The 57,671-nt window shown below is 61.7% G+C and carries 45 protein-coding genes (1 of these 45 running past the window's edge); 16 read left to right on the top strand and 29 right to left on the bottom strand.

The features are described from left to right. The first annotated feature begins 986 nt into the window (after nucleotides 1-986). Nucleotides 987-3,548 carry a S8 family serine peptidase gene (locus B0919_RS21965; protein ID WP_176133174.1) on the top strand — a complete coding sequence of 854 codons (2,562 nt, stop codon included), beginning with the start codon at nucleotides 987-989 and terminating at the stop codon, nucleotides 3,546-3,548. Nucleotides 3,549-4,080: 532 nt separating this feature from the next. Here B0919_RS21965 and B0919_RS21970 read toward each other — a convergent pair. Further along, nucleotides 4,081-4,890 (bottom strand): M57 family metalloprotease, encoded by an 810-nt coding sequence (locus B0919_RS21970; RefSeq protein WP_078014454.1) that lies wholly within the window; start codon nucleotides 4,888-4,890, stop codon nucleotides 4,081-4,083. A 529-nt stretch (nucleotides 4,891-5,419) separates the two neighbouring features. On the opposite strand from B0919_RS21970, the gene B0919_RS21975 reads away from it, so the two are divergent. From B0919_RS21975 to B0919_RS21985, 3 genes are all read left to right on the top strand, one after another. After that, nucleotides 5,420-6,946 carry a stage 0 sporulation family protein gene (locus B0919_RS21975; protein ID WP_078014455.1) on the top strand — a complete coding sequence of 509 codons (1,527 nt, stop codon included), beginning with the start codon at nucleotides 5,420-5,422 and terminating at the stop codon, nucleotides 6,944-6,946. Between the two features lie 6 nt (nucleotides 6,947-6,952). Further along, nucleotides 6,953-7,459 (top strand): gliding motility lipoprotein GldH, encoded by a 507-nt coding sequence (locus tag B0919_RS21980; protein ID WP_078014456.1) that lies wholly within the window; start codon nucleotides 6,953-6,955, stop codon nucleotides 7,457-7,459. 195 nt (nucleotides 7,460-7,654) lie between these two features. Further along, complete coding sequence (locus B0919_RS21985; RefSeq protein WP_078014457.1) at nucleotides 7,655-9,445, top strand: hypothetical protein; 1,791 nt, start codon at nucleotides 7,655-7,657, stop codon at nucleotides 9,443-9,445. 175 nt (nucleotides 9,446-9,620) lie between these two features. Here the strand turns inward: B0919_RS21985 and B0919_RS21990 are convergent, their stop codons facing one another. From B0919_RS21990 to B0919_RS22015, 6 genes are all read right to left on the bottom strand, one after another. Continuing rightward, nucleotides 9,621-10,499: an SDR family oxidoreductase gene (locus B0919_RS21990; RefSeq protein WP_078014458.1), complete on the bottom strand. Its 879-nt coding sequence runs from the start codon at nucleotides 10,497-10,499 to the stop codon at nucleotides 9,621-9,623. Nucleotides 10,500-10,575: 76 nt separating this feature from the next. Continuing rightward, the gene (locus tag B0919_RS21995; RefSeq protein ID WP_078014459.1) at nucleotides 10,576-11,460 is read right to left on the bottom strand and encodes a hypothetical protein; all 885 of its coding nucleotides are present in this window, start codon (nucleotides 11,458-11,460) and stop codon (nucleotides 10,576-10,578) included. A gap of 169 nt (nucleotides 11,461-11,629) precedes the next feature. Further along, nucleotides 11,630-12,616, bottom strand: a complete 987-nt coding sequence (locus tag B0919_RS22000; protein WP_078014460.1) for a ComEA family DNA-binding protein — start codon at nucleotides 12,614-12,616, stop codon at nucleotides 11,630-11,632. 103 nt (nucleotides 12,617-12,719) lie between these two features. After that, complete coding sequence (locus B0919_RS22005; protein ID WP_078014461.1) at nucleotides 12,720-13,640, bottom strand: hypothetical protein; 921 nt, start codon at nucleotides 13,638-13,640, stop codon at nucleotides 12,720-12,722. Next, nucleotides 13,603-14,388, bottom strand: a complete 786-nt coding sequence (locus tag B0919_RS22010) for a UDP-2,3-diacylglucosamine diphosphatase (RefSeq protein ID WP_078014462.1) — start codon at nucleotides 14,386-14,388, stop codon at nucleotides 13,603-13,605. Before B0919_RS22010 ends, B0919_RS22005 begins: the two co-directional genes overlap by 38 nt. Then, complete coding sequence (locus tag B0919_RS22015; RefSeq protein WP_078014463.1) at nucleotides 14,369-15,022, bottom strand: lactate utilization protein C; 654 nt, start codon at nucleotides 15,020-15,022, stop codon at nucleotides 14,369-14,371. The genes B0919_RS22010 and B0919_RS22015 overlap by 20 nt, the downstream gene beginning before the upstream one ends. 407 nt (nucleotides 15,023-15,429) lie before the next feature. Between B0919_RS22015 and B0919_RS22020 the strand changes: the two genes are divergently transcribed. After that, entirely contained in the window at nucleotides 15,430-16,719 is a 1,290-nt protein-coding gene (locus B0919_RS22020; protein ID WP_078014464.1) for an SMI1/KNR4 family protein, read from the top strand. Nucleotides 16,720-16,826: 107 nt separating this feature from the next. Here B0919_RS22020 and B0919_RS22025 read toward each other — a convergent pair whose 3' ends face one another. From B0919_RS22025 to B0919_RS22035, 3 genes are all read right to left on the bottom strand, one after another. Next, on the bottom strand, nucleotides 16,827-18,881 hold the full coding sequence (locus B0919_RS22025) for an OmpA family protein (protein WP_078014465.1): 2,055 nt from the start codon (nucleotides 18,879-18,881) through the stop codon (nucleotides 16,827-16,829). 127 nt (nucleotides 18,882-19,008) lie between these two features. After that, nucleotides 19,009-20,064 (bottom strand): tetratricopeptide repeat protein, encoded by a 1,056-nt coding sequence (locus tag B0919_RS22030; RefSeq protein WP_078014466.1) that lies wholly within the window; start codon nucleotides 20,062-20,064, stop codon nucleotides 19,009-19,011. 79 nt (nucleotides 20,065-20,143) lie between these two features. Continuing rightward, nucleotides 20,144-20,440 (bottom strand): hypothetical protein, encoded by a 297-nt coding sequence (locus B0919_RS22035; RefSeq protein WP_078014467.1) that lies wholly within the window; start codon nucleotides 20,438-20,440, stop codon nucleotides 20,144-20,146. Nucleotides 20,441-20,597: 157 nt separating this feature from the next. Here B0919_RS22035 and B0919_RS22040 point away from each other — a divergent pair, with 157 nt between their 5' ends. Continuing rightward, nucleotides 20,598-21,014 (top strand): BrxA/BrxB family bacilliredoxin, encoded by a 417-nt coding sequence (locus B0919_RS22040; protein ID WP_078014468.1) that lies wholly within the window; start codon nucleotides 20,598-20,600, stop codon nucleotides 21,012-21,014. Nucleotides 21,015-21,087: 73 nt separating this feature from the next. On the opposite strand, the gene B0919_RS22045 is transcribed toward B0919_RS22040, so the two are convergent. The 3 genes from B0919_RS22045 to B0919_RS25985 all read right to left on the bottom strand — a co-directional run bounded on the left by B0919_RS22045 (nucleotide 21,088) and on the right by B0919_RS25985 (nucleotide 24,236). Beyond that, complete coding sequence (locus B0919_RS22045; RefSeq protein ID WP_078014469.1) at nucleotides 21,088-21,612, bottom strand: dihydrofolate reductase family protein; 525 nt, start codon at nucleotides 21,610-21,612, stop codon at nucleotides 21,088-21,090. A gap of 132 nt (nucleotides 21,613-21,744) precedes the next feature. Further along, complete coding sequence (gene recQ / locus B0919_RS22050) at nucleotides 21,745-23,928, bottom strand: DNA helicase RecQ (RefSeq protein ID WP_139362320.1); 2,184 nt, start codon at nucleotides 23,926-23,928, stop codon at nucleotides 21,745-21,747. A 155-nt stretch (nucleotides 23,929-24,083) separates the two neighbouring features. Further along, entirely contained in the window at nucleotides 24,084-24,236 is a 153-nt protein-coding gene (locus B0919_RS25985; protein ID WP_317043905.1) for a hypothetical protein, read from the bottom strand. A 12-nt stretch (nucleotides 24,237-24,248) separates the two neighbouring features. Here B0919_RS25985 and B0919_RS22055 point away from each other — a divergent pair, with 12 nt between their 5' ends. After that, nucleotides 24,249-25,040, top strand: a complete 792-nt coding sequence (locus tag B0919_RS22055; RefSeq protein WP_317043906.1) for a KpsF/GutQ family sugar-phosphate isomerase — start codon at nucleotides 24,249-24,251, stop codon at nucleotides 25,038-25,040. Nucleotides 25,041-25,124: 84 nt separating this feature from the next. After that, on the top strand, nucleotides 25,125-26,210 hold the full coding sequence (locus B0919_RS22060) for a mannose-1-phosphate guanylyltransferase (RefSeq protein ID WP_078014472.1): 1,086 nt from the start codon (nucleotides 25,125-25,127) through the stop codon (nucleotides 26,208-26,210). 130 nt (nucleotides 26,211-26,340) lie between these two features. On the opposite strand, the gene rlmB is transcribed toward B0919_RS22060, so the two are convergent. The 5 genes from rlmB to B0919_RS22085 form a co-directional block, all read right to left on the bottom strand. Further along, entirely contained in the window at nucleotides 26,341-27,192 is an 852-nt protein-coding gene (gene rlmB / locus B0919_RS22065; protein ID WP_078014473.1) for a 23S rRNA (guanosine(2251)-2'-O)-methyltransferase RlmB, read from the bottom strand. Then, nucleotides 27,147-28,361, bottom strand: coding sequence for a GWxTD domain-containing protein (locus B0919_RS22070; RefSeq protein ID WP_078014474.1), 1,215 nt, complete (start codon nucleotides 28,359-28,361; stop codon nucleotides 27,147-27,149). The genes rlmB and B0919_RS22070 overlap by 46 nt, the downstream gene beginning before the upstream one ends. 119 nt (nucleotides 28,362-28,480) lie before the next feature. Beyond that, nucleotides 28,481-31,510 carry a protein O-mannosyl-transferase family gene (locus B0919_RS22075; RefSeq protein ID WP_078014475.1) on the bottom strand — a complete coding sequence of 1,010 codons (3,030 nt, stop codon included), beginning with the start codon at nucleotides 31,508-31,510 and terminating at the stop codon, nucleotides 28,481-28,483. Nucleotides 31,511-31,665: 155 nt separating this feature from the next. Beyond that, nucleotides 31,666-32,292 (bottom strand): T9SS type A sorting domain-containing protein, encoded by a 627-nt coding sequence (locus tag B0919_RS22080; protein WP_078014476.1) that lies wholly within the window; start codon nucleotides 32,290-32,292, stop codon nucleotides 31,666-31,668. A 265-nt stretch (nucleotides 32,293-32,557) separates the two neighbouring features. Continuing rightward, complete coding sequence (locus tag B0919_RS22085; RefSeq protein WP_254846643.1) at nucleotides 32,558-33,331, bottom strand: biotin--[acetyl-CoA-carboxylase] ligase; 774 nt, start codon at nucleotides 33,329-33,331, stop codon at nucleotides 32,558-32,560. Nucleotides 33,332-33,373: 42 nt separating this feature from the next. On the opposite strand from B0919_RS22085, the gene rsfS reads away from it, so the two are divergent. Then, nucleotides 33,374-33,760 carry a ribosome silencing factor gene (rsfS, locus tag B0919_RS22090; protein ID WP_078014478.1) on the top strand — a complete coding sequence of 129 codons (387 nt, stop codon included), beginning with the start codon at nucleotides 33,374-33,376 and terminating at the stop codon, nucleotides 33,758-33,760. Between the two features lie 180 nt (nucleotides 33,761-33,940). After that, nucleotides 33,941-36,070, top strand: a complete 2,130-nt coding sequence (ftsH, locus tag B0919_RS22095) for an ATP-dependent zinc metalloprotease FtsH (protein ID WP_078014479.1) — start codon at nucleotides 33,941-33,943, stop codon at nucleotides 36,068-36,070. Between the two features lie 624 nt (nucleotides 36,071-36,694). Here ftsH and B0919_RS22105 read toward each other — a convergent pair. The 4 genes from B0919_RS22105 to B0919_RS22120 form a co-directional block, all read right to left on the bottom strand. Next, nucleotides 36,695-37,708: an ABC transporter permease gene (locus B0919_RS22105; RefSeq protein ID WP_078014481.1), complete on the bottom strand. Its 1,014-nt coding sequence runs from the start codon at nucleotides 37,706-37,708 to the stop codon at nucleotides 36,695-36,697. Further along, the gene (locus B0919_RS22110) at nucleotides 37,683-38,768 is read right to left on the bottom strand and encodes an ABC transporter permease (RefSeq protein WP_139362321.1); all 1,086 of its coding nucleotides are present in this window, start codon (nucleotides 38,766-38,768) and stop codon (nucleotides 37,683-37,685) included. Before B0919_RS22110 ends, B0919_RS22105 begins: the two co-directional genes overlap by 26 nt. Continuing rightward, nucleotides 38,689-40,191: an ABC transporter substrate-binding protein gene (locus tag B0919_RS22115; RefSeq protein WP_176133176.1), complete on the bottom strand. Its 1,503-nt coding sequence runs from the start codon at nucleotides 40,189-40,191 to the stop codon at nucleotides 38,689-38,691. Before B0919_RS22115 ends, B0919_RS22110 begins: the two co-directional genes overlap by 80 nt. 300 nt (nucleotides 40,192-40,491) lie before the next feature. Continuing rightward, a complete protein-coding gene (locus B0919_RS22120) occupies nucleotides 40,492-40,680 on the bottom strand; it encodes a hypothetical protein (RefSeq protein ID WP_078014484.1) in 189 nt (62 codons plus the stop codon). 496 nt (nucleotides 40,681-41,176) lie between these two features. Here B0919_RS22120 and B0919_RS22125 point away from each other — a divergent pair, with 496 nt between their 5' ends. Next, nucleotides 41,177-42,565: a hypothetical protein gene (locus B0919_RS22125; protein ID WP_139362322.1), complete on the top strand. Its 1,389-nt coding sequence runs from the start codon at nucleotides 41,177-41,179 to the stop codon at nucleotides 42,563-42,565. 6 nt (nucleotides 42,566-42,571) lie between these two features. Here the strand turns inward: B0919_RS22125 and B0919_RS22130 are convergent, their stop codons facing one another. Then, on the bottom strand, nucleotides 42,572-42,937 hold the full coding sequence (locus tag B0919_RS22130) for a hypothetical protein (protein ID WP_078014486.1): 366 nt from the start codon (nucleotides 42,935-42,937) through the stop codon (nucleotides 42,572-42,574). Between the two features lie 609 nt (nucleotides 42,938-43,546). On the opposite strand from B0919_RS22130, the gene B0919_RS22135 reads away from it, so the two are divergent. Beyond that, nucleotides 43,547-44,122 (top strand): DinB family protein, encoded by a 576-nt coding sequence (locus B0919_RS22135; protein ID WP_078014487.1) that lies wholly within the window; start codon nucleotides 43,547-43,549, stop codon nucleotides 44,120-44,122. Nucleotides 44,123-44,147: 25 nt separating this feature from the next. Here the strand turns inward: B0919_RS22135 and B0919_RS22140 are convergent, their stop codons facing one another. The 3 genes from B0919_RS22140 to B0919_RS22150 form a co-directional block, all read right to left on the bottom strand. Beyond that, complete coding sequence (locus tag B0919_RS22140; protein ID WP_078014488.1) at nucleotides 44,148-44,852, bottom strand: outer membrane beta-barrel protein; 705 nt, start codon at nucleotides 44,850-44,852, stop codon at nucleotides 44,148-44,150. Nucleotides 44,853-44,931: 79 nt separating this feature from the next. Further along, entirely contained in the window at nucleotides 44,932-45,696 is a 765-nt protein-coding gene (locus tag B0919_RS22145; RefSeq protein ID WP_078014489.1) for a fatty acid desaturase, read from the bottom strand. 40 nt (nucleotides 45,697-45,736) lie between these two features. Next, nucleotides 45,737-46,450 carry a porin family protein gene (locus B0919_RS22150; protein WP_176133177.1) on the bottom strand — a complete coding sequence of 238 codons (714 nt, stop codon included), beginning with the start codon at nucleotides 46,448-46,450 and terminating at the stop codon, nucleotides 45,737-45,739. 221 nt (nucleotides 46,451-46,671) lie between these two features. Between B0919_RS22150 and B0919_RS22155 the strand changes: the two genes are divergently transcribed. Together B0919_RS22155 and B0919_RS22160 are read left to right on the top strand one after the other, a co-directional pair. After that, on the top strand, nucleotides 46,672-53,019 hold the full coding sequence (locus B0919_RS22155) for an alpha-2-macroglobulin family protein (RefSeq protein WP_176133178.1): 6,348 nt from the start codon (nucleotides 46,672-46,674) through the stop codon (nucleotides 53,017-53,019). Nucleotides 53,020-53,265: 246 nt separating this feature from the next. After that, on the top strand, nucleotides 53,266-53,721 hold the full coding sequence (locus tag B0919_RS22160) for a hypothetical protein (RefSeq protein ID WP_078014491.1): 456 nt from the start codon (nucleotides 53,266-53,268) through the stop codon (nucleotides 53,719-53,721). A 79-nt stretch (nucleotides 53,722-53,800) separates the two neighbouring features. On the opposite strand, the gene B0919_RS22165 is transcribed toward B0919_RS22160, so the two are convergent. The 3 genes from B0919_RS22165 to B0919_RS22175 all read right to left on the bottom strand — a co-directional run bounded on the left by B0919_RS22165 (nucleotide 53,801) and on the right by B0919_RS22175 (nucleotide 56,577). After that, nucleotides 53,801-54,127, bottom strand: coding sequence for a 2Fe-2S iron-sulfur cluster-binding protein (locus B0919_RS22165; protein ID WP_078014492.1), 327 nt, complete (start codon nucleotides 54,125-54,127; stop codon nucleotides 53,801-53,803). A 111-nt stretch (nucleotides 54,128-54,238) separates the two neighbouring features. After that, nucleotides 54,239-55,255 (bottom strand): NAD(P)/FAD-dependent oxidoreductase, encoded by a 1,017-nt coding sequence (locus tag B0919_RS22170; RefSeq protein WP_078014493.1) that lies wholly within the window; start codon nucleotides 55,253-55,255, stop codon nucleotides 54,239-54,241. Between the two features lie 287 nt (nucleotides 55,256-55,542). After that, nucleotides 55,543-56,577, bottom strand: coding sequence for a hypothetical protein (locus B0919_RS22175; protein ID WP_078014494.1), 1,035 nt, complete (start codon nucleotides 56,575-56,577; stop codon nucleotides 55,543-55,545). Nucleotides 56,578-56,781: 204 nt separating this feature from the next. Between B0919_RS22175 and B0919_RS22180 the strand changes: the two genes are divergently transcribed. Both B0919_RS22180 and dinB read left to right on the top strand, forming a co-directional pair. Next, the gene (locus B0919_RS22180) at nucleotides 56,782-57,054 is read left to right on the top strand and encodes a hypothetical protein (protein WP_078014495.1); all 273 of its coding nucleotides are present in this window, start codon (nucleotides 56,782-56,784) and stop codon (nucleotides 57,052-57,054) included. 215 nt (nucleotides 57,055-57,269) lie between these two features. After that, a protein-coding gene (gene dinB, locus B0919_RS22185; protein ID WP_078014496.1) for a DNA polymerase IV crosses the window boundary here: on the top strand, nucleotides 57,270-57,671 show its start. Its footprint extends 681 nt past the window's final position; only the first 402 of its 1,083 coding nucleotides appear in the window; the start codon lies at nucleotides 57,270-57,272; the stop codon falls past the right edge of the window.

Consider the following 57,671-nt stretch of genomic DNA (forward strand, 5'->3'; position numbering starts at 1 on the left):
CAGGCCCGTACCCGTGAAGCACTGGAGGCGGCTATCCAAACCGCGGTTGAGTGGATTTCCAGCAAGGATGCCAAAGCCTGGTTCAACCATTGTGGTTATCATGTACATCGTTCATGAATCCGCTATAACTGTGCCGGACTTCAACTCTTTGAGCTTCAAAATTGATACTGTTGGCATTTCTTGAACGGGTTTGGATGAGATGATTGACAAGTTAGGGCGAGTAAACCAGCAGCACAACACAATCAACGCTCGGCACGTCGGGAAGGGTAGCGGTTGGGTTTGGTGCTTGCTTCGCTCTACGGGCTTAAAAACAGGCTTAAACGGGCTGCTAGGTTCGGGGCTAGGCTCTGATAGTTGCTCTAAGTGTCTGTAGCTGCTGCTGCTACTTTGGTTCTATTCAATTGCTTTAACTATGCTGAGTGCAATTCCTGTATCTGTTCCCTTGCACTAGGTATTGATGCAATCTTGATACAAGATTTAGCTCTTTTCTTGCATCAATGCCTGTGTGGTGCTATTGAAAAGTCTATTTAAAGCCTAAAAATGCGGTTTTTGTTCTTATTGATGAATCTTCCGCAACAAGAAAGACAACTGCACCAAGGTGGTGCTGAAGCCTTAAACTGCCCTACTTAAGGCGCGCTATAAAAAGGACCGGCCCAGTTGCCGGTCCTTTTTGCGTTTGAGTACCGTTTTAGGGCTGCTTTATCGATCAGCTTCGCAACGATTTTGCCTATCTTTCATCAACTCGCTAAGTTCCGCCGCCAAGCGGCCCGCCGTTGCATCGGTTGGCCTGCCGCCTGCTCCACCTAACCAAACCACCGGCTCTGAAAACCTTACTCTCCCGGCCTGCGCGGGCTGCTTTGGCCGCTATCAGCCATATTGTTACCCGGCCTTTCCGGCCCTCCTCTCGCCAGCTTACCTACCCTATGCCCGCGGCCGTTTGCAGCCGCGCCGGATTGCTGGTTGCTTTATTCACTCTTAGCCAATCGGTGGCCTGGGCCCAAAAAACCGCTCCCACGGCTGGCCGCCTGGCGCCCGGGCTGGAAACGGGCAACGCGCGGCGCATCCTGCGGGTGAGCGTAACGGACGAGGCGGCTTTCCAGCGGTGGTTGGCTCAACAGCAGCCGCAGGCATCGGCACAACCGGAGCCGGGTCATGCCCGCCTGCTGCGGGTACGGGGTGCTACGGCGGCCGCGCTGGCTGCCTGCCCTTACGTGAGCTTCGTGCAAGCCGCCGACCGGCAGGCCAGGACCGAGCGCCAACTCAACGGCGCCGACCTGACCGCCAACAAAATCACCGCCGTGCACGCCCGCTACCCGCAGCTTACGGGCCGGGGGCTAACGGTTTCGATAAAGGAGAATCCGATTGACATCGAGGATCTGGATTTCAAGGGGCGCCTCGTCAATCCCAACCCACAGGCGCAGATACTCGATGCGCACTCCACGATTATGACCACGCTCATTGCTGGGGGCGGCAACTCGTCGCCCAACGGCAAGGGCGCGGCCTGGCAGGCGCGCATCGCCCAATCCAGCTCCGACAACCTGCTGCCCGACGACGGCGCGGGGCTGGCGGCGCAGAGCGTATCGGTGCAGAACCACTCCTACGGCGTGAATGTGGGCGTGGAAAACTTTTACGGGCTCGAAGCCCGTGCCTACGACGCCCAAAGCCGGCAGTACCCGACGCTGGTGCACGTGTTTTCGGCCGGCAACATTGGCAATCAGCCCGGCGCCGCGGGCACTGCTTATGCTGGGTTGGCTAACACCGCCAACCTGACCGGGGAGTTCAAAAACGCCAAAAACAGCCTAAGCGTGGGCAACACCGATGCCCTTGGCCAGGTAGTCGGGCTCAGCTCCCGTGGCCCCGCCGCCGACGGCCGCGTGAAGCCCGAACTGGTAGCCTTCGGCAGCGGCGGCTCCTCCGACGCCGCTGCGTTGGTGTCGGGTATTAGCCTGCTCACGCAGCACGCCTACCGGGAGCGGCGCGGCACGTTGCCCGCATCGGCCCTGGTACGGGCCGCTCTGCTGAATTCTGCCGACGACACCGGGCAGCCCAACGTGGATTTTGTGGCGGGCTATGGCCAGGCCGATGCGCTGGGGGCTGTGCAAACCATGCTCGAAGGCCGTTTTGTAGAAGGCAGCGTGGGGCAAGGTCAGGAGCAGGTGTTCCCGATTACAGTGCCGGCTGGCACCCACCGCCTCAAGCTTACACTGGCCTGGACCGACCCCGAAGCCGCCGCTAATGCGGCCAGTACCCTGGTCAACGACCTGGACCTGATGCTGACCCGGCCCGCCGACGGCCGGCGCTGGCTGCCCTGGACGCTCAGCGCCTACCCCCGCCTCGATTCGCTGGCCCAGCCCGCCCGGCGCCGCCCCAATCACCGCGACAACGCCGAGCAGATTACGCTGGATCTGCCCGCTGCCGGTACTTACGAGCTGCGCGTGCGCGGCTACCAGCTGGGGCAGGGGCCGCAGGCATTCAGCGTAGCCTACGAACTGGAAAACGGTCTTGCCTGGGTGCATCCCTCAAAAGCGCGCAACGTGCGGGCCGGTGAAGAGGCGCTGCTGCGCTGGCAGTGGGCCGGCCCGGCTACGGCCGCGCGGCTGGAGTACCAAGCCGTAGGGCAAACTGCCTGGAGCACCGTTAGCTCCTCCCTGGATTTATCGCAGCAAACCTTTCGCTGGACGGCTCCGGGCACAACGGCCGCCGCTCAGCTGCGCCTACTCACCAGCTCCGGAAACGTAGTATCGGATACGTTTTTTGTAGCCCGGCCTCTGCTGCTGGACGTGGCGTATGCCTGCCCCGATGAAACGCTGCTCACCTGGGCCCAGGTGCCCGGCGCGGCCCAGTACCAGGTGTACCGGCTGGGCGCCACGCAGCTGGAGCCTTACCGCTTGGTGCCGGATACGGTTCTGCACCTCACCGCCGCCGAAGCCGCCGCCCGCTACTACGCCGTTGCCCCGGTCATCCAGGGCCGGGCCGGGGAGCGAGGCAGCACCATCGACGTGACGCAAGCGCAGTATGGGTGCTACGTGCGCTCCTTTTTGCCCAAGCAGGAGGTGATGGATACGGTGCAGTTCAATCTCACGCTGGGCTCCACGTACCGGCTCCAGAGCATTGCACTGGAACGCCGCAATGCCGACGGCAGCTTTTCGGCTGTGCAAACCCTGACCGGAAATCTGCCGCTGACCACCTTGCTCACCGACCCGCAGCCGCGGCTGGGCCGTGCCGAATACCGCGCCCGGCTACAGCTCAGCACAGGCCAAACCCTATATAGTCAGCTGGAAGCGGTGAATTTTGTGCCCGCCATAGCCAATGTGCTGGTGTACCCCGTGCCAGTAACCGTCGGGGAGCCCCTGACCGTCGTAGGTCCGCCCGATCAGGCGTTACGCGTGCGGCTATTTGATATGGTAGGCCGGTTGCACCGCGACGAAATGACCGACACCAGCATCATCAAAGAACTGGATACGCACGGACTGCACCCAGGTACTTACCTGCTACGCGTGAGCATACCAGGCGGCCGCGAAGTAACCCGGCGCGTCTTGGTGCTATAAAGCCATAAATGCTAGAGCTATTATTCCCAAGCTGGGCATGTATGATCCTAAGCTGTTTTTTTAAGACTTTATAACGATCATGCTCATCTAGCGTCTACTTGTTAAAGCATCTGTACCGCTATGCTTGGCTCCCCCTCTCCTTTTTCGGAGAGGGGGCCGGGGGAGGCACACACTACGGGCAATCAAGCGGTAGAGATGCTTCGTTGCGCTCATCTATAAGCCCAACATGACTTTTCAAACACAGCCTAGCCAAAGCCTGGGCCCATAACCATCTGGCAAAGCTCACGATGAAAGGCCGCTGACTTGCTATCCGTGGCCCAGGGTAAACTTTGGGCGAGAGGAGACAGCCGGAGCGTCGGGCTGCGGTAAAGCAGTCCATAGTACGTAGTCAGACGAAAATACTCCCTTCGCCGTTTTGAGTAGCACGAGTTTTCACTGCCGTGACAAGACAGGCCGCTACCCGGTATACCGAAAAAGAAAAGCTCCCGGCTCAACTGAGCCGGGAGCTTTCTCTTCTGCTAAGCGGCGAGGCTTAGTAGAGGTAGTTGAGGGCGATACGGTCGTTGGAGTTGAACTGACGGCTAACGCCGTTGCCAACGCAAGCCAGCATCCACGAGTTGGGATCAGCGCCCGAAGGAGTGCCCGGGATAAGGATAGCGCCTACCGTGCTAGCGCCTTCGTTCGAGGCGGAACCACCGCAGCTGTAAGCGCGGTTGAAGTAGTCGGTGTGGCGCAGGCCGATGCAGTGGCCCATTTCGTGCGCCATGATCGTGGCAATGTAGCCCACGTTGGTGCTGTTGATGACCGTCGGCGACAGTTTGAAGCCGGGAGCAGGGTTGCCACCCGAGGGGAAACCACCCGATTGGCCGAGTACGCCGCTACCCAGGTTGGCCGAGGTGATGGGCAGGTCAGCAGCAGTCGAGCCGGTAACGCGCGTAAAGCGCAGCTGCAGGTTTTCCGCGTTGTAGCGGCGGATAGCCTCGTCAACAGCCGATACGTAAGCAGAAGGGAAGCTGCCCACCAGTTTAACCGTCAGCGTGCGGGGCAGGCGCGTCACCAGGTTGGTGGTGCGGTACTGCTCGTCTTGGCCAACGCGCAGCAGCTGGTTTTCCGGATTGCTGGCCAGCATCTCGTTGGTCAGCAAAATGTCGCCTTCTACTACTACGCCGCCTTCTACTTTCCGGGCGCCGTCTACCGTAAAGCCAAGGGCTTTAATTTGGTTGATAGTGGCGTCGGCAACAGGGCCCTGCGCTTGTACATTTTCCTTTTTGGAGCAGCTGGTCATAGACAGCGCAGCGAAGGCGCAAACAGCAGCGGTCGACAGTACTTTGTTGAGCTTCATAAAGTGGTTTGGTTGGGAGGTTTGGTTGAACAATGCGCAAAAGGTAGGAGTCTTTTTTGAAAACATCAATGAAAAATCACCTAAACTTCATTATTTATTAACCGTATCGCGCGTAAGCGTAAGCGCACGTTCCTTGTAATAGCAGTAGTCTGTGTTTGTAAAATATGCCTTTTATGTTGTTTTAACAGATTTTTGATGCATTTCAAGAGAATGTATGTGCAATAGTTTGCGTTATTTATTTATTGTATTATTTCAACAAATCGGTTTTGCTAAATTTTGACGAATAGTATGCTCATCCGCCCAACATGCTAAACCATGTTGATACAGATAAAATCCTATAGTGAGACTGGGTTGGTAAGTTGCCGGAAATAGAGGGCAGAAGCGACGATGAAGCTGCCCAAACTGGGAATAAGTAGTGCCGGTTGGCGCGCTTCTCAGGGCACTTGCCGAATTACGTATCTTTGTTAGAAACCCAATTGTTGTCCGCAGGCGTTGTCAGATGACCTGCTTCATCATATAGATTCTCACTGTGGCTTGCACTTCATGTTCCAGCGGTGGCGGATGCGCTACTTCTGGCTGTGGCTCCAAAGGGGGCTGCTCCTCGGGCGGCTGCACGCGCCTGAATGTTTTCGACTGGCTGCAGGACATCGACCTGCCAGCCGGCTTCCAGGAATTTGACCTCGTAGAAATCCGCTTTAAGGGCGGACGCAAAGAATTTTACCGCAACGACAAGCGCCTCCCGCTCATCACCGGTGACCCGGTGGTGGTGGAGGCCGGCGGCAACGGCTGGCACCTCGGCTACGTGTCGCTGAAGGGCGAGCTGGTGCGCCTGCAGATGAAAAAGAAAAAGGTCGCGCAGGACTCCAAGGACATCCGCAACATCCTGCGCGTGGCGACGCCGCAGGACGTGGAGCGCTACGACGCCGCCCGCGAGCTGGAGCTGAACACCATGTTCCGCGCCCGCTCGGTGGTGGATGAGCTGCGCCTGCGCATGAAGCTCTCTGACGTAGAGTACCAGGCCGACCGCACCCGCGCCACCTTTTTCTACTCGGCCGAAGACCGCGTGGACTTCCGCGACCTGATCAAGCGCTTGGCTGAAGAATTCCGGGTACGGGTGGAGATGCGCCAGATTTCGCTGCGCCACGAGGCCGGCCGCCTGGGCGGCATCGGCTCCTGCGGCCGCGAGCTGTGCTGCTCTACCTGGCTGACGGAATTTAAGAGCGTGAGCACCACCGCCGCGCGCTACCAGAACCTGAGCCTGAACCCGGCCAAGCTCTCGGGCCAGTGCGGCCGCCTGAAGTGCTGCCTGAACTACGAGCTGGAAACCTACCTCGACGCGCTCAAGGACATTCCGCAGGTGTCGCGGCCACTGCAGACGCAGCTGGGCGACGCCTTCCTGCAGAAGACCGATATCTTCAAGAAGCGGATGTGGTTTGCCCTGCGTGGCGACAACAACTGGGTGATGCTGCCCACCGAGCGGGTCAAGGAAATTCAGGCGCTGAACAAGGCCGGCGAAAAGCCCGAGACCTTGCTGGCACCGGTGGCCGAGCCCGAGCCCGCTCCCAGCGTGCAGGAACACGTGGAAGGCTCACTCGACCGCCTCGACGACAAGATCAAGGCCGGCAAACGCGCCAAGCGCAAAAAGAAGAAGGACAAGGACAAAGTGCCCGTGTCGCCGCCTTCGGGCGTGCAGCCCAAGCCCACCGCCTCCTTGCCGAAGGACGCCCCGCGCCCCCGGCAGGAGCCCAAGCCCAAGGCGCCCGTGGAAGCGGCACCCCCAGCGGATAGCGAAGGCCGGCCCGAAGGAAGCAAATCGGGCGGCCGCTCGGGCCGCCGTGGCCGCGGCAACGTAAGCACCGATGCGCCGCGTGCCGACCGCCCGGCACCGCGCTTCGACCCGCGCTTCCGAGCGGCACCGGGCGAAGGAGGAGCCGGACCGGCCAAGCCGGGTAGCGAGGAAGGCCGCAGTGGCCGCAGCCGACGCGGCGGCCGGCGGGGTGGCGGGGGAGAAGGCAACCCCAATGAGTCCGCTAATCCGTCGCCCTCTGCTTCGTAACTTTTTATGCTGCGTACCCTCCACCTGTTTCTGCTGCGTGCGGCCTGCTTCGGGCTGCTGATGGGGCTGACGGCCTGCGACCCTAACCGCGTCTTCGAAACCAACGAAGACCTGCCCGACTACGCATGGTCGGTGCAGAACAAGCCCGCGTTTGAGTTTGAGATAACCGATCCAAACCAGCCCTATAATGTGTACCTGAACGTGCGCAACGCGTCGGCTTACGGCTACTACAACCTGTACGTGAAGGCCACGCTTACCGGGCCGGCCGGGCCCGTGGGCAAGCCCATGCTGCACCAGATGATTCTAATGGACCCGAAGACTGGCGAGCCGCGCGGCGACGGCACCGGCGACATCTTCGACCACCAGTTTCTGGCCCTGCGCGACCAGCGTTTTCCGCAGGCTGGCAAGTATCGCATGGTGCTGGAGCAGTACATGCGCCAGGACGTGCTGCCGGGCATCATGGCCGTGGGCGTGCGGGTAGAAAAAGCCGCGCCGGGCGAAGCCGGTAAGTAATCAGCATTGAGCTGTAAATCAGTAGCAAAGCCGCTTCCACTGGGAGCGGCTTCGTTGTTTTTAAATAGGAAAGTAACGGCCGAATGGGGGCTTGGACGGGAAGGTGAATTGTTTGGATTTGGACAACTCCGCCGGAAACGCTGGCGTATAGTTTAACCGCATTCCAATTTCTCACCCAACCAAAATACCTTCACCATGGCGGATAACACCAAAAATTCGAACGACACCAAAAATCAAACCTCTGGTTCGACGCAAGGTGCGCAGGGCAGCACCACACAAGGTGGCAGCACTACTGGTACCTTGGGTACTTCGGGCATGGGCTCCACTGCGGGCGGCATGCAAGGCAACGCCAACAACCAATCCGGTTCTTCTTCCTCGGGCCTGACCAGCGGTAACAGCGACAGCAACCGTTCGTCAGGCTCGACTACTTCCAGCCAGTCGTTGGCCAACTCGGAAATGAGCGCGGGCCAGGGTGGCCTGGATAGCTCGGCTTCGGGCAGCGGCAGCAAGTCGTCGGGCGGTGGCTCGTCGAGCAGCAAGAGCGGCGGCAGCAAGTCGGCTATGGGTTCGTCTTCGTCGTCGGCTTCGGCCAAGAAATCGGGCTCGACCACCAAGGCTTCGACTTCGGCTGGTAAGAGCGGTTCGTCTTCGAGCAAATCGAAAGGTCAGGACCAAAATAGCGGCCAGTCTTCGGGTTCGGACTCGGATCAGCAGAGCAGCCAAGGCAACTACGGCGGTAACTTCGGTAACTCGATGCAAGGCAGCCACCAAGACCGTGACCGGGACGAAAACATGTACAGCGGCGCCGGTCGCGGCGAGTACGGCTCGCACGGCCGCGGCAATACCCAAGGCGGCTACGGCAATCAGGACCGAGACTTCGACACCCGTTCGCGCGGCGGCGAGTACGGCCAGGATGGCTACAACCGCGGCACGCAAGGCAACTCTTACGGCCAGTATAGCGGCCGCGACGAGTACCAGGGTGGTGGCGGCTACGGCAGCCAAGGGGGCTACAGCGGGAGCTACGGCCAGCAGAGCAACTACGGCGGGGGCATGAGCAACCGCGGCGGTCAGGGCATGCAGGGCGGCCACAACTACGGTGAGCAGCGCTCAGGCCACATGGACAGCCAGTACGGCGGCCAGCGCGACTCGTACGGTTCCCAGGAGCGTGGCTACGGCCAGCAAGGCGGCAGCAACATGGGTGGTGGCATGCAAGGCAGCTATGGCAGCCAGGGCGGCGACTACAGCGGCCGCAACTACGGTGGCCAAGGCATGCAGGGCGGCTACGGCCAGGGCAACAACCAGGACCGCAGCTCGAACGACAACGGCTCGCGCTACGGGCAGGGCCAGGGCTACAGCCAGGACTACGGCCGCTCGTCGATGGGTGGTGGCATGCAGGGCGGCTACGGCCAGCAGGGCAACCGCGGCGGCCAGGGCGGCCGTGAGCAGGATGACTACGGCCAGTACAGCACCCGCAACCAGCGCGAAGACCAAGACCGCTACTCTTCGCGCGGCGGCTACGACAATCAAGGCTCTTCGCGCGGCGGCGACTACTACGGTGGTGGCTACAGCGGCGGTCAGGGCAGCCAGGGCCGCAGCAACATGGGCGGCGGCCAGATGGGCAGTGGCTACGGCGGCGGTTACAACGATGACCGCTACGACTCGGGCCGTTCGGGCTCGTCGTACGGTTCGCAGAACAGCAACTACGGCTCGCGCAGCGGCTACAACGAAGGCCGTGGCGGCTACATGGGCAACTCCGACCAGGGTTTCGGCTCGCGCGGCGGCTCCTACAACGACGAGTACGACTCGTCGAACCGCAACTCGCGCCAGGGCTCGGCTTCGCGCGGCGACATGCGCAACGAGGACCGTAGCCAGAACTACGGCCAGCAGAACCGCGGCAACAACCGCAACCAGAACGAAGACTCGGACTACGGTTCCGGCTCGGCCATGCGCCGCAACCGCGGCCGCGACGAGGATGACCGTTACTAAGCCCTTCTGAGCTAATTAGTAAAAAGGCCCCTCGGCAGCTGCCGAGGGGCCTTTTTTGTTGTCGGGTCAGGCGAGGCGCTGACAAGCGCAGTTTACTGAGTTCAGGTGTAGCTTTTGGTCCTCAACGCAACGAACAGGGTGCATCCCGGGGCCTCACCCGAGCCGACAACGCCGACTAAGCCGGCAAAAACGCGGCCCGGTTTTCCTGAGCAAATTCCTGCACCGTGCGGGGCCGCCGGCCCGTGAGCCGTTCCACATCGGGCGTGATGCCAGCGGCGTGGCCCGCCCGGCCAAGGGCGTGGAGCTCCATCATGCTATCAATCATCCACTGCGGGGCGCCCTGCATGGCCTGGCGGGCGGTTTCTTCGGGCACGTCCACGTACTGCACGGGGCGGCCGGCCGCCTGGCCGATAGCGGCCGCTACTTCCTGGGTGCTCAGGGCCTGCGGGCCGGTGAGGGCATAGGCCCGGCCGTGGTGCTTCGGAATATCATCGGTGAGAATAGCCGCAGCGACTTCGGCAATGTCAAACACGTCGATGTAACTTATGCGGCCTTCCCCCAGCGGCTGGTAGATGGCGCCCTGCTGGCGGATGGACTCGCCCTGGTAGTTAATGAAGTTCTGCAGAAAGCTATTTGGGCGCAGAATGGCGTACGGCAGGCCACTTTGCGCCAGGTAGCGTTCCACCTCGCGGTGCCAGCGACCCAACTGAATGCCCGGCTCGGCTTCGGCGCCCATTACCGAAAGCCGAACCACTTGCTTGACCCGGGCCGCTTTGGCTGCATCGATGAGCTGCTGCCCCATCTGTACCTGCGTGTCGGTAAACGGGGTAACGAGAAACACGCGGTCGACGCCGGTGAAGGCCACGGTGAGCGTTTCGGGACGCTCGAAGTCCAGCTCCACCAGCTGAACGTCGGGGTTAAGGTGGCGCAGCCGGTCGCCCTTGATGACGGAGTGCACACCGGCGCGCACGTGCACGTCGCGGTTGCTCAGGGCGCGCACCAGCTCGCTGCCGACGTTGCCGGTAGCGCCGGTGACCAGGATAGTTTCGGGCATGGGAGGGGTGTTTGGGTTGGAGATGAGTCGGTCGTCAACTACCGCTAAGGCCCCGGGATTGTTCGGCCCCGTGGCTTCAACGCGCGGCTTCCGCGCTGCGGTACGACGCCCGGTACAGGCGGCCTTTTTCGTTGCTGAAAATGAAGTCGTGGTCGTTGACGAAGGTCAGCGCCTCGGCCTGCCCGGTGGACGGCACCGGCAAGCAGCTTTTTCGGCCGTCGAACAGCCGCGCCCCGGGCTTGGTCTCGATCAGGTAGATGTGGCCGTAGCCCATCAAGGCCACCGTGCGCCCGTCGGGGCTGATGTCGGCGGAGGTAATCCAGGTATTGATGCGGATGCTGTCGGCCAGCCGGGCCACGTAGTTGCCGGGCTTGGCGGGCAGGTGGTATTCCTTCACCCAGTTGCCCTTGCCGCGGTTTTTGGTGAAGAGGTACAGGCTGTCGTCGCGGTAGAAGAAGGCTTCACAGTCGAAGTTGCGGGCGGGCTTTTTGGGCGGAAACTGCCGCTGATCGGGGTAGCGAAACTGGATGGTTTCGAGCTGCGACAGGTTGGGACCGGAAAGGCAGTAGATGCGCAGGTCGCGGCGCTTGTTGGCGTTGTTGCCGAAGTCGCCGATGAACAGCGTGCCGCGCTGCCGGTCCTGGGCCAGGTCTTCCCAGTCTACGTTCGTGGCGCCGCGCGCGGGGTGGGTGCGGATCAGGTCGCCCTGTGGATTGACCAGGTACAGCCAGGACGTGTTGCCGCCGTCGCCGTGGGTCCACAGGTTGCCGTCGGCATCGGCCACGGCCAGCCCGGAGCTTTCCACCACCTCTTCCTTGTGCAGCCGCCCCACGGGCCGCACGGCATATTCCTGCGTGACGCGGTCGAAGTCGCCGCGGTCGGCATCTTTGGCGCAGCCGCACAGCACCGATTGCACGAAGATGAGCAGGGGAACCAGCTTGTCGCGAAGTAAAAACAGCATAGAGCAGACGCTGAAACAGCCACGCCGCCCTGAATGCACTAGCGGCGGCTTGGGCTGCCTTACGCAAAGCCCGCGTCGGTGGGTGCACTTGGCTGCAGTTTGGCCGAGCCGGGTGCCGGTAGCCGCTACGCTTGAGCTCGGGCAAAATGTAACCAAGGACGCCGTCAGCTCAGAAACGCAGGTAGGGCAGCAGTTTCTGGTAGGTTTCCTCGTCGAGCACGCGGATCTGCCGCAGGTCGGCGGGCTGGCGGAAGCGGCCGTGCTGCTGGCGGTAGGCGATGAGCACGCGCGCCAGGCGCTTGCCCAGATACGGGTGCTGGCAGATTTCTTCGAAGCTGCCCTCATTCACGTTCAGCGGTGCGGGCTGGTAGCCCGTGGCCACGAAGGTGTACTTGCGTAGGCTGTCCACCAGGTCGGGCGCGTCGCGCAGGCTGTAGATTTCGGCCGTCTGATCTTCGGTGATGAAGCCGCCCAGCCGCTCGCGGTACTCCACCACGCGCATGGATAGCTTGCGCCCGATGCCCCGGATTTGCATGAGCTGGGTGGTGTCGGCCCGGTTCAGGTCGAAGGGCTGCAGGTTACGCGGCTTGCGCGGGAAGCGGGCGGGCGTCGCTGCGTCGTCGGCAGCGGTGGTGCGGTCGGGGTAACGGCTGGCAAAGGTTGGTTTTTCGCGGGCCGGCAGTTGCTCAGGCAAGAGCAGGTAGGGCGCTAGCCGTTGGTAGGTCGAGTCTTCTAAGCCGTAAGCCTTGCGCAGCTGCTCCTTGGCCCGAAAGCCGCCGATGATTTCGCGGTACTTCACCAGGCGCTTGGCAAGGAAGCGTGGCAGCCCGCGGGCCTGCCAGCCGGTTTCGTCCACCGTGTTCGGATCGAATGGCGTGAGCGGGATGCGCGCCACCCGAACGTAGGAGTTGCGGCGGGCAGGGTAGCTGCGGCGCTCCGGCGTGGCTGGGCGCGCAGCGGTAAGAGCCGCTGCCAGCTGATCAAGCTGCCGGCGGTCGGCACTGGGGTCGTAGTGGGGTAGGGCAGGGCGCAGCAACACCGGCGCGGCCAACAACAGGAGCAGCAAAACCAGCAGGAAGGCGAAGCCGTTGGTTTCGGCGCGCGAAAACCCGAAATGGCGGCGCACAAACCGGCGCAGCGTAGCAAACACGGACATAGGATAAACTACGGAGCAACTCGAATACGGCGAGAAGCTACAAGTAAATCCAATTGGTTAGATGTGGGTTTAGCAAAAAAATACGCGCTACGTTGCCTAATGCTCAGCGTGGCAGCTGGTACACGGCAAAGCCGGCGGGTGTGAGGGCGTACAGGTACTGCTCGCCCACCAGCACCTGCGCGGCGTCGGCTGTGGGCAGCAGCACGGTGCGCTCCTTCAGGGCGTAAAGGTGAAAGAAGTGCAGCAGGCCGTCCTTTACGTAGTACAGCTCGTCGCCGCGGAAGCCCACCCAGTTCAGGCCCGGCAGCGGCAGCTGCTTGCGGAAGTTGCCCAGGTTGTCGAATACCCAGATGCCCGAGGTGTGGTCGACCAGGTACAGGTTGTTCTGATACTCGCGCAGAAAGCGGAAATCGGGCTTGACGCGGCCCAGCAGCAAATCAAGGGGCGTGCGCACCGTCACGCGCTGCTGCTGCGAGTTGAACTGCAGCAGCGTCAGGTCGCTTTCGTTGAGCAGCCACAAGTTGTCGTCGGGCGCAATGGTGGCGGTGCGGATCAGGCCGCCGTCCACGTACTCGGTCAGACGGGTATTGCCGATGGGGGCCAGAAACCGGTCGAGCAGCTGCAGCTCCTGCCGGTCGTCGTAGTAAATGAGGATTTTAGTGGTGTTCCAGGCTTCCACCAGCCCCGTGCGGCCCGGCAGCGGCGGCGAGTACACGGCCAGCGGCTGCCCGTCGGGCCCAAACTGCCGCAGGTTGTTCTGCCGGTCGGTTATGTAGAGGTTGCCCTTGCGGTCCAGCGAAGCGGCGCCCGGCTGGGGCAAAGTTACATTGCGCACCAGGGCCAGGGTGGGCGGCGTGGCGGCTGGCGCGGGCGCAGCCAGCTGCGCCGTCGGCCGCACCTCGGCCGGCGCCGATGGCGGCGTGGTGGTCGTTTGGGCCGCGGCGGCCAAGGCGGCGGTGCTCAGCCACAGGCTCAGCCCGGCCGCTTTAGCCCTGAAATTCGCGCAGTAGCAGTTCGTGGCCATCGTAGACGCCGTACGTGCAATAATTGACCCACTCGCCGAGGTTCACGTAGCGGCTGTGCGCCCCCACCGGTACATCGAGCGGTAGGTGGCGGTGCCCGAACACGTAGTAGTCGTGGTGAAAACGCTGCTCCAGCTCGCGGCAGTACACCAGCAGCCACTCCTCGTCGCCGAGGTACACGTCGTCCTTGGCCGTGTTGCTCAGGCGGCTGCGCTGGCTCCAGGCGTTGGCAATGCCAATGCCCACGTTGGGGTGAATGCGCGCAAACAGCCACTGGGCCACCGGCGAGGCAAACACGCGCTTGAGCACTTTGTAAGTGTAGTCCTTGGGCCCGAGGCCGTCGCCGTGGCCGATGTGGAAGCGGTGTGGGCCGATATCGAGGCTCACCGGGTGCCGTAGTACCGGAATGCCCAGCTCTTGGGTGAAGTAGCCGAACATCCACATGTCGTGGTTGCCGGTGAAGAAGGTCACGGGCAGGCCGGCGTCGGTCAGCTCGGCCAGCTTGCCCTGCAGGCGGATGAAGCCGCGCGGAATGGCGTGGCGGTACTCAAACCAGAAGTCGAAAATGTCGCCGACCAGGTAAATGGCCGCCGCGTCCTGCGCGGCCATGTCCAGCCAGCGCACGATGCGCCGCTCCCGCTCGCGCGAGCGGGCCATGTCGGGGGCGCCGAGGTGAAAATCGGACGCGAAGTACACCTTGCGGCCCGGCTCTAAGTGGATGGGGGGCAGCTCAGGCAGTGGGAAGGTCATCCAGTAAAAACAACGTGATGCTGCGCGGGCCGTGTGCGCCCAGCACCAACGTCTTCTCGATGTCGGCCGTGCGGCTCGGGCCCGTGGCCAGCGAAATCATGGAGGGCAGCTTGTCGGCCCCAAATTTAGCTTCTACCAGCCGCAACGCGTCGCCGATGTCGGCTACCACCTGCGAGGCGCGGGCAAACACCAGCTGCTGATCGGGGTAAATGCTCAGGCGCCGTCCGCTGGCCGTGGCCGAGCTGAGCAGCACCGAGCCGGTGCGCGCCACCAGGGCCTCGCAGGTGGTCAGGCCCGCGTCGGCGTGGGCAATGAAGTCGGTTTCGTCGCCGATGTGCACGATGCCGGCCGCGTGCAGCAGCTTTTTCAGCTCCGGCTCCCAGGCGTACAGGTGCTCGATGTTGCGCTCCTTTTTGTGGGCGTAGAGCAGGTCGTAGAAGTTGTCTTCCGACGCGCAGTAGTAGAACGTGCCGCCGGCGCGCACAAAGCTCTCGGCAAACTGCACCGTGAGGTCGTCGGCCGGGGCGGGGAAGAGCGGCGCCGTGAAGTCGGGCGCGGCGGGCTGGTGCGGGCTGGGCTGCTGCAGGGCTTCGCGCACCCGCCGCAGGATGATGTCGCGGGAGGTATCGGGCATAGACAAAGCTAATCAGGGTTTGAGTGAATCAATTACTTTCAAGGCTCTAATCGCGTGGGTTCCTGATAACAGCTTATCCGACAAATCAAGCTAATGTATTTGCTGCCAGTATTCATATGCTTCGTCTTGATTGGGCTGCAGATAAGGTCTTACGATAGCCCAACCTCGTTTAGCAAGGCCGGATATTTCCTGGTAGCTGGGTGCGCACTGTCAATTGTTTGTTACGGCATTTTGCTCAGTGAGTGGTACGTTGCGTGGTGCGCTATTTGGTGGCCGCCCTTGTGTTTTCTGCTAGTTGTAGTAGGAATACCTCTCGGCATTAATCGGCTAGCTATGGCCTTGTTCTTAGGCCGCTAACATGGGCCACCACATTACAGAGCTAATCACATCAGCAATACCAGCTTCACATGCTCAAGCAAACTGTTCTGCGTGCCATTCAGGCGGGCAAGGAAGACGAATACCAACGCGCCGTCACCGATGCTGCCCTGTATCTGGCAGTAGCTGGCTTTCTGCCCGACGCTACCGTGCTGCTGCAGGCGCTCTGGCAGCAGGGGCTGCCGCGTAGCCCCCACGTCGGATTGCAGGACCGCGCTTTTCAAGTACTGTGGCAGACTGCCGGCATGAGCGTGCCCGGTGCGCCATTGGCCTGGCAAAGTCTTGACACGCTGGAGCAGGAACACCGGCGCTACGTAGGCGGCGACCGGTACGCCTACCCGATGCCCGATGTGGAGTGGCAGGAACTCAGCGGCAAAAATGCCTTTCGGCAGGCGCAAACCTGGTTTGTCAACGCTGAAGCCGACGCCGAAACGTTGTTTTTGCTCAAACAAGCGCTGCTTCGGCCACAAGAACTAAGTGACTACGAATACACCGACGCCACCGCCATGGCGGCCGAAGCGGCTGCGCGCAGCGGCGACGAAGCCCTGGCGCAGCAGATGCTGCAGCAGTGGGTCGCGCGGGCCCTCGACCCCAACTGGAGCTTAACCTTTGCCAAGCTGGCCGCCGGCCGCCATACGGCTCCGTTGTTGCTGCGCGGGGCCTTAGCAGCCGAGTTGGGCCTGACGCCAGAGCAATGCCGCCAGGATGTGGCCGAACTGGTGGAGGCTCTGCAGACGCGGGAAGCGCGCGGGGTACAGCCGGTATTTGCTCACCTGAGCTGGTCGCAGCTGCTAACGCGCCTAAACGAGCTAGCCTTGGCCGAAGAACCGGAAATACTGGAATGGGCGAATTGGGAAGGCAGTTGGCTGGGCCGCGCAGGAGCCTCCACCACGCAGATTGCAGCCAAAGAGCAGGCGTTAGGTTTGACACTGCCCGCCGATTACAAAGCCTTTCTCCTTGTTTCGGATGGGCTGGTCGGCTCGCCCACCGACCCGGAACTGCTACCCGTCGCCGAAATGGGCTTCTACCGGCAGCTGGAAGACCCGGAACTGTATACCATCACTGCCAGCTACGCCGACGTAGAAAGCGACGATGAAGCCGCCACCATAGCGCCTTACGTGGAGCGGGCCCTATTGGCCAGCCGCGTGCCGGCTGAGCAGATGCTGTGGCTTATCCCGCCCGCCAAATCAGGCGACGACTGGCAAACCTGGTTTTTTGCCGCCTGGGTGCCCGGCGAAGAACGTTACCCGAGTTTCCGCCACTACGTGGAGCAGCGCGTGCAGGAGCTGGAGCACGGCGCTTCGTACTACTGGAACGGCTGAGCCCGTAGCCTCAAGACCTTCGTCGCGTAATTCACCGGAGGCACCGAACACGGCGGCCCGGCTCAACATGTGCGTTGAGCCGGGCCGCCGTGTTCGGTGCCTGATGCTTACTTGCCAAGCACCTTAAACTCCGTCCGGCGGTTCAGGGCCTGACCCTGCTTCGTGGTATTCGGCGCTACCGGCTGGGTGTCGCCGTAGCCTACCGAGGTGAGGCGCGCGGCGGCCACGCCCTTGCTGGTGAGGTAATCCACCACGGCCTTGGCGCGGCGCTGCGAGAGGTCCTTGTTGTAAGCGGCCTTGCCGATGTTGTCGGTGTGCCCCGAAATTTCGATGCGTAGCGAGGGATACTCCGTGGTCATCAGCTGCACGATGCGTTCCAGCTCGGCGGTGCTTTCCTTGCGCAGCGTGGCCTTGTCGAAGTCGAAGAAGATGTTGTTCAGCACCACCGTGGCGCCCACGTCGAGCTTCTTGAGCGGAATGTCCTTCACCACCTCCGAGAAGGCCGCGCCGGCCGGCAGGTCGAAGTTCTCGGAGTGGAACAGGTAGCCGTCCTTGCGCACCACGATGCCGTAGTTCACGCCGGAGGGCAGCGACACGAGGTAACGCCCCGACTGCGAGTTGCTCTTAAACGAGGCAATGGTCTGCCCCAGCGTATTGTCGACTAGGTCGATGGTGGCCTCGATTGGCTGCTTGGAGTCGGCATCGGTCACGGTACCCTTCAGGATGGTCACCTGGGCCGTGGCAATGGGCACGGCCGGGGCCAGCAGCGTTTGGCGTACCGGGGCCGCCCGCGAGGCCAGTAGCGGCTCTTCCGCCGACAGCACCGGCGGCTTTTCCGGGCCCAGGAACGTAATCATGTAAATGTCGCGGGAGCCCTGCGAGTCGTCGCGGGAAGTGGCGTAGTAGCCGTGGCGCCCCGAGGCCGACAGCACGAAGAACACGTCGTCGTCGGGGGTGTTGATGGGCCAGCCGAGGTTTTCGGGCTTGGTCCACTGCCCGTTTTTCCACTCCGACTTAAAGATGTCGTAGCCGCCCATAGAGTTGTGGCCCTGGGAGGAGAAGTAGATGGTCTTGCCGTCGGGGTGCACGAAGATGCCGTCCTCGTCGTAGGGCGTGTTGATGACCGAGCCGAGGTTTTCGGCCTTGCCCTTGCCCTCGATGTCGAGGCGCCAGATGTCGTGGCCGCCGCGCGAGCTTTCCGGTGCGCCGTTGCTCACGAAGTAGAGCATGCGGCCGTTCGGAGCGTAAGCCGCCGACGACTCGTGCGACTGCCCGCCGTTGATGCGCCGGCCCAATGAGCCGGGCTTGCTCCAGTTGGCGCCCTTCAGGTCGGCTTCGTTCAGGTCGCCGCCGCCGTCCTCCACGTAGGTGATGAGCTTCTGCCCGTCGGGGGAAAGAGCCACCACCGCGTCGTGCCCCTTGGTGTTGACGGTCGGCCCCAGGTTCCTGGCCGCCTGCCACTGCCCGTCGGCGCCCTTCACCGACTGCCAGATGTCCTCGAAGTAGCCGCCCACGTTGGGGTCCTTGTCGTCGCCGGTGCCGCCCTCGCGCCGCGAGGTAAACAGCATCACCGATTCGTCGGCGGTGATAACCGGGCCGTACTCCGGGTACGGCGTGTTGATGGCCGTGCCCACGTTGTCGATAAAGGCGCGGGTAGGCGTCTTCATCAGCGCCAGGCCCGATTCGCACTCCTGAATCTTCTTACGGATGTCGTTCTGCTGGGCGGTGGCGTTTTTGCCGCCCGCGGCTGGCATGGCCGCTTTGTACTCGGCAATGGCTTCCTCCCAGCGCGCATTCAGGTGCAGGCCACGGCCCAGCATGTAGCGGATGCGCGAATCCACCTGCGGGTCCAGCTGGTAGGCCTTCTGCAGGTAGGGCAGGGCCTTGGCCTTGTAGGTCGAGTTCAGGTAGCAGTGCCCGATGCGGAAGTTGAGCTGCGCGTTGTTGGGATTCACCTGCTGCGCCGCCAGAAAGTGCGGCAGCGCCTGCTCGTAGCGCGCCGGGTCGGCCTCGTACCAGCTATTGGCCTCCTTGATTTCCTTCAGGGCATTTTTCAGGCTTTCCTTGTCGCCCTTGAATTCATCCTTGCTGAACTCAATGTTCTGGGCACTGGCCGCCAGGGAAGCCAGCAGCAGCAGGGAAGCGTATAGATATCTAAGCATGTTTTGTCGAGAGAGGGGAGCGGACGTCAGATGGCCCGCAGAGGACGCAGAAGGTTTCGGCTAACGCCTTCCTGCGGTTCGCAGAAGAAGCAGCGGGAGGCAGACCGCAAAAACTCTTAAACTGAGCTTATTCGCAGCCCGAGTTGGCGGCGTAGCCAGTACCGGCTGCCAAACCCAGTTCGGCGGCCTTGCGCCAGTCGGCACAGGCACCGGGCACGTTGCGCAGCATTTCGCGGGCGTGGCCGCGGTTCAGGTAGGCCTCGGCGTACTGCGGGTTCAGTTGAATAGCGGCGGAGGCATCGGCTTCGGCGGCTTTGTAGTTCTTGAGCTTTTGGTAGGCGGCGGCGCGGTTGTTTAGCGCCAAAGCGTAGTCTGATTTGAGCTTGAGGGCCTGTGTCAGATCATCCACGGCGGCCTGGTAGTCGCCGGCTTCGTAACGAGCGTTGGCGCGGCCGAGGTAGCCCACGGGGTCATCGGAGCGGCGGCGCAGGTAATCGGAGTAGTCCGTAACGGCACCAGCGTAGTCCTTCTGCCGGCGCTTGGCGGCGGCGCGGTTCAGCAGGGCCACGTGTAGGTCGGCGTTGAGTCGCAAGGCCTCGGTGTAGTCGCGCACGGCGGCTTCCGTCTGGCCCAGCTGCCGCTCGGTGCTGGCGCGGTCGTGCCAGGCGTAGGCGTACTTGGGGTCTACTTTCGTGGCCTGGGTGAAGTCCTGCAGGGCCGCCTGGTAGTCGCCTTTCTCGAAGCGCAGGGCACCGCGGTCGTACCACGCAGCGGCGTAGTCCGGCTTGAGTTCGGTGACTTTGCCGTAGTCCTGCTCGGCTTCGGCGTTCTGCCCCTGGGCCTGCCGGGCCTGGGCCCGGCCGTACCAGGCCGTGAACGTGCTTGGGTCGAGGCGGATGGCCTCGTTGTAGTCCTGCACGGCCGGGGCGTACTGCTTTAGCTCGTAGCGGGTGGCGGCGCGGTTGTAGTAAGCCTTGGCAAAATCAGGTTTTGCACTCAGGGCTTTGTCGAAGTCACTCAGCGCCGAGTTGTAGCTTTTGTCGTTGAACTTCGCGACGCCGCTATTGTAATATTTTTCGGCGAGCTGCGCCGGCGGCAGCGTTGAAGCGCGGACGGTATCGGTTTGGGCTTGCGCCCCGAATGCCGTCAGCGCGCATCCAAATAAGAATAAGTATTGTTTCATAGCAGGTGTGCCGGAGCGAGGTATGCTCAAAGTCTAGTCGAAATATATTGCATTTTTCCGTACCTCTCGCTCTGCAGTGTCATTCTTTCTCCAGTGCAGCGTGCACCAGGGCCTGCCATTCCTCGGCTTCTGAGCCCGCAAAACGGCCCCGCCCGGCGCGGCGGTACCAGTATCCAGCATTGCCCGGGTCGCCTTCGCGCCGGTGCAGGTAGGCGTGCAGCCAGCAGGCCAGCGGGTCGGTTTCTTCCTGCTGGGCCAGGTCGTGGGCGTCCTCCCACTGGCCGTGATGCTCCAGCCACAGGGCCCGCAGCAGCGGCGACAGGTGTGCGGGCGGAGCAGCGGCCGTTAGGGTGGCGGTAAACTCGGCGGCGGTCATCGAAAAAGCGTTTTTACTATTCTACAAAACTTCTCGGGGGGCCTTCGTGGTTATACACGCGGCCGAGCCCCGCGAGTTTGCGTAATTTCGTGCCGGGCGGCTGCGGCTGCTCTCCACCCAACCGAGTTTTACCCCCAAGCCTTTGTCAATCATGGCAATGTACCCCGAATACATGGTGGCCCCGATCCGCCAAGACCTCACCGAAGCCGGCTTCGAGCAGCTTATGTCGCCTGAGGAAGTAGAAGCCGCCCTCAACACCGACGAAGGCACGGTGCTGATAGCCGTGAATTCGGTGTGCGGCTGCGCCGCCGCCAAGGCCCGCCCGGCCCTGAAAATGGCCCTGTCGAGCTCCGACAAGAAGCCTGCCAAGCTGGTAACGGTATTTGCCGGCATGGAAACCGAAGCCGTAGCCAAGGCCCGCGAATTCATGCTGCCTTACCCGCCCTCCTCGCCGAGCATTGCGCTGTTCAAAGACGGCGAGTTGGTGCACATGATTGAGCGCTACCACATCGAAGGCAATGATTTAATGCGCATTGTGGACAACCTTCAGGGTGCGTTTGCCGAATACTGCTAACATAAAAGTTTTTCATGCACCGAAAAGGCCCGCGGCTCTTGCCGCGGGCCTTTTTGCTGTAGTGAAGGTAGCGTTAGCGCTGTAGTATATAGTCCAGCATCAGCACCCCGTCGGGGTAGCGCGTGAGATTTTCCAGTTGCAGCTGCTGCGGTGGGGGCTGGTTGAGCAGCTTGATACCCCGGCCCAGAAATACGGGCATCACCGCCAGCATCAGCCGGTCTACCAATCCGGTAGCGTTGAACGAATCAATAAGCTGCGCGCCGCCCATCAGCCAGGTGCGGCCCTCGGGCAGCTGCTGTACCAGTTCTTCCACCGAATCGGGCCAGAGCCAGACCTGTGGGTCGACGGTGGTCGGTAGCTCACGTTTGGTGCACACATACGTCGGCAGGCCTTTATAAGGCCATTCGGGCCAGTCGAAGCCGAGAAGCTGCTCGTAGGTTTTCGAGCCCATCACCACGGCACTGAGCGACCCGAAAAACTCCCGGTAGCCGTAATCCTGTCCCGACTCCTCGAAGGGCTGCAGAAATTTCACGCCGCCGTCCTCTTCGGCGATGTAGCCGTCCAGCGAGGCGGCAATGTAGACCACGATTTCACGCATGGCCCAAGGTAACAAACCGGCAAATCCAACTCCACAAAAAACGCCCGCAACCAATAGGCTGCGGGCGTCCACATAATCCGTGTAATCCGACGAAACGAAGTTCAGCGAAGCTAATCCGTCTAAATCCGTGATTTAGTTGGCGACTTCGCTCAGGAACTTGATGCGCATCAGGCGCAGGTCTTCCTCGGTGTAGTCGTCGGTGCCGAGTTCCTTGAGGGCCACGGCAATATTATCCGTGGTAGCCGACATGAAGTAGTCGTAAATTTCCTCCTGCCGGTCTTGGTCCAGTACCGAGTCGATGTAGTAATCGAGGTTGAGCTTGGTGCCGGAGTAGCAGATGTGCTCGATTTCCTCCATCAGCTCCCGCATGTCGATGCCCTTCGAGGAAGCAATTTCCTCCAGGTCCATCTTCTTGTCGATCTGCTGAATGATGTAAATCTTAATTTTCGACTTGTTCACCGCCGACTTCACTACCACGTCGGCGGCGGTGATGATGTCGTTTTCGGCCACGTACTTCTTAATCAGCTCCAGGAACGGGCCGCCGAACTTCTGCGCCTTGCCTTGGCCCACGCCCGACACGTGCGCCAGATCTTCCATCTTCACGGGGAAGGTGGTGGCCATTTCCTTCAGCGAGGGGTCTTGGAACAGCACGTAGGGCGGCAGGTTCTTCTGCTGGGCCAGCTTCTTGCGCAGGGCCTTCAGCATGTCGAACAGGGCCGCATCGTGGCCGGCAGCCTGCTGCACTTCTTCCTTCTGCTCTTCCTGCTGCACTTCCTCCTCGTAGTTGTGGTCCTTCGAGAATTTGATGCCGTAGGGCTCGGCCAGGAAGGCCTCGCCTTTGTCGCAAACCTTGATGACGCCGAAATTCTCGATGTCTTTGCCCAGGAAGCCGCTGATCATGCACTGCCGAATCACGGAGTGCCAGAAGGCAATGTCCTGGCCCTTGCCAGTGCCGTACACCGGCAGCTGGTCGTGGCCGTAGCTTTCCACGTGCGGGTTGGTCATGCCCGTGAGCACGGCCGTCAGGTGCTCGATGCCGAAGCGCTGCTCCGTTTGCAGCACCGCCTGCAATGCGAGCTTCACAAATTCCTTGGCTTCGAACTTCTCGCGCGGATGGCGGCAGTTGTCGCAGAAGCCGCAGTCCTTCTCGTACACCTCGCCGAAGTAGTGCAGCAGCTGCTTGCGCCGGCACACCGCCGAATCGGCATAGTTGGCCATTTCCTGCAGCAACAGCTTCGAGTTGTCGCGCTCCGTGACGGGTTTGTCCTTGTTGAATTTCTCCAGCTTCACGATGTCGTCGTAGCTGTAGAACATCAGGCAGTGGCCGTCGAGGCCGTCGCGGCCGGCGCGGCCAGTTTCCTGGTAGTAGCCCTCGATGCTCTTGGGCGTGTCGTAGTGAATCACGAAACGCACGTCCGGCTTGTCGATGCCCATGCCGAAGGCAATGGTGGCCACGATGACGTCGCACTCCTCGTTCAGGAACGCGTCTTGGTTGTTCATCCGCGTCTGCGGGTCGAGGCCGGCGTGGTAGGGCAGGGCCTTCACGTCGTTGACGCGCAGCAGCTCCGCAATTTCCTCTACCTTCTTCCGGCTCAGGCAGTACACAATGCCCGCCTGGCCCTTCATCGTCTTCACGAACTGAATCAGCGCCTTCTTGGTCTGGTGCTTGGGCCGGACCTCATAATAAAGGTTGGTGCGGTTAAACGACGACTTGAACACCGAGGCATCGTCCATCTGCAGGTTTTTCTGGATGTCCAGCTGCACCTTGGGCGTGGCCGTGGCCGTGAGGGCAATGATGGGCACGTCGACGCCCAGATCATCGATAATGCCCCGGATGCGGCGGTACTCCGGGCGGAAGTCGTGGCCCCACTCCGAGATGCAGTGCGCCTCATCGATGGCCACGAACGAAATGGTGGCCTTCTGCAGGAACTCCAGCGTGTCTTCCTTGGTCAGCGACTCGGGCGCCACGTAGAGCAGCTTCACGTCGCCGTTGATGACGTCGCGCTTGACCTTGTTGGCCTCGGTCTTGGTGAGCGTCGAGTTCATCACCTGCGCATTCACCCCGAAGGCGTTGAGCTGGTCAACCTGATTTTTCATCAGGGCAATCAGCGGCGAGATGACGATGGCCGTGCCCGGCAGCACCAGCGCTGGTAGCTGGTAGCACAGCGACTTACCCGCGCCCGTGGGCATAATCACGAAGGTGTTATGCCCGTCGATGACGTTCTGGATGATGGCCTCCTGAGTGCCGCGGAACTGACCGTAGCCAAAAACTTCCTTTAACTTGGCCTTCAGATCAGCCCCCAGGGGCTTCGCCATTTTCTTGGCGACGGGCGCTGCAAGTTCTGCTGTATTTGCTGCTTCTGACATCGTACTTCCTCTTCTGAGCAAAGGGTAAACCAAGCGAAAACTACGTACGGGGTTTACTGCTCAATCTAGACAAATTTAGATTGAAACCGTTGACGGACGTCAATTCAATTGGAAAAAATGTGCTTCTGCAAGAAGCGGAGGCCATTCGAGGCGTAGCCGAAGCTATAGGCCAAACCGGAGATTTTCAAGAATGCGTACAAACCATTTTGGGACTGCGCGGGCGCGTGGTCGTTACCGGCATCGGTAAAAGTGCGCATATCGCCGGCAAGATGGTGGCCACGCTGAACTCTACTGGTACGCCGGCCCTGTTTATGCACGCTGCCGACGCCATTCACGGCGACCTGGGCATGATTCAGGCCGGCGACTTCGTCATCTGCATCAGCAAGAGCGGCGACACGCCCGAAATCAAGGTCCTCGTGCCGCTGCTGCGCCGCAAACAGGTGCCCATGGCCGCCTTGGTTTCCAACCGCGACTCGTACTTGGCCAAGCAAGCCGACTTTGTGCTTCACGCCCCGGTAGAGCGGGAAGCCTGCCCCCACAACCTGGCCCCGACCACCAGCACCACGGCGGCCCTGGCCCTCGGCGACGCTTTGGCGGTGGCCTTGCTGGAGTCGCGCGGCTTCACCTCCCACGACTTTGCCACCTTGCACCCCGGCGGCACGCTGGGCAAGAAGCTTTACCTGAAGGTAGGCGACCTGAGCCGGCAGAACCAGGCGCCCCAAGTCCTTTTAAACGCCGGGCTGCGCGAAATAATTCTGGAAATCAGCGGCAAACGCCTCGGGGCCACCGCCGTGCTCGACGGAGTCGGCGCGCTGCAGGGCATCATCACCGACGGCGACCTGCGCCGCATGCTCACCAACTTCGAGCCGGAGCGCCTGCGCGAGGTGCAGGCCCAGACCATTATGACGCCCAGCCCGGTGGCCATCGACATGGAAGAGTTTGCGGCCGAAGCCCTAGCGCGCATGCAAGCCCGCAACATCACCCAGCTGGTGGTGACGGAAGCCGGGCGTTTTCAGGGCTTTATCCACCTGCACGATTTGCTGCGCGAAGGGCTGGTGTAGCGGATTTGTTACCTTTGCTGCGCCGAATAGCGGCGCGCCTTCCCCTGTTAGCTCGCCGCCGGGCTACTCTACTTCCTACGTTGAATGAATCAGAACACGTACCTCGTGGTCATGGCGGGCGGCATTGGCAGCCGTTTCTGGCCCTTTAGCCGTACCAACAACCCCAAGCAGTTCCACGATGTACTCGGCGTGGGCAAATCCATGCTGCGCCTGACAGTGGACCGTTTTGCCGGCATCTGCCCGCCCGAAAACGTATTTGTGGTGACCAACCGCGACTACACGGCCCTGGTGCAGCAGCACCTGCCCGAGCTGCGGCCCGACCAGATTCTGGGGGAGCCCATCGGCCGTAACACGGCTCCGTGCATCGCCTACGCCAGCTACCGCATCGCGCAGCGCGACCCGCAGGCCACCATCATCGTGACGCCGGCCGACCACGCGGTGCTGAAAGAGGACGTGTTCCAGGACGTGATTCGGCAGGCCGTCAGCGCGGCGCAGCAGAACGACGTGCTGATTACCCTCGGCATTCAGCCCTCGCGCCCCGACACGGGCTACGGCTACATCCAGTTCATGGACGAGCAGAAGCTGGGCGACACCAATCTGCGCAAGGTGAAGACCTTCACCGAGAAGCCCAACCTGGAGCTGGCGCAGATGTTCGTCGACAGCGGCGACTTCCTGTGGAACTCCGGCCTGTTTGTGTGGCGGGCCGACGCGATTGTGCGGGCTTTCCACCACTACCTGAGCGACATTGCCGAAGTATTCGATGAAGGCGTCGATCAGCTGGGCACCCCGCAGGAAGCCGCGTTCATCGACGAAGCTTACTCGCGCAGCCGCAACATCAGTATCGACTACGGCATCATGGAAAAAGCCGACAACGTGTACGTGCTGCCCGCCGACTTCGGCTGGAGCGACCTGGGCACCTGGGACTCGCTGCACCGCATGGGCCGCCGCGACGAGCAGAACAACGTCATCGACGGCGACGTGATGCTTTACGACAGCAAGGAGTGCGTCATCAAAACGCCGACCGAGCGCCTCGTGGTAGTGCAAGGGCTGGAAGGCTACATCGTAGCCGAGTACGACAACGTGCTGCTGATCTGCAAGCGTACCGAGGAGCAGCGCGTGAAGGAGTTCGTCGCCGACGTGAAGTCGAAAAAAGGCGCGGGGTATAACTAAAAACCTTCTGTCATCCTGGACAAAGCCAAGGACCTTCTTACGTCGGATAGTAGTCTATCTAACGTGAGAAGGTCCTTCGCTTTGCGGATGCTAGATCAAGGATGATAACTCCTGGGCCTGTTGCTGGGTGCTACTGCTGCGGCGCAGCTAGGCGCTGGCGCAGTACTTCGTAGAGCAGGATGCCGCTGGCTACCGACACGTTCAGGGAGCCAATCTGGCCAATCATCGGGATGCGCAGACGGGCGTCGGCTAGGTCCAGCAGCTCGGGGCTGATGCCGTCTTCCTCGCTGCCCATCACCACTACCAGCGGCCCGGTCATGTCGATGGAAGCTTTTTCCAAGCTGGCGTCGCCCTTCTCGGTGCAGGCTACTACCTGCAGGCCCGAGTCCTTGAGGCGGCGCAGCGTAGCGTGCAGGTTCGACTCGCGGCACACGGGCACGCGCGTCAGGGCACCGGCAGAGGTTTTCAGCGCATCGCCGTTCATCTGGGCCGCTCCGTGGGTGGGCACTACAAGGGCATCGACGCCCAGGCATTCGGCCGAGCGGGCAATGGCGCCGAAGTTGCGCACGTCCGTCAGGCGGTCGAGCACCAGAATCAGCGGGCTCTTGCCCTGTTCGAACAGCCCGGGCAGCAGGGTATCCAGCGGGGCGTAGTCGATGGGGGACAGGAATGCTACTGCGCCTTGGTGGTTTTTCTTGGTGAGGTTGTCGAGCTTTTCGTAGGGCACCAGCGAAATGGGCGTGCCCGCGTTGCGGGCCAGCGTGCTGATGTCGCTGACGATGGTGTTCTTGGCACCCTTCAGCAAGTAAATTTTTTCCAGAGTCTTGCCAGCCTCCAGGGCTTCCAGGATGGGGCGCAGACCGAAAATCATTTCGATGCTGCGGTCCTGGGCCGGGCGCTGCGGGTATTTCTTAAAGGGGGCGGGGCGGCGCTCGTTCAGCGGCCGGCCGGCGGGGCGGGGGCGGTCTTGCCTGTTCTCCATTGCTGCACGGCGCGCATCCAGAGCCATTCGTACTCCGGGCGACGCACCAGTTCGTAGTAATCAGATGCAAAGGTACTCGCTTTGGCCCGGAACACGTAGGCGGCCCGGCGGTCCACGCCTTCGTACTCCCACCGTTCGGTGCTGGCCGAACGTTCTACGCGGTCGGGCGGGCCGAGGACGATGTAGAGCATACCGCGGTCGGTCATCCAGCCGGGCTTGTGGGCGGCAAACAGGCGGTTGGCGTCGGCCACGCGGCCGTAGTAGCTGCGGATGAACAGGCGGGCCACGGTCTGTTCCTGATTACCGGCCTTCAGCCAGAACTCGTCGACGGCGCGTTTGGGCACTTCGGCGCCCAGCATTTGCTCCCGCTCCACGGAGGTGGTAAGGTAGCGTAGCGGGTCAATCAGCTGCGGCGCCGTGGTAACTTCCGGGTACGCCACGGGCTGCACCAACACGCCTAACGGCGGCGTATCGGCCACTTGCAATGTGTAAAGACCGGGCTCCTGGGGTTTAAACAGCTGCTCAGGGCTCAGGGCAGCAGTAGCTTCCGCCTTCAGCGTGCGGGCATGCGCCTGAATGGCCGGATCGGAGTAGGGCGGCAGGGCAGGGGTGAAGTCGGAGGGGAAGCGGCGGACGGTAACCGCGCCCGGCGGCCCGTACGCGTCGATGCGGACGGCCTCGCCGCTGCGCAGGTAGCGGCGAAACAGCGGCCGCCCGGCCGAATCGGTCAGGATAAACGGCCGCGTGCGTACCTCCGGCGTCAGGCGTAGCCACACGGCGGAACCGGTATTGCTGCTCAACGCTTCCGTGGAGCCCACAACCAGCAACGACGCGGGTGCCAGCGGGGCCAGTGGCACGCAGAAACTCACCGTGACGTCGGTACCCTGTTGGGTACTGCCAAAGGCGCCCAGGTTTTCCTGCCAGCCCGGCTGCCGCGACTCGTAGCTGCCCCAGCTCACCACGCGCAGAGCCTGATCGGCCCGCGGGGCGGTGCCCGCCGGAAAGCGTACGTACAGGCGCAGGCTGTCCCCTTCGCGGCGGGCATCGATGCTCGGGTGCGGCCCGCTTTGGTACAGCTCCGAATAATCGAGGCGCCAGGGAATGGGCAGGCGCTGCGCCGAAGCCGCCACCGTGCTCACCAGCCACAGGAAAATCCACAGGTAACGCATAGCTACATCGACTAACGCAGAATCGGGCCCAACAGCTACACGAATAAAGTAGAAGCAGGCCAAAAACAAACCGGCCCCGCGGGTAGCAGGGCCGGTCTGGTAAAGAACGAAGCTGGTAATCAGCCGCCTTGCTGCGGGTAATACTGCTGCAGCAGCTGCAGGGCCTTGGTCGCGCGGGCCCGGTCGCCTACCTGCTCGGCAGCGCGGTACACACTCTGCAGCGTGAGCAGGTTCAGCTGCACTTCCATATCGAACAGGGCACCGTCGGGGGCGGTGTTGTAGTAGGCCAGGGCCTGCTGGGCGCGGTTGGTCATGGTGTCCATGATTTCGTTGGCGCGCTGCGTTTCGCCCACTTTCACCAGCGGCACCACGAATTGCGGCACGTAGTAGTCGTAGGGAATCGACTTATCCGGCATCACCTTGAAGCAGTAGTCCATCACCTCCTTGGCCTTGGCGTTGTCGCCGGCGTCCACGTAGCTCTGCGCCAGGCGGTAGAACTTGTCGCGGTAGTTGGCCGGGAAGCGCAGGTTGTTCTCGTCGTAGAAGATGTCGGCGCGGTCGAGGTTGCGGTACGCGAAGCGCTTCATCATGATGTCGTACATCAACGACTTCTCCACGAAACCTTCCTGGCCGCTGCGCGGGTCGAAGTTCGGGTCTTTCAGCGGCAGCACGCGGTAAGCTAAGCCTTCGAGCTGGAAGTAGGGCTGCAGGTTCATGAAGTCCTGCGAGTTCACCGTCGACGAGAAGTAAATCGGGCGCTGCCAGTTGTTGGTGGCCAGCATGTCCAGAATCACCAGGTTTTTCTTCTCGATGGCGCCGCGGCCCATGTCCCACTCCATGCGGCCTACCAGTTGGTTCTGGCGGTCTGCCGGCACTAGGCCCATTTGCTTCACGGCGGCCGTGTCTATGTTCAGGTAGAACTTGCGCGTGGGGAAGGAGAGCAGCGGACGGCCGCTCTGCGTTTGTACCTGCAGCAAGGGCGAGTTTTGCTCCACCAGCTGCATGAACTGCTTCAGGTCTACGTCCTTCACGGCCGGGTTTTCGGCGAAGGGCAGGTAGTCATTGGTGCCCTGCTGGTACACCGAGTGCTCCATGGAGATGGGCAGCGGCTGCGACTTGTAGGCGCGGCGCTTCATCTGGTCAATGTACCAGTCGGTGTTCAGGTAGCTGAGCACGGCCACGCGCACGTCGGTGCGCACGCCTTCCACTTCCTGAGCGTACCAGAGCGGGAAGGTGTCGTTGTCGCCGTTGGTGAAGAGCACCGCGTTGGGCTGCAGCGAGTTCAGCAGGTTCTTGGCCGAATCCACCGAGTTGTAGCGGTCCGAACGGTCGTGGTCGTTCCAGCCTTGGGCGGCCATCAGGGCCGGTGCCAGCAGGCTCAGCGCCACGGCAATACCGCCGCGGGTGCCGTCGGACTTCACCACGGACCGCAGCAACTCCGCCAAGCCTAGCACCCCGAGGCCAATCCAGATGGCAAAGGCGTAGGTGGCGCCGGTGAAGGTGTAGTCCCGCTCGCGCGGCTCGATGGGCGGTTGGTTCAGGTAAATGACGATGGCCAGGCCCGTAAACAGGAACAGGAAGCCTACCATCAGGGCGTTGGTGCCGTCGCGGCGCACGTGGAAGAACAAACCCACGATGCCCAACAGCAGCGGAATGGCGAAGAAGTTGTTGCGGGCTTCGCTGTCGGCCAGGCGCTCGGGCAGCCCCGTCTTGGACTCAGTAGGCCACATCACGCCGGCCTGCTGCACGTCGGAGTCGCGGCCGACGAAGTTCCACATGAAGTAGCGCCAGAACATGTGACCCATCTGGTAGCGGAACAGGAAGCCTAGGTTTTCACCCATAGTGGGGCGGGCGTAGCTGGTCTGGCCCGTTTCGGGGTCTTGCTGCTGGCGCACGTTCACGCCCCATTTCTGGTACTGCTGAATGTGGCCAGGGTCGGGCGAGTACAAACGTGGCAACAAGACTTTGTCCTCGTCGCGGTACAGCGTTTCGAGGCGGTGCTCCGCTACTTCGTACTTATCCGTGCCGCGTACATAACGCGGAGCGCCTTCTTTCTGGTCGTAGGGCTGGGCGCTGAACTGCGGGCCGTAGAGCAGGGGACGGTCGCCGTACTGCTCGCGCTTCAGGTAGCTCACGAACGACAGCACGTCGTTGGGCGTGTTCTCGTTGATGGTGGGCAGGAACGACGAGCGGATCGGGATGATCAGGTACGAAGAGTAGCCGATCAGGATAAATACCAGGCTGAGCAGAGCCGTGTTCAGCAGGCGGCTCTGGCGCTGCTTGGAGTAGCGGAAGCCAAACCATAGCAAGGCGAAAAAGACAATCAGGAAGAAAATCAGGCCTGAATTGAAGGGAAGCCCGATGCTGTTGACGAAGTACACTTCCAGCGCCCCGGCCAGCGAAGGCAGGCCCGGAATGATGCCCACCAGAATCAGCCCGACAATGATGCTGCTCACTACCAGCGTAATCAGCCCGCCCATCCAGGTGGGCGTGTTGGTGCGGCGAAAGTAGTAAATCAGGCCCAGGGCGGGAATAGCCAACAGGTTCAACAAGTGCACCCCGATGCTGAGGCCCATTACGTAGGCAATCAGAATCAGCCACTTATCCGAGTCGTATTCATCGGCGCGGTTTTCCCACTTCAGCATCAGCCATACCACCACTGCGGTGCAGAGCGAAGACATGGCGTATACCTCGGCCTCCACGGCGTTGAACCAGAACGAATCCGAAAACGCCAGCGCCAGCGCGCCTACCACGCCACTGCCCAGGATCAGTACCGACTGGCCGGCCGTGGGCTCGGCAAACCGGTCGTCGTGCATGCCGGGGCGGCGCAACACCAGCTTCTTGGCCAGCATGGTGATGCTCCAGAACAGGAACAGCACCGTAAAGGAAGAGCTGAGCGCCGACAAGGCATTCACCATCACCGACACCTTCGTCACGTCGCCGAAGGAGAGCAGCGAGAACAGGCGGCCCAGCAGCAGGAAGGTGGGAGCCCCGGGCGGGTGCGGCACCAGGAGTTTGTAGGAGCAGGCGATGAACTCGCCGCAGTCCCAGAAACTGGCCGTGGGTTCCAGGGTGAGTAGATAAGTAATGGTGGCCACGGCAAATACCAGCCAGCCCACCAGGTTATTTAAACGCGAGTAACGCTGCATACGGGGATTTTCAGGAATGCCAAAAGTAGGCATAAATGCGGCAAGGGCCGAAGGCCGTGGCGCAAGGCCGTTATTACTCCGCCCGGCAAATAAAAAAAGCACCCGCTCCTCAAGGGAACGGGTGCTCAGTGGAGCGGTGAAAGTAGCTGAGGAGGCTAGTTCTGCAGCGTAACGCGCTTGGAGGCTAGCACCTTGTCGTTGCTGATGAGCGAGCAGAAGTACAGCCCGGCTGGCAGGCCCGACAAGTCCAGATTCTGGCCCGTGGTCAGCACCTCGGGACGCAGCGTGAGCACCCGCACTTCCCGGCCGATAATGTTGGTCACGCGCAGGTTATAGGCCTGCCCATGTTTCAGCTCACCCAGCGCAACGGTGGCCTGGCCGCCGCGTACCGGGTTGGGGTAGATGTTTAGCTGCGCGGCCAAGGCAGTGGCAGTTTGCACCGGCGTAGCCGTGGCTACGGTGATGCGGCCCCACATGCCAAAGCCTGGGCCACCGTGTGCCGTGCAGTGGTAATCGTACTGCCCCGAGGTCGTAAACGTGACGTCCCGCGTGGGGATGGCCGAGCCGGGCGTAAAAGCCGCAAAAGCCGCGGGGCTGCTGTCCGACACCGTCGGGTGCACGCCTTCTACCCATTGAAACCGAACGACGTCGCCGGGAAGGATAGTTATGAACTGCGGGGAGTACTCATTATTGCGGACCTGCACCGTGACGGTGGCGGCCCAGGCAGCCGACTGTAGCAACAGCAGGCTGGCGGCAACAAACAGGCGAGTAAAAAGCTTCATGGAGTCTGGCGTTGAGAAGCGGTACCGCTGCGCGATACCGGGTAAGATAGGAGGTTTCCACTAAGGTGGGCGTTAGTCCCTTGTCCTGATGACCGGAAGAACAAGCACCGTGCCGGGCTACGTCCGCCGGGCGGCTGGTTCTTAAACAGGTCACAGGCTCAGAAGTTTAAGGCGTTAGGGGGCAGGCATAGCGAGGCTGAGGATTGGTTTGCCAATCCACTCGCAGCATCCCCGCGGAAGGTTGCCTGCCTTAAGAAGTTGTACTCTAGCTGTTGAGCACGTGGCGGATTTCCTGCAGGTCGAAAGAGCGCCGCTGACCGTTGGGCAACTCCACCACCAACTGCCCCAACTCAGTCACGTCCATAATTCGTCCGTTCAGCCGCTGACCCGCTACTTCAAAGGGGTGCCATTCGTCGAAGCGGTAGAGCATTTGCAGGTAGGCTGCGCGCAGCGCCTCGTACTGCCCGGCGCGCAACTGCAGGTAGCGGCGCTCCAGGCTTTCGAGCAGGCGCGTGACCAGCGGCGCCAGCGCGTAGCTGCGCCCGGTCAGGCGGCTAAACGAAGTAGCCGTAGATACGCCGAATTGCGTTTGGTTAATATTTAATCCGATACCGACCACGCTAAATTGAATTTGTGCGCCGCTTAGCGTGTTCTCAATCAGGATGCCACCCAGCTTCTGATCCTGGTAAAACAGGTCGTTGGGCCATTTCAGGCGCAGCGCAGGGTCGGGGCCGAGCAGGACAGCGGCCCAGTCGTGCACTCCCAGGGCCACGGCCAGGTTCAGGCGGAACTGGGCGGCGGCCGGCAGAAACGTCGGCCGCCAGACCACCGACAGGGTCAGGTTCTCGCCCGGCGCGGCTTCCCACTGGTTGCCCCGCTGGCCCCGGCCGGCCGTTTGGTGGTCTGTTATGACGGTGCATCCATCCGTGGCGCGGTTTTGGACTAGCAGGTCCCGTGCCTCGGTGTTCGTGGAGCCGCATTCCGGCAACCATATGACCTGTTGGCCCGTGAAGAGCGTTTGGGGACTAATCGGCTCCACTTGTTTTTCGCTACTTTGTGTTGACAAACCTACTTTCCTCACATGAAAATTACCCCGGTTCGGCAGGATTCGGACAACTTGGCAGAACTTGTCGTACGCGGCATGCAGGACAAAAAAGCTTCTGACATCGTCGTACTCAATCTTAAACACCTTAAAAACGCCGTTGCCGATTACTTCGTCATCTGCTCGGCTTCTTCAGATACTCAGCTCGATGCCATTGCCCGCTCGGTAGAGGAAGAAGTAGAGAAGACCACAGGCCAGAACCCGTGGCAGAGCGAAGGCCGCCAAAACCGTGAGTGGGTGCTCTTGGACTACGTCGATGTAGTGGTTCACGTGTTCCTGCGCGACCGTCGTTCCTTCTACGCTCTGGAAGAGCTGTGGGGCGACGCCGAAATCTCCTATATCGAAGAGGAAACGGCCGTAAAGTAAGACGGTGCGGCCTGCTGCGGCGCGAAATTTTCGTCGTCGGTAAAATAAATCCATACTGGCTGCGTCAGCCCCTGCAGCAGGCCGTCCTATTGCCCCGCCGTTCCGGCTGCGGGGCCGAACAATCCGCCGTGGCGGCGTGTTCAGCCCAGTGTCTCCCTTCGTCGAAGACCTTTCTACTACATGCCAGATAACACTCCTTCTCCGAAAAAGAAAAAGCCCATGCTGCCCACGCCCGGTTCGCCGCGGCCCGGGGTGCAGCTATGGGTGCTGCTGGGGTTGGCGATACTCACGTTCGGGCTTTACTACCTGAGCAAGGGCAACACCGCCATGCAAATCAAGCAGCAACGCTTCGAGCAAATGCTGCTCGCCGGCGACGTGCGCGACGTAACGCTCGTCAATGACCAGCTGGTAGAAGTTACGCTCAACTCGCAGGCGCTGCAGAAGCCTGAATACCGTCAGCAGCTGCGCAACCGCGGACCGCTGGTCTCGGATCAGGGGCCGCACTACGCCTTCCGCGTCATTGACGGCAAGTCCTTCAAAGAAGATTTAGATAAGCTGCAGACCAATGTGCCGGCCGATCGGCGTGTGGGCCTGCAGGTCGACAGTCGAACGGGCTTTGGTGAAATCTTCACCGGCTGGGGCTTCTTTATCATCCTGCTGGTCGGCTTCTGGTTCCTGATGCGCCGCATGAGCGGCACTGGTGGTCCGGGCGGCCAGATCTTCAACATCGGTAAGTCGCGCGCGGCTCTCTTCGAGGGCGGCGACAAAGTGAAGGTCACCTTCAAGGACGTGGCCGGTTTGGAAGAAGCTAAAGAGGAAGTGCAGGAAATTGTGGAGTTCCTCAAGAACCCTTCGAAATTCACCATCCTCGGCGGTAAGATTCCCAAAGGTGCTCTGTTGGTCGGGCCTCCCGGTACCGGCAAAACCCTGCTGGCCAAAGCTGTAGCTGGGGAAGCCGACGTGCCCTTCTTCTCGCTGTCGGGCTCCGACTTCGTGGAAATGTTCGTCGGGGTAGGTGCTGCCCGTGTGCGCGACCTGTTCAAACAGGCCAAAGCCAAGGCGCCTTGCATCATCTTCATCGACGAAATTGACGCCATCGGCCGTAGCCGTTCGCGCGGCAACGTGCCCGGCGGCAACGACGAACGGGAAAATACCCTGAACTCGCTGCTGGTGGAAATGGACGGTTTTGGTACCGACTCCGGCGTTATCATCCTTGCCGCTACCAACCGCCCCGACACGCTGGACTCGGCTTTGCTGCGCCCCGGCCGTTTCGACCGTCAGATCAGCGTTGATCCGCCAGACCTGAATGGCCGCACGGCCATCTTCCAAGTGCACTTGAAGCCGCTAACCCTGGCCCCCGACGTGGATGCCAAGCGTCTGTCGGCGCAGACTCCTGGTTTTGCCGGAGCAGAAATTGCCAACGTCTGCAACGAGGCCGCCCTCATTGCCGCTCGCCGCGACAAGAAGATGGTGACCATGCAGGACTTCCACGACGCTATTGACCGCGTTATTGGTGGCCTGGAAAAGAAGAACAAGATTATCAGCCCCGAGGAAAAGAAAATCGTGGCTTACCACGAAGCCGGCCACGCCGTAGCAGGCTGGTTCCTCGAGCACGCTGAGCCCTTGGTGAAGGTGAGCATTGTGCCCCGCGGCTACGCGGCCCTGGGCTACGCACAGTACCTGCCCCGCGAGCAGTTTCTGTACACCACCGAGCAGCTGCTGGACCAGATGTGCGTAACGCTGGGTGGCCGCGCGGCCGAAGACTTAGTGTTCGGCAAGATTTCGACCGGTGCCCTGTCGGACCTTGAAAGTATTACCAAGCGTGCCTACGGCATGGTGTCGGTGTACGGCATGAACGACAAGATTGGTAACGTGTCGTTCTATGACTCACAGGGACGCAACGAGTATGGCTTCTCCAAGCCTTATTCCGAGGCCACCGCTCAGACCATCGACGAGGAAGCTCGCAAGATGATTCAGGGTCAGTACGAGCGCACCAAGCAGCTACTCATTGACCGCCGAACGGAACTGGAAGCCGTAGCTCAAGAGCTACTGCGAAAAGAAGTGCTGCTGCAGGATGATCTGGAGCGCCTCGTAGGCAAGCGCCCGTTTGCTGTACCTACCGCCTATCAGGCCCACATGGAAGGTACTGACCGTAGCGAAACGCTTTCCGAGTGGCGCGAGGGGCACCCCAGCGGGGCGTCGCCGCTGCACCACGATGCACCGGAGCCGCCGCTGCCCGGCCTAGATGGCCCGGCCACGCCGGAGCCTAGCCTGCCAAGCGGAGCACCCGTATCGTCCGGCGCTCAGTAAAACATTGGGTACCTTCTGACAAAGCCAACAGGCGCTGCTCCGTAGAGCAGCGCCTGTTGGCTTTGTATACTGGCTGAGAATAAGGGGTAAACGCAAAAAAACCGCCGGTAAGACCTGCGGTTTTTCGACACACCTATTGCAACAACCTATATGAGGAAAGCCTCTTGCGTGGCCAATCCCCGGATAGATGTACTTGTTAAGCCGGGCCCTCCAGGGAAGGAATCAGACCGACTATTATATCTCCGATGCGCATGACGGAGCCAACGCGCAAGGCTTCTGCTACTTTGAGCTCATCTGCCAGCAGTACGCCATCAGTAGTGAGCAGGGGGCCGAGTTCAGCTACTTCCTCGAACCTAGTGGTAGTAGCGGTTGGCATTAATACTAGGGCGAAAGAGTGGCGAACTTGACAATACAAGATTACCACCGCTTGAAGCGAATAGAAAGGAAAGAATACGTGTCTTTGTGACTAATATTTGACAGGATAATATAGGCCAAGCAAATTCGGTTAAACAGCTTTAAGACCGCATTTGTGCCTTTTATAGCTAATTCATTAGTTTATGGGTTATTTAAATTGATGCCGAAGTGCGGTATAAAACGCTTGAGTTTGTGACATACAAGTACTGCTTAAGAAGTAAGCTCCTGTATTGTATGGACAGCCTTGCGTCTGAGCGTTAGTGTGTGTAGTGCTCCGATGGTAAAGGCTAAAGGCAGTACCCCAGCCAGAATTACCCACCATGCGGTAGGCTCTAAGCGGGCGTTGGCTAGCGTGCGTCCCCAGTTGGGCTGATCAGGTGGCAGGCCGATGCCTAAAAAGGCAAGTGTAGTTTGCAGGGCCAGGCAAAGGCTAAGGTTTAGGGGTAATACTGCTCGCAAGGCCGGCCAGGCGTTAGGCAGCAGATGATACCTCAGTAACCTGAAGTCAGAGTACCCGGCTGCGCGTCCGGCTTCGATGTAAGGTTGAGAACGGAGTTGGGCTATCTGAGCGCGAACGAGACGGGCCGTTCCCGGCCAGCACGTAAGAACCAATAAGAAGATCAGCCAGGGTTTTGAAGGGGGCTGAGCCGCCGCAAGTACCACAACGATAACAAGGCGTGGCACGGAGGTAAGAAAGGCTGCTGCCGACTGGACCAGTTGATCCAAGGGCAAAGGCCAACTGGCGCGTAAAGCAGGGGTGAGGTATACCAAGCCGGTACCGGCAACAATGCCAAGCAGCCACCATGGCAAAGCAGCCGGTGAAGTAATCAGCGTCCCGCCCAGGCCCAGCGCCAGTATCAGCCATGCTGCTTTGCGTACCCGCAGACGGTGATTATGCCAATAGCCGGCTGCCGCTCCGAGCCCAGTGCCCAGCGTTGAAGCCAGAACCGCCGCTGGCGCACCGACGGTAATCAGTTGTTGAGCGCCGGCGAGGATATCAGCTAGTACGTCGCGGCCGAAGGGGTCGGTGCCCAGCCAATGCAATCGGGAGGGTGGCTGGCTCAGTGCGTCCAAGTTGGCCAGTGGTTTGGGCCAGATACCTGGCCAGCAGAACGGAAGCACGCCCATCAGCACCAGCGCTACCAGCCAGGCCACTGTTATGCGCTGCAGAACGGGATGCCGCTGCTGACTCAAGACCTTAGGAAGTTTGGTGGCGTGGATCAATCCACATGTTGGCTACGTCAGCTAGTAGCCAAGCTGCCAGCCGCGTGAAAGCAATCAGCCAGATGCCACCTACCAGCACGGGCAGGTCGCGCGCCGCTGCGGCTTCAGCCAATAGCCGCCCCATGCCGGGCAAGGCGAAAAGAACCTCGACCACCACCGCTCCCGCCACTACGCCCGGGAGTAAGTCACCGCAGCGTGTGATGAATACGGGTAGCGCATTGGGCAGAATATGGCGCCGCCAGAGGAGGGCACTGCTGACGCCTTTGGCCCGGGCCGTGGCGACGTAAGGCTGAAGGCTCTGCTGGTGAAGCGCCGCGGCAGTGGGCAGCAGGATGCCGGGTATGCTTACCAAAGTGAGGGTGAGTGCAGGCAGTGCCAAATGATATGCCGTGCTCCACAACGAGGCGTGTTCATCGGAGCCCAGCCCGTACGCAGGAAACAGCGGCCAGAAATCAGGGTTGGCAAAAAGTAGAAGCAACAACAGGCCAATGGCGAAAAGGGGGAAAGAATCCACCAGGTAAGCTACGTTGCTGTACCAGCGGAGCGTGCGTTCGGTGCGGGCGGCCCGTAAGGCCAGTAGCAAGGCCAGGAAGATGGAAAGCAGTAATGCGCTGCCGGTCAGGGGAAGCGTAACGCCCAAGGCTTCCCGCAGGTGCGTCATTACGCTGACGCCGTCCCGAAAGGAAGTGCCTAACTGCCCGCGTATCAACTGGTTCAGCCACTCGTGGTACTGGTTGGGGGTACCGTACCAACGCCAAGGCAGTACTCGGCAGTAAAACAGCGGAACGGACAAGCCAAGACGTTGGCGGTACAGACTTTCCGCTTCCTGGCGAAAGTTCTGGCGGCTCAGCGCCGTGTCAGACAACAGCTGTGGCTGACCTGTTTCGAGGCCGCGCGTCAGCAGGAACACAACTGATGTAATCAGCCAGGCCGTAAACAGGGTGCGTCCAAGGCGCCACGCCAATATTTGCATCATCGGGCTAGCGCTCAGCGGCAGCGTTGACCTGCAGGGACCCGATGTCGTAGCCGGGCTCGACTCCGCTGGGCCGCACGGAGCCAAGGCGCTTGGCTACTACTAGCCGGTTGGGCTCGAAGAATAAGGGTATCAAGGGGCTTTCCTGATACAGCAACGTTTGCAGCTTGCGCAGCAGGCGGGCCTTGCTCGTGGAGTCTTCGGTAGCGACAATGGCCTCGAGCAGGCGGTCGGAATACGCCGTACCGAAACGGGTATGGTTGACGCCGCCTTCGCCAATGCTGCTCGTATGCAGCAGCGGGCGCAGATCGTACGAGAAAGGGTTGCCGTAGAGCGTGAGCAAGCACAAGTCGAACTCGCCGCTGCGCCGCTGTCTGGATAGTAAGCCAGGCTCCGTGGGCTGAAGCGTGACGGGTACGCCGATTTGCTGCGCTGCTTGCTGAAAGAGCAATGCGATGGTTTCGTAAGTCCGCTCGCCGGCGGCGTACGCCATGCGCACTTGCAACGGCTGCGCAGTGCCCGCGCGCTGCCACCCCGCGGGTGTGCGTCGCCAGCCATCCTGCTGGAGGAGCTGTGCCGCCTGGGCCGGCGAAAACGAAATCAGCGGGAGACTATCCTGATACACCCACTTTTCCCGCGGGTTGATGAGGCTCACCGTGCGCTGCCCCTGCCCGTATTGCGTAGCCTTAAGCAGCCGGTCCACATCCAGGAGGCGGCTCAGGGCCTGCCGCGTGCCGGCGGTGCGTAGCGCCGATTGGCGCGTATTGATGGCTAACACCACGACCCGGTACGACGCGGGCGTAAAGAACTGGAACAGCCCACTAGCTTCTCGCCGAAGCCGCGCAAACTCCGGGCCCGGCATGTTCGGATAAACGTCCAGGTCGCCCCGGCGCAGAGCGAGTGAGGCCGTTGCGTTGTCCGGCACGATATGAAACTCGACGCGCCGCGGACGGGCCAAAAGGGGCGGAGTAGCGTTCGGCAAGCGGTCGGCCCACCATTGAGGCTTACGTTCCAGCGTCAGGCGCTGGCCGGTTTGCCAGGACACCAGCTGGTAAGGACCGCTGCCGCGCAATACGCGCGGGTCGCGCCAGCGCGCCGGCTCGTTGAAGGTTTGGGCAAAAGCTCGTACCGCCGGCAGAAGGCCGATAGTGCTGTCGCCGGAAGTCAACTGCGGTAGTGATACCTGCCGCAATAAGGAGTCCGGATCGAGCAGGTACGGCGGCATGATGGGGAAATCCCCGCTGGCCGTTACATACTCGGGGGTGAAACCCTGACACACGAAGGTAAAGCTGCGTGGGTCGCGGGTGTCAAGCTGTACGTCCTGGATGAAGCTGAAGGCACTGCGCTGGCTTTCGTTAGGCAGCCCGGGGCAGTTGAGCAGCTTCAGCGAAAACAGGACGTCGCGCGCCAAGACGGGCTTGCCATTATCCCAAGTGGCTTCCGGACGCAGGCGGTAACTGAGGAAAGTGCGTGCACCTTCGCGCCGGACGGTGGGCAGAGCTGTGGCCAACCAGGGAACGTAGCTACGACGCGGGCCATCAACGGCTAGCAGGCTTTGGTAAAGTAAGTTGTTGATTTGTACGGCGTACGCATTAGGCAGCGTCACCGGGTTCAACGACTCAGGGTCACGGGGCCAGCATACCCTTACCGGAGTATTGGCCAGTTGATTGGAGGAAGGAGACGTACATCCTGCTGCGGCCAGTAAGCCGTACATCAGCAGTCGTAGCGCGGCGGATCGGAGCATGGATCAGGAACTCACCTGCGTAAGTAAGCCCGCCAAGATACCGAACACTGCCAGAAAACGCCGCAATTAGTGGCCTTCGCCCCAGCCGTGGCCGCCGGCTTCCGTCGAAGTAGTAGTGGTGGGGGGAGTGGTGCCCGTGGTCGTAGTGGTGGTCGTGGTAGACGGCTCCGTGCTAGCAGAGGCCATCGTTTGGGCCGGGGCGGTGCCGAACAGGGTGTTGAATTGAATCAGGGCGGCAATGAGCAGTTCCATCATGGCTTTGGAGTTTTGGGCGTGTCAAATGTTTGATTGACACAAAGTTGTGGCCATGACCGGTGTCCGGTAAAGGAAAGAGTTACGTTGCCTGTGACTATAACTTATACCCGCTCATTATAACTGGAATTGCCCATTATAGGCCTAAACAGTACTTTGTCGGTATAAACACAGTATTACACTGTGTTACTTTAGCCGGAGTGTGACGTAATAGGGCTGCTAAGGGTCTTTTTTTCACATTACAAATGTCTCACTTACAAGGCTTAGTGCATAGGAACGACCAAAAGCTTCTGTGACACGTTATTGCGTGCGCAGATAGCTTTAAATTGTGGGCGTATGTGCTGTTTTACCGGATTGGAAGATGAATGAATTGGTGAATTTGGCCAAGATTGTGACTAACCGCCGGTTGTCAACCTTGCCGCTCATTCCCTTTGCCAGCCGTACTGATAGTAAGACCCGCGAAGAGGAATTGCTTGACCTGCTAACTTCCAATAGCAGTTTGAGCAACCTGCAAGTGGCTAAGCGTATGTACAGCAGCAGCTCTACGCAGAGCATGGCTGCAGTGCGGAAGCTGAAGCAGCGGTTGCAGTACAAGCTGCTCAGTCACCTGTTTTTCCTGGATCATTCCGATCCGCGCCATCCAGCCTTCCGCCGCTACGAGCAGCAGTGCCTGGATATGCTTTTTCAGGCCACGGTGCTGTGGCGCGAAAGTGAGCGGGTGCTCCTGCCTCAGATGCTGCGAAAAGTATTGCGGTTGGCATTGGAGGGTGAGTTCACGCCACAGGCCATAGCGGCCCTGGAAATGATGCGTTCCATCAGCGTTGAAGTCAACGATTACTCGGCTTACCGCACTGCTACCAAGCAGATGACCAAACTGAGCGAAACGCTGCGGGCCGAACAGGAAGCACAAAGCCTGTTTTGGGAAGCCAAAATGAACTTGGCTCGGTCGGTTTCGTCGCGGCGGCGGCTATTGCAGGTGTTGCCGAGCATCATTCAGCGGCTGGAAGAACTCTACAGCAAGGTCAAGACCTTCAACATTTACGACCCGCTGCTGAAGCTGCAGCTGATTCAGCAGGAACTGGACGGCAATTTCGAGGAGCTGATCCGCATCACCAGCGAAGCCGAGCGGTTGTTTGCGCAGGGCAAGCTCAACGCCAAGCGCTTTGACAGCCGCTTTACCAAGTTTTACAGCGTGTACGCGCACTTGCGTGCCCGCCGCCTTAAGGGAGGCTTGGCGCTGGCCGAAGGGTACCTGGCTGCATTTCACCGCTCCAGCAATAACTGGTTTGCTTTCCTGGAGAACTACTACTTGCTGGCCATGCACGACGGAGACTACCTGCTGGCTGGCGAGTTGCTGAAGCGCCAGCAGCAAAACCCGTTTGTGACCAAAATTTCGCAGCCCGCCCAGCAGCGCTGGGAGTTGCTGCGGGCGTATTTGTTCTTCGTCCGGCCCGAGGAGGCCGGGCTGCGGCCCCTGCACTTTGCGCAACTGGTGCAGCGTATTCCCGACCACAGCCGGGACAAACAGGGCTACAACGTGGCTATTCTGATTCTGCAGTTTCTGCACTTCCTGCGGCAAGGCGATATTGAAGCCCTGTTGGCACGTCTGGAAGGGCTGCGCAAGTACGAAAGCGCCCACTTGCGCGACGCCGCCACGTTGCGCAGCCGGCTTATGTTCCGGCTGCTGCAACTGACGGTAAAGGAAAATTTCGACGTAAAAGCCTGCGAGAAGAAAGGCCAGGTGTTACTGGCTCGTCTACAGGACACACCGCCCCCCGGCGAGGCATTCGCCGAGATTGAAATCATTCCTTACGAAAATCTGTGGCAGCAGACACTGATGCTGCTCCGGCAAATGGCGGAACAATCGCAGCAAGCTCCCGCTCGCTAGCCGAGTTTAGGGCTTAGCTACGGCTTTGGCCGTCATGTCGGCCGGTATGGTGGCGGCCCACTGCTCGTAGCGCTGATACTGGACAGCTGTCAGCACGGCTTTCAGGTTGGTGCGGTATTCGTCGGCTACGGCCTGCAGCTTGGGCAGACGCATGGCTTCGTCGCCGGTATACATGCGGTTGATTTCCTGCTCTTTTTCCAGGCGGCTGACCGTTAACTTTTTCACTTGGATAACGCGCGCATCGTCGAGGCCGAGCTGGGGGGCGAGGGTGCGCGTCAGCTCAGCAGCGCGTTGCGTCAGCGAAGGCGTGGTTTGGGCAAAAGCACCCGTCAGGGTGAAAACAAGTAGGGTAGAGGCAACCAGCTTTTTCATGACAACTAAGTTTGGATTAAGTTTAGAGAGCGTTGGACAGCTCGACAAAGTAAAGTAGAGTTTTTGACATTATGAACTATTAAAATAATTTATTGTACAAAAATACTGCTTTCGTCAGATAAAGCATTCGTGAATGCAACGCTCTTGAAAATGCTATAACGGTCTTTAGTTGGCTATATTGACCAGCCTTGGTATAAAATAGATTTGGTTGGATTATAGCTCCACAAAAATTAACTGACATATGGGTGGGGAATCGACACCGTGGTTTGGGAAATATGGTTGTGTCAGCGGTGACTCGCTTCGTTGTGGCCGCCGCGTTTAGATTAGCTATGGCTATGTGCATGAGCCAGCGTCGCTACTGGGTTGCCAGGAAGCGCATTAGCGGTGGGTTGACTTGATCGTGGCGAGGATGTTGAGCCGGCAGCGGAAAAGCTGGGGTAGTCCCAGAAATTAACTTCAGGCAGTTAGACAGCGGCGAGGACGGCGCTTAAGCAATAAGTTATTCAAACCCGATGGGCGTTTTCGCGTTGACAAAAGCCCCGAGGCCGCCGTACCTTGGCCCGGCTTAGGCTATTCCACACTTCGCCGCATTCGTTCTACCACCCGCCGATGGCTGCGCCCGCTCCCTCCCGCACTACCGAGTTTCTTGATCAGCTTTCCCAGGCCGTGGCCGACATCCGGCGCGTAACGCAGGACCGGTTCCGGCCACTCAGCGAGGACCAGCTGAACCGCGGGCCGGCGCCTGGCAAGTGGAGCGTAGGCCAGTGTCTGGAGCACCTGAACATTATCGGCGGGCTGTACCTGCCGGTGATGAACCAGCGTCTGCGCAAGGCTACGGAACGGGGCACGCGCCCGGCCGAGTTCGTGAAGCACGGCCCCATCGGCCGGCGGCTAACCCAGGCCATGCTGACCCCGGCGCGCGAAAAGCCGCTCAAAACGCCGCAGCAGTTTGCCCCGAGCGGCTCGCGCTTGCCTCGCACAGTGGTGGAAGTGTTTCTGCGCCAGCTAGACGACTTGGACCACCAGCTGCGACAGGCGCGCAACATCAACGCCAATGCCGTGCGCATTCCCAACGCCATCGTGCCGTTGCTGCGGCTGCGCCTGACCGACCAGTTTGCCTTTATGGTAGCGCACCTGCAGCGCCACATTGCGCAGGCCGAGCGCGTGCTCGATAGCCGGCGGTAAAGGGCCGCTCAAGGGCTTGGTGCGCTCAGGGGCGACCCAAAAAGTAAGTCAGCGTCAGAAAGACCGACCGTTGGTGCTCCTGCCAGTCGGATGGGCTGGCTATGGTCTTGGTGAGTCGGTTCAGGAAGCCGTGGCTGTAGCCGGCCTGTACCTGTACGGGGCCGCGGCGGTAGCCCACCCCGCCCAGCAAGCCCGCGTCCCACGGGCTGACACTGGTGTAGTACGACGAGCCATCGGTAGCAAAGCGTACCCCGCCCGTACCGCCCCACGTCTCGATGGGCGCACCGTTGAGCGTGGCTTGAAAATTACCGTCGAATTTGCCGCTAACGCCGCGGGCTACGTACGGCCCGGCAAACAGCTGCCAGCCGTGGTTTTCGCTGGGCGTGTATACCACGGGCAGCTGCAGGGCCACATAGTTCAGGCGGAACCGCTGCCGGTACTCGCGCACGTATGGTCCTTGCGAGGTCGTTTGTTCCTCGCGCATGGTAGCGCGGCTGCCCTGATGCGTAAAAAGCAGGGCGGGCTGCACGGCCAGGCGGCCAAAAGGTTGGGTATAGGTGAGGCCTACCTGCAGGCCGTGCTCCAGGTGGTAGCGCTGCTGAGGCTGGTAATCTAACTGGCCGGTAAACCAGGCAGCATTGTAGCCGGCCCGCAGACCAAAGTGGCCCTGAGCCTGTGCGTAGGTAATTGTAGTCAGCGCAAAGATTGCGGCGAGTAATGGTTTGAGCATATAAGATCAGTGCAGTAGGTGGCGCCGGCACTTCCGGGGCCGTGAAAATAGCAGTGCTCAGCTACTAGCCGAGGCGCTGCTAGTGGTGATGCCCTTCGGGCGGTGGGGGCAACTCGGCAGCTGCCCGCGGCAGCAGGGCAGTGGGTACGCGCGGGTAGTGGTGGTGCACGTGGTGAAAGGCAAACGACGACACCACCGGCGTCCAGAACTGGGCGGTGTGAGCGGCCGCGCGCACCGCCGGATGGTGCGGGGCCAAGCGGTGCGGAATGTAGGAGGCCCAGATAGGCAAGGTGGCACTCATCAGGAAGGCCACGCCCCAATATACCAAGCCCACGAGGCTGCCCGCCCACAGGTATAACCCCACAAAAACGGCCAGCAACAGCAGGGTATAGGCCGTTTCGAGCAGCTGAATGCTCCGCGTGTGCGGAGCCATACGCAGCGACTCGCGGCGCAGCATCAGGATGTGGTAAGGACCCTGCCACAGCACGCGGCCAAAGGTCCAGGTGGCCGGCGCGCCCTCGGGGTCGTCATCGGCCAGGCAGTGAGCGTGGTGGCGCAGGTGCGTGACCTGCAAGGCGTGGCCGCTCTTCAGCAGCAGCAGCCCGCTGAGCGTAAGCAGGCGGGCGTTGGCCGGCTTTGAGAGGCCCAGCGCGTTGTGCATGCTGTCGTGCATCTGCACGAAGGCGGCCAGGCTGGTAGCCACGGCCAGCGGTACCGCCAGCCACCACCAGCCCGCCACCGCCGTACCGGCGTACAGCGCCAGCAGCAGCCAGGGGCGCAGCACCTCAATGCGGCGCTGGGCCCCGGTAAGGCGTAAATGGGCCGCAGCGGCGTTGGGCTTCATAACAAGCAGAAAGGATGTACGGTAGCAGGGCCAGCGCCACTTAACCGCGCAGCCGGAAGAAATACGCCGCCGAGAACTGCAGCACGCGGTTGCGCACCCGGTCGCCGGGCCGCTGGTTGTCCGGGCCGTTCGGGATTATGTTGCCCAGGCCCACACCGTAGCTCGCCTGTACCTGCAACGCTTTGGCCTTGAAGCCGAGGCCAGCGTTGATGCCCCAATCCAGCTTGCGGGCGTAGTGCTGCGTGTAGTCGCGCTCGGCCTGGGCCACAAACTTGACGTTGGTGTCCTCTTCCTGCGGCACGTTGCTGCCCATGTAGGAAGCCGTGTACTTCAGGTGGTCTTCGCCTTTGAGCCCCACGCCCAGGTAAGGCCCTGCCAACACCAGCAGGCCGTATTCGCCGCCGGTGGAGTACACCGCGTTCAGGGGCACCTCGAAGTACGTGAGCTTGGTCGTGAGCGTGCCCTTTTTGGAAAAGGGGCCGTCTACGTAGCTGTACGCCACTTTGCTTCCTTTTTGGCTGAGCAGCAGAGCGGGCTGCACGGCAAAGCGTCCGAACTGGGCATTGAGGGCGACGCCGTATTGAGCACCCAGCAGGGCACCGTCTTTCAGGTACTTGTCTGCGGGCTTGGCAGCAATGCTGGCGATGTTGAGGCCCACGCGGGGCGCCACCGATACCTGAACCTGGGCCTGGACGTGGTGGCCACTTAGCAGGGCTAAGGTCAGGCCAGATAGTAAAGTGTATGTGGCACGCATAACAGAACGAAAAATGACAAAGCCCGCCAATGCGGCCGGGCCTATACGTTGCCAAAAATACAGGAAGCGAGGCGTTTGTGTGGAAGTTTCTGCGGCGACGGGCACGGCGCCCTGGTAGGCTACTCCACCGGCGGCTGGGCGCTCAAAATAAAAAGGCCCGGTTTTCGTGTGGAATGCCAGGCTTGCGGGCATCCTATAGCCGTAAATCCCTTGCTTTGCTCATGCGTTTTTCCTTCGTTATCCTGGCCTTTTGGCTGTTGTGCATGGTAGCTCCCTCCAATGCCTCCGCGCCGCCGGCCGGCGGCCCTTACGCTGCTCAGTGGAAGAAAATCGACGCGCTGCTGGCCAAGGAGCAGACCGAAGCGGCCCGCAAACTGGTGCTCGACATCTACCAGAAAACGCGCGCCGCCGGGCAAACGGCCGATTACGTCCGCTCCCTGGTGTACCGGCTGCATTTGCTGGAGCTGAAGGAGGAAGACGCCGACGTCAAAGGCATTGCGCTGCTGGAAGCCGACCTGCCCGCGGCTAAGTTTCCGGCCCGGCCGCTGCTGCACTCCCTGCTGGCCGAGCAGTACCACGACTACCTGCAACAGAACCGCTACCGCCTCTACAACCGCAGCAACGTGGCCCAGGACGTCGACCTGACGGAGGATGCCGCTGATACCGCTGCCGCCGGCGGCATTGCCAGCTGGGACGCCGCCCGGCTGGCCAGCCAGGTAGTGCGCCACTACCGCGCCTCGGTGGAAACCGACGCCCAGCGGCAGCAGCAAACCAGCCTGCGGGAGCTGGGCCAGCTCGCCACGCCCGCCGACGTAGTGGGCCAGCAGCTGCGCCCTACGCTCTACGATTTGCTCGCGCACCGCGCCATCGAGGGGCTCAACGACGACGAGCTGTACCTGACCCGGCCCGCCGAGCAGTTCCGCTTCACCGATGCCCGCCTGTTGGCTTCGAACCCCGAATTTGCTCAGCTGCCCATTACAGCCCCGGCGGCCGATTCGCTCAACGGCCCGTACTACGCCCTGCGTCTGTGGCAGGAGTTGACGCGCTTCCGCCTGACCCAAACGAACCCCGCTGCTGCCGCCGACGTGGAGCGCCTGCGCCTGGCCTTCGTGCACGAGCACGCGGCTTTTCCCAATAAGCGCACGGCCTACGAAGCCGCGCTGCGCCGCGCCCAGAGCCAGTACGAGACGTTGCCCGCCTGGGCCGATTTTCAGGCCGAGCTAGCCCAACTGGCGCAGCAGCGCGGCGAGCTGACCACGGCCATGAGCCTGGCCCGCGCCGCCGCGCAGCGGTTCCCCAAATCGGTAGGGGCGGCCCGGGCCCAGGGCATCATCAACGAGCTGGAAGCGCCCAGCCTGAGCGTGCAAACCACCGAAGTGCAACTGCCCGGTCAGGCTTTGCTGCTGAATGTGCAGTACCGCAACCTACAGCAAGTGCACGCTTTTGCCTGGAAGCTGCCCGCAGCGGCCCTGCTGCGCGAAGCCAACAGCCAGCGCCAGGCCGATATCCGGAAGGCTTACGCCAAGCAACTGGCCGGCAAGCCCGCGGCGCAGTGGGCGCTGAGCCTGCCCGGCCCGCAGGACTACAAAACGCACCGCGCCGAGCTTGCTGGTCCGGCGCTGCCCGCCGGGCATTACCTGGTGGTGCTAAGCACCGCCGCCGAGCGGCCCACCAAGGAGCGCGTCGACATAGCCACTACTTACGCGTTTTTGTCGGTGAGCGAGCTGGCCTCGGTGCACCGCGCCGCGCCCGAAGGCGGCGTGGATGTGTGGACGCTGAACCGGCGCAGCGGCCAGCCCGCGGGCGGCGTCACGGTGCAGCCCTGGTTTCAGCAGTACGATAACACAGGCCGCACCAACACCACGGCTGGCGAAGCCCAAACCAGCGCCGCCGATGGACACTTGACCATTCGGCCAAAACCCGCCGATGAGCAGCGCCGCTACATGCGCGCCCTGCTGCTGCGTCAGGGCCGCGACACGCTGGTGCTACAGGAAAACCTGGGCTATTACCGCCCGCCGGTAACCGTTGAAGAAAACGTAAACCTGCAGGCTTTCATCTACACCGACCGCGCCATCTACCGGCCGGGTCAGACGCTGTACTTCAAGGCCATCGTGGCCAATCAGGTGAACGGGCGCAGCCAGGTGGTAAAGAACCTGCCGCTGCGGGTGCGGCTGCTGGATGTCAACGGCCAGCAGGTGCAGGAGCTGCCATTTACCACCTCCGATTTTGGCTCGCTCAACGGTTCCCTCACCTTGCCCACCGGCCTGCTCAACGGGCAGATGCAGCTGGTGGTAGCAGCGGGGCTGAGCAATTCCGCTGCCGATCCATGGCTGGGCAACCAGAGCTTTGCCGTGGAAGACTACAAGCGCCCGACCTTCTTCGTGGCACTCGACCCGGTGAAGGGCACGCCCAAGCTCGGCGACACGCTTTCGGTGCACGGCACGGCTACGGCCTATGCCGGCCCGGCCGTGGACGCCGCCACGGTGCAATACCGCGTGGTGCGGCGCACCATTTGGCCGATGTTTGGCTGGGGTGAGCTGGACTTTGGCTTTGGTGGGGGGCGCGTAGGCGGCGGGCGGCCGTTTTTCCCCGGCCGCGGCGGCGAGCAGCAAATAGCCACCGGCACCGCGCAAACCGATGCGCAGGGCCGCTTCCGCGTATCGTTTACGGCTACCCCGCCCGACGAGGCGCTGAACGACGAAGCCGATAACCCCGATGGCGACGAAGACGGCCAGTACCGCCCGCCCTTCCCGGTGCGTCCCACCTACGTCTTCGACGTAACGGCCGACGTAACGGACCCCAACGGCGAAACCCGCTCGGCGCAACGCGGCGTCACGCTGGGCGGCACGGCCCTGAACCTCAGCCTGAGCGGTCCGGCGCAAGTCAACCAGCAGCAAGTGGCCGCCGCTGATTTCAGCCTGCGCAGCCAGAATGCCACCGGCGAGGCGGTGCCCGCCGCCGGCACGCTCACGCTCTACCGCCTCACGCCGCCCGCCCGAACCCTGCACCCGCGCCTCGGCCCCGCGCCCGATCAGGCCGGCCTGCCGCGCGAACAGCACGAGCGGCTGTTTGCGCACGAGCCCTGGCTGCGCGAAGACAACCCGAACACCTGGCCGCGGCAGCAGGTAGGCCAGTGGGCATTCGAGACCAAGCAAACCAACGACTTAGCTCAGGCCAGCCAAGCCCTGGCAACCCAAACGCCCGGTGCCTACCTGCTGGAAGCGCGCAGCGTACTCGGTGCCGATACGGCCCGTGCCCGCCTCGGCTTCATGCTCTACAGCCCCACGGCCGCGCAAGCCCCGCTGCCCACGCCTGCGTGGCTGACGAGCCTGCAGGACAGCGTGGCGCCCGGTCAGGCGGCGCAGGTGCTCATCGGCACCGGCTTAGAGCAGGTGCAGGCTCGGCTGGAAGTGGAAAGCCGCGGCCAGCTGGTGCGCGGCGAGTGGCTGACTTTGCGCCGGGAGCAGCGCCTCATCAGCCTGCCCACGCCGGCCGGCCAGACCGCCCCGATGATGGTGCGGCTGGTGTTCGTGCAGGATGGCCACTTCTACCAGCGCGAAGCCACCATTCAGGTAGCCGAGCCCGAGCGGCCGCTGGAACTCACACTCAGCACCTTCCGCGACAAGCTGCAGCCCGGCCAGAAGGAAACCTGGCGCCTGACCATCAAAAACAGCCAAAACCAGCCCGCTGCGGCCGAATTGCTGGCTTCGCTCTACGACCAGTCGCTCGATTATTTTCGCCCGCATTCCTTCGCGCGGCCCGAGCTGCCGCAGCCGTACTACGGAGAGCGGTTCGGCTGGTCGGCGCGGTTCGGCAGCGCGGATTGGGAGACGTTGTTTGAGCTGTTTGAAGCGAAGGAAACGGGGCAACAGGAGTATCTGTATCCGAAACTGCGTTTGAGTTGGGACGATTGGATGGCAGGTGTAATGAGCCAAGGACGCAACGGCCTTGGTGAAGTGGTTGTGTATGGTACTGCCCCAGCTATGCGGCACGATATTACGGGTGCGGTAGGAACGTCTCCACGGGTTATGCGTGCTGCGGCTCCAGCTATGCCGCCACCGCCAAACGCTTCCGCGCCAATGGCTATGAAAGCCTCTGTTGATGCTAGCTTCGGCAACGACCAAAAGCAGCTAAACGAAGTCGTTACCGTCGGCTACGGCACGCAAAAGGGCAAACCCGCCGACCTCAGCACCGTGCCCGTGCGCTCCGACTTCCGCGAAACCGCCCTGTGGGCGCCTGCCGTGCGTACCAACGCCAAGGGTGAAGTAGTACTGGAATTCCAGATGCCCGAAGCCGTGACGCGCTGGCAGCTGCTGACGCTGGCGCACAGGCCTGACCTGCAAACCGGCCTGCTGGCCCGCCAACTCGTCACGCAGAAGGAGCTGATGGTGACGCCCAACGCCCCGCGCTTCTTCCGCGAAGGCGACCAGCTGCGCCTCACCGCCAAAATCAGCAACCTCACGGCCAAGGCCCTCAACGGCGACGCCCAGCTACTACTTTTCGATGCGCGCACCAACCAGCCGCTGGACAAGCAGCTGCTCAAAGGCTCGGGCAAGGCCAAGTTCAAAGTCGGGGCGCAGCAAGGCACCACCGTGGGTTGGGACCTCACCATCCCCAGCACCGGCCTGGAAGCCGTGACTTACCGCGTGGTGGCTCGCGCCAAGGACTTCACCGACGGCGAGGAAAACACCCTACCGGTGCTGCCCAACCGCCTGCTCGTGACCGAAGCCCTGCCGCTGACTGTGCGCGGCACTGGCACGCGCACCTTCGAGCTGAAGAAGCTCACCAGCACCAGCTCGGCCACGCGCCAAAACCAGAGCCTGACCCTGGAGCTGACCAGCAACCCCGCCTGGTACGCCGTGCAGGCCCTGCCGTACCTGATGGAGTACCCCTACGAGTGCTCCGAGCAAGTCTTCTCGCGCCTCTACGCCAACGTGCTGGCCGCCCGCATCCTGCAGCAAAATCCGCGTATCCGGCCGGTGCTGGCTGAGTGGCAGAAAGCCGCGGCCAGCGGTGACAAGAACGCGCTGCGCAGCAAGCTGGAGCAGAACCAGGAGCTGAAAGCCCTGCTGCTGCAGGAGACGCCTTGGGTGCGCGAGGGCCAGAGCGACACGGAGCGCATGCGCCGTCTCGCTACCCTCTTCGACGAGCAACGCCTGCAGGCCGAAACTCTGCGCGCTGCCCAGAAGCTGGCCGAGCTGCAGAACCCCAACGGCGCCTTCCCGTGGTTTAAGCAGATGCCCGACAACGCCTACATCACGCAGCTGGTGGTGGCGGGCTTTGGGCGCCTGCGCCAGCTCGGGGCCTTCGATGCGCTGCAGGATGCCCGCACCGCCGAGCTGCTGCGCCGCGCCGTGGCCTACCTCGACCGGGACCTGGCCAACGACTACGCCCAGCTGCGCCGACAAAAAGGCGTGAAGCTCACCGATAACCACCTGTCCGACGGCACGGTGCACGCGCTCTACGCCCGCTCGTTCTGGCTGAAAGACCTGCCGCTCGACAAAGCCGCCAGCCCCGCCTACGACTACTACCGCGGGCAAGCCGCGCAGTACTGGACGGGCCGCAACCGCTACGTGCAGGCCCTAACGGCCGTGGCGCTGAACCGTTTCAGCGGCGGTAAGGCCGACAAAAATGTGCCCGCCGCCATCGTGGAAGCCCTGCGCCAGAACGCCCTGCACTCCGAGGAGCTGGGCATGTACTGGAAGGACGTGCAGCCCGGCTTCTACTGGCAGCAGGCGCCCGTCGAGACGCAGGCCCAGCTGATCGAGGCCTTCCGCGAAGTCGCAGGCGACGAGCAGTCGGTGGAGGAAATGAAGCTGTGGCTGCTGAGCCACAAGCGCACCCACAACTGGGAAAGTACCCGCGCCACCGCCGATGCCTGCTACGCCCTGCTGCTGCAAGGCTCACGCAATTGGCTGGAGCCCGCGCAGCCGCTGCAAGTCACGCTCGGCAGCCAAAAAATCAACACCACCGAAGGCGCCGAAGCCGGCACCGGCTATATCAAGCGCAGCTTCCCCGGCGCCGAGATGCAGGCCAGCATGGGCAAGGTGCAGGTGCAGAAAACCGACGCCGGCGTGGCCTGGGGCGGGCTGTACTGGCAGTACTTCGAGCAGCTCGACAAAATCACCCGCGCCGACAACGCCCCTCTGACGCTCACGCGCCAGCTATTCCGCGAAACGCCAGGCACCAACGGCCCCGTGCTCACGCCTATGACTGCCGGCGCGCCTTTGCGGGTAGGGGAGGTGCTGGTGGTGCGTCTGGTGCTCAAGACCGACCGGGAGCTGGAGTTCGTGCACCTGAAGGACACCCGCGCCGCCGGCCTGGAGCTTATCGGCCAGACCTCGGGCTACCGCTACCAGCAGGGCCTTGGCTACTACGAAAGCCCCCGCGACGCGGCCACCAACTTCTTCCTCGATGTGGTGCCGCGCGGCTCGCACGTGTTCGAGTACCGCCTGCGCGCCGCCCAGGCCGGCGACTTCAGCTCCGGCATCAGCCAGGTGCAGTGCCTCTACGCGCCGGAATTTACCTCGCACTCGGCCGGGCAGCGCCTGCGCATCGCCGGGCAGTAATGCCGAACCTGCGCCGCGCGTCATTAGTGAATGTGGGACCATGGCGGCGTGGGCGATGCAGCGCGGACTAAACGTTCGCGCTGCATCGCCCACGCCGATAAGGCTGGGCTTTGCGAGGTAAAAGTTGGCTTATACCCGGTTGAGTGGCAATGGGTTTGCGAGGCGCTTACTTGCGCTGTACTTTTGCGGTCCGGTTGATTTTTTTGGAGGTTACTGATGCTAAGAACTGCTTTTTGCACGGCCGTGATGGCCGTACTAACGCTGACTGTACAGGCCCAACAGGGACGTAAACCCGCCGTTCAGGGTGGCAAGGCTGTAGACACGGCCGGCAAAGCCGTTATTCCGGTCGGTCCTATACTGGCCGGTGAGGAAAAGCTAAGCGCCCAGGAACGGGCCGAGCGCACTTTCCTGATGCCCCCGCGCAAGAAAATGCACTCGATGCAGCCCCTGGCCCCGCAGCCTGACCCTAGCCAGGCGGGCGCCGTTGCCATTGGTCCGCCCACGGTAGAAGAAGCAGCGGCTGAAGAAGCCGCCAAAGCCGAAGCGGCCAAGCCTGCTACCGTGCATCACCGCTCCTCAACGCGCCACCGCTCCGTACACCACAACTCGGCCGGCAAGAAGAAAACGGTGACGAAAAAGTCGTCGAGCAAGAAAAAGAGCACCAGCTCGAAAAAGCGCAGCTCGTCCCGCCGTCGGCGGTAGCCGCGGCTGCACCAGAGCACAAAAAAGCGGCGTCCCAGACCGGGACGCCGCTTTTTTGTGGCAGCTACCTGCAGGCTCGCTACGCGTTTTGCGGCATCAGGCGCACCACCAGCCCATCGAGGCGCTCGGTAATGCGGATCTGGCAGGAAAGGCGGCTGCCCTGCGACATCACCGGCAAGGATTCCAGCATGGCCATTTCGTCGTCGGAGGGCTCGGGCAGCTCGGGGCCGGCCAGCACCTCCACGTGGCAGGTGCCGCACAAGGCCATGCCGCCGCAGGTGGCCTGAATCTCGTAGCCCGAGGCCTTCATCACTTCCATCAGGCTCAGGCCCATATCGGTGGGGGCTACTAGCTCCGTGCGCTGGCCCGGCGCCTCCTCCACGTACACGCGTACTTCGTCGGTCATATTGGGATTAGAAGGGAGAGGTTAGAAGTGAGAAGTTAGACAGATGTTCGGACGCACAAAAGCGGTGCAGACGAGGTCTAACTTCTCACCTCTAACCTCTCATGTCTCAGATTACAGCGTAGGAACCCCGTTGACGGTGGTGTACTTCAGCACGTACTTCTTGTCGGGGTATATGTGCTTGTAGGCGCCCTGGGCCATCAGCGCGGCCTCGTGGAAGCCGCAGAGGATGAGCTTCAGCTTGCCAGGGTAGGTGTTGATGTCGCCGATGGCGTACACACCGGGCACCGAGGTGCTGTAGTCCAGCGTGTTCACCTTCACCGCGTCGTCTTCCAGCTCCAGGCCCCACTCGCCGATGGGCCCGAGCTTGGGGGTGAGGCCGAAGAGCGGGATAAACGAATCCACGGCCAGCGTACGGGCAGTGCTGTCGTTGGCGGTAATGGTTACGGCTTCCAGGGCCTCGGGGCCGTGTACGTGGGTCACGTTGGAGTTGAGCACCAGGTTTACTTTGCCAGCTTCGTGCAGGGCTTTAACCTTCTCGGCCGAGTCGGCGGCGCCGCGGAAGGTAGTGCCGCGGTGCACCAGCGTCACTTCCTTGGCCACATTGGCCAGGAAAATGGTCCAGTCCAGGGCCGAGTCGCCGCCGCCGGCAATGACCAGGCGCTGGTCGCGGAAGGTTTCCGGGTCGCGCACCATGTAGTACACGCCCTTGCCGCCCTCGTAGTTTTCCAGGTTTTCGATGGCGGGCTTGCGCGGCTCAAACGAGCCCAGGCCGCCGGCAATGGCAATGGCCTTGCAGTGGATGAGCGTGCCGTCGGTGGTGGTGAGGTGGAACGAGCCGTCCTCCAGCTTCTCGAACTTCTCCACCCGCTCGCCCAGCGTGAAGGTGGGGTGGAAGGGCTCGATCTGGCGCATCAGGTTCTGAATCAGGTCGCCGGCCAGCACTTCGGGGTAGCCCGGGATGTCGTAGATGGGCTTCTTGGGGTAGATTTCCGACAGCTGCCCGCCCACCTGGGGCAGGGCGTCGACGACGTGGCAACGGAGCTTGAGCAAGCCGGCTTCAAAAACGGCAAACAGGCCCACGGGGCCGGCGCCGATGATGCAGATGTCAGTGGAAATAGTAGCGTGCATTACGTGGGTAGAACGGTCGACGGAGCGCGGCCCGCGGCGGGCGTGGCCCCGTTAGAATCAGCTAGATAACCACCGCAGGGTGCAAGTGGTTGCCCAAAGCCCGGAAACAGTGCGCAAAGGTACGGTGCCCGGCCCAAACCATTGCGGCCCGGCGCAAGCGAAGTCGATAAGACCGGGACGGGCGACGGTAAGGGCAGACCGGGGAACCGCTCGCTGCAGCAGGGCACTAAAAAAACCGGCTCGAAAAGCTCCGGGCCGGTTTTTTAGCGTGCTAAGGCCGCTTGGCGTTAGTAACGCCCGCGCCGGTCGCGGCCGCGGTCGTTTTGGTCATCCATGTCGTTGTAGCCGCGGCCGTAGCCCTGGCTGCCGCGGCCCGAGCCGCGGTTCATGTCGTCCTGGTCGTAGTCCGTCGACGGGCCGTACATCGATGAGTCGTAGGAGCCGTAAGATGAGCCGTAGGATGAGTTGTCGCGGCCGCTCATGCCGCTGCTCATCCCGCTCATGCTGCGGCCACCCATGCCCATATCGTCCGAAGACGATGAGGACGAGCGGCCCGACATGCCGCCGCGGTAGTTGTCGGTGTTGTCGTAGCTGCTGCGGCCGTACGAAGACGACGAGCCGTAATCCGACATGCCGCGGCCGTACGAGTTGCCGCGGTCGGAGTAGTCGTTCATGCCGCTGCTCATCCCGCCGCGGCGCGACGACGAGTAGTTCATGCTGCCGTAGCCGTCGTAGTCCATGTCATCCGACGAGTTGCTGCCCATCGACGACATGCCGCGGTCCATACCGCCACTCATGCCGCCCATATTGCCCATGCCGCGCTGCCCGTACGAAGACGACGTGCCCATGCCGCCGCTCATGCCGCGGCCGCCGTAGCCGTAGTCGTCGCGGTCGGAGCCGCCGCGGTTCGACATGCCGGAGGAGTAGCCGCGGTCATTGTCCATGTTGCCGCTCATGCCGTAGTCGGAGCGGCCCGTGCCCTGGCTCATGCCGCGGCCCGAGCCACGGTAATTCATGTCGCGGTCCATACCGCCGCCCATGCCCGAGTTCATGTCGGAATTCATCCCCGACATGCCCATGCCGGACATACCCATGCCCGAGCCCATTCCGCGGCCGGAGCCGCCGCGGTCCTGGCCGTACGACGAAGACATGTTCGACGAGCCGTAGTAGTCGCGGTCCATGTCGTCATCGTAGCGCGACGACATGCCACGGCTGGAGCTGCTTTGGCTGTACTGGTCGCGGTCCTGCTGGCGGCCTTGGTTCTGGCGGTTACTGCGGTTGTCGTACCGGTCGTCGTCGCGGTGCTGATTGTAATTTGCCATGGTGGGAAAGTGTTTTGGTTAGGCAAGAATGTACTTGCTAAATCGGCCAAAGGTTTCTTTCACGTGGGCGGCAAAACCTGCGAATTGGCCCTGGCGCAATCAGGTACGGGTTTTGGTCGTTAGGTATTTACGCGGAGCCGTTAGGGGGCATCCAGTCAGGCGGTTTTGCGTATAAACACGGAGCAATCAACTTGTTTGATGTCAATGGAAAGCAAATATTTTAAAGCCATTCCAGCGGACCTGCCCGACGAAGAGCAGGCCGCACGGCGCAAGCGGCAGAACCACGCCGAGTGGGGCATTGCCGTGGCCGCGCTGGGTGGCACTTTACCCAGTGCCACCATCCTGACCGAACTCCAACGCTACATCGACGGCGACCTGACTATAGAAGAACTGGCTGGCCTGGGGCACCCGCCCCGGCCCGAAACCAAGGCCTTCGAAGCCGTAGTGCACCGCGAGCGACTAAGCCGAGCTGCTTAGCGTTCCGGTTGAATAAATGGAAAGCCCGCCTGATAATTCAGGCGGGCTTTTTTGTGGCCGGAGCGCTACGCAAGCTGAACCGCCCGTCAGGTTGCCGGGCTGGTAGCATGGATGCTATAGAGCCGAACCGGGAACCGGCTCCGCGCCCGGCAGGTGCTAAAACCCAGCGGGCCGTGTTGTATCTTTGCCAACGGAGTTAGCAAACGGAGCCGGCGGTGGAAGCCCAATTCCCACAACGCAAGATCATTCACCTCGATATGGATGCGTTTTACGCCTCCGTGGAGCAGCGTGACAACCCCGAGCTGCGCGGCCGGCCGGTAGCGGTGGGGGGCGCCCGGCAGCGCGGCGTGGTGGCGGCGGCCAGCTACGAGGCCCGGCAGTTCGGGGTGCGCTCAGCCATGCCCTCGGTTACGGCGCTGCGCCAGTGCCCCGAGCTGATTTTCGTGAAGCCACGCTTCGAGGTGTACAAAGCCATTTCGCGGCAGATTCGCGCCATCTTCGCCGAGTACACGCCGCTGATCGAGCCCTTGTCCTTGGACGAGGCCTACCTCGACGTGACGGAAAACCTGCCGGGCATGACTTCGGCCACACAGATTGCGCGCGACATCCGGGCCAAG

It is taken from the genome of Hymenobacter sp. CRA2 (genome assembly GCF_002007105.1).
Classification (GTDB): domain Bacteria; phylum Bacteroidota; class Bacteroidia; order Cytophagales; family Hymenobacteraceae; genus Solirubrum.

What these genes read in the sequence shown, in the direction of transcription:
- B0919_RS21970 (WP_078014454.1), bottom strand. Translation starts at nt 4,890, where the DNA reads ATGAAGCTCAACAAAGTACTGTCGACCGCTGCTGTTTGCGCCTTCGCT.
- B0919_RS21980 (WP_078014456.1), top strand. Translation starts at nt 6,953, where the DNA reads ATGCTGCGTACCCTCCACCTGTTTCTGCTGCGTGCGGCCTGCTTCGGG.
- B0919_RS21985 (WP_078014457.1), top strand. Translation starts at nt 7,655, where the DNA reads ATGGCGGATAACACCAAAAATTCGAACGACACCAAAAATCAAACCTCT.
- B0919_RS21990 (WP_078014458.1), bottom strand. Translation starts at nt 10,499, where the DNA reads ATGCCCGAAACTATCCTGGTCACCGGCGCTACCGGCAACGTCGGCAGC.
- B0919_RS21995 (WP_078014459.1), bottom strand. Translation starts at nt 11,460, where the DNA reads ATGCTGTTTTTACTTCGCGACAAGCTGGTTCCCCTGCTCATCTTCGTG.
- B0919_RS22000 (WP_078014460.1), bottom strand. Translation starts at nt 12,616, where the DNA reads ATGTCCGTGTTTGCTACGCTGCGCCGGTTTGTGCGCCGCCATTTCGGG.
- B0919_RS22005 (WP_078014461.1), bottom strand. Translation starts at nt 13,640, where the DNA reads ATGGCCACGAACTGCTACTGCGCGAATTTCAGGGCTAAAGCGGCCGGG.
- B0919_RS22010 (WP_078014462.1), bottom strand. Translation starts at nt 14,388, where the DNA reads ATGACCTTCCCACTGCCTGAGCTGCCCCCCATCCACTTAGAGCCGGGC.
- B0919_RS22015 (WP_078014463.1), bottom strand. Translation starts at nt 15,022, where the DNA reads ATGCCCGATACCTCCCGCGACATCATCCTGCGGCGGGTGCGCGAAGCC.
- B0919_RS22020 (WP_078014464.1), top strand. Translation starts at nt 15,430, where the DNA reads ATGCTCAAGCAAACTGTTCTGCGTGCCATTCAGGCGGGCAAGGAAGAC.
- B0919_RS22025 (WP_078014465.1), bottom strand. Translation starts at nt 18,881, where the DNA reads ATGCTTAGATATCTATACGCTTCCCTGCTGCTGCTGGCTTCCCTGGCG.
- B0919_RS22030 (WP_078014466.1), bottom strand. Translation starts at nt 20,064, where the DNA reads ATGAAACAATACTTATTCTTATTTGGATGCGCGCTGACGGCATTCGGG.
- B0919_RS22035 (WP_078014467.1), bottom strand. Translation starts at nt 20,440, where the DNA reads ATGACCGCCGCCGAGTTTACCGCCACCCTAACGGCCGCTGCTCCGCCC.
- B0919_RS22040 (WP_078014468.1), top strand. Translation starts at nt 20,598, where the DNA reads ATGTACCCCGAATACATGGTGGCCCCGATCCGCCAAGACCTCACCGAA.
- B0919_RS22045 (WP_078014469.1), bottom strand. Translation starts at nt 21,612, where the DNA reads ATGCGTGAAATCGTGGTCTACATTGCCGCCTCGCTGGACGGCTACATC.
- recQ (WP_139362320.1), bottom strand. Translation starts at nt 23,928, where the DNA reads ATGGCGAAGCCCCTGGGGGCTGATCTGAAGGCCAAGTTAAAGGAAGTT.
- B0919_RS25985 (WP_317043905.1), bottom strand. Translation starts at nt 24,236, where the DNA reads ATGCGCACTTTTACCGATGCCGGTAACGACCACGCGCCCGCGCAGTCC.
- B0919_RS22055 (WP_317043906.1), top strand. Translation starts at nt 24,249, where the DNA reads ATGGTGGCCACGCTGAACTCTACTGGTACGCCGGCCCTGTTTATGCAC.
- B0919_RS22060 (WP_078014472.1), top strand. Translation starts at nt 25,125, where the DNA reads ATGAATCAGAACACGTACCTCGTGGTCATGGCGGGCGGCATTGGCAGC.
- rlmB (WP_078014473.1), bottom strand. Translation starts at nt 27,192, where the DNA reads ATGGAGAACAGGCAAGACCGCCCCCGCCCCGCCGGCCGGCCGCTGAAC.
- B0919_RS22070 (WP_078014474.1), bottom strand. Translation starts at nt 28,361, where the DNA reads ATGCGTTACCTGTGGATTTTCCTGTGGCTGGTGAGCACGGTGGCGGCT.
- B0919_RS22075 (WP_078014475.1), bottom strand. Translation starts at nt 31,510, where the DNA reads ATGCAGCGTTACTCGCGTTTAAATAACCTGGTGGGCTGGCTGGTATTT.
- B0919_RS22080 (WP_078014476.1), bottom strand. Translation starts at nt 32,292, where the DNA reads ATGAAGCTTTTTACTCGCCTGTTTGTTGCCGCCAGCCTGCTGTTGCTA.
- rsfS (WP_078014478.1), top strand. Translation starts at nt 33,374, where the DNA reads ATGAAAATTACCCCGGTTCGGCAGGATTCGGACAACTTGGCAGAACTT.
- ftsH (WP_078014479.1), top strand. Translation starts at nt 33,941, where the DNA reads ATGCCAGATAACACTCCTTCTCCGAAAAAGAAAAAGCCCATGCTGCCC.
- B0919_RS22120 (WP_078014484.1), bottom strand. Translation starts at nt 40,680, where the DNA reads ATGATGGAACTGCTCATTGCCGCCCTGATTCAATTCAACACCCTGTTC.
- B0919_RS22130 (WP_078014486.1), bottom strand. Translation starts at nt 42,937, where the DNA reads ATGAAAAAGCTGGTTGCCTCTACCCTACTTGTTTTCACCCTGACGGGT.
- B0919_RS22135 (WP_078014487.1), top strand. Translation starts at nt 43,547, where the DNA reads ATGGCTGCGCCCGCTCCCTCCCGCACTACCGAGTTTCTTGATCAGCTT.
- B0919_RS22140 (WP_078014488.1), bottom strand. Translation starts at nt 44,852, where the DNA reads ATGCTCAAACCATTACTCGCCGCAATCTTTGCGCTGACTACAATTACC.
- B0919_RS22145 (WP_078014489.1), bottom strand. Translation starts at nt 45,696, where the DNA reads ATGAAGCCCAACGCCGCTGCGGCCCATTTACGCCTTACCGGGGCCCAG.
- B0919_RS22150 (WP_176133177.1), bottom strand. Translation starts at nt 46,450, where the DNA reads ATGCGTGCCACATACACTTTACTATCTGGCCTGACCTTAGCCCTGCTA.
- B0919_RS22155 (WP_176133178.1), top strand. Translation starts at nt 46,672, where the DNA reads ATGCGTTTTTCCTTCGTTATCCTGGCCTTTTGGCTGTTGTGCATGGTA.
- B0919_RS22160 (WP_078014491.1), top strand. Translation starts at nt 53,266, where the DNA reads ATGGCCGTACTAACGCTGACTGTACAGGCCCAACAGGGACGTAAACCC.
- B0919_RS22165 (WP_078014492.1), bottom strand. Translation starts at nt 54,127, where the DNA reads ATGACCGACGAAGTACGCGTGTACGTGGAGGAGGCGCCGGGCCAGCGC.
- B0919_RS22170 (WP_078014493.1), bottom strand. Translation starts at nt 55,255, where the DNA reads ATGCACGCTACTATTTCCACTGACATCTGCATCATCGGCGCCGGCCCC.
- B0919_RS22175 (WP_078014494.1), bottom strand. Translation starts at nt 56,577, where the DNA reads ATGGCAAATTACAATCAGCACCGCGACGACGACCGGTACGACAACCGC.
- B0919_RS22180 (WP_078014495.1), top strand. Translation starts at nt 56,782, where the DNA reads ATGGAAAGCAAATATTTTAAAGCCATTCCAGCGGACCTGCCCGACGAA.